This is a genomic window from Nereida ignava (assembly GCF_001049735.1).
GTDB classification, from domain to species: Bacteria; Pseudomonadota; Alphaproteobacteria; order Rhodobacterales; family Rhodobacteraceae; genus Nereida; species Nereida ignava.
In genome coordinates this window covers 1-41,813 of the sequence record NZ_CVPC01000015.1, presented here as the reverse complement: position 1 = coordinate 41,813, position 41,813 = coordinate 1, and the positions used below count along the sequence as shown (strand labels likewise).

At 51.4% G+C, this 41,813-nt stretch carries 39 protein-coding genes and 1 tRNA gene; 26 read left to right on the top strand and 14 right to left on the bottom strand.

From position 1 onward, the window contains the following. Both NIG5292_RS11670 and NIG5292_RS11665 read left to right on the top strand, forming a co-directional pair. A partial coding sequence (locus NIG5292_RS11670; RefSeq protein WP_082136699.1) for a DNA gyrase inhibitor YacG occupies nt 1-186 on the top strand: 186 nt, incomplete at its 5' end. 101 nt (nt 187-287) lie between these two features. Beyond that, a tRNA-Phe gene (locus NIG5292_RS11665) sits at nt 288-362 on the top strand. A 213-nt stretch (nt 363-575) separates the two neighbouring features. On the opposite strand, the gene NIG5292_RS11660 is transcribed toward NIG5292_RS11665, so the two are convergent. Beyond that, the gene (locus NIG5292_RS11660; protein ID WP_143082015.1) at nt 576-1,181 is read right to left on the bottom strand and encodes a hypothetical protein; all 606 of its coding nucleotides are present in this window, start codon (nt 1,179-1,181) and stop codon (nt 576-578) included. Nucleotides 1,182-1,289: 108 nt separating this feature from the next. Here NIG5292_RS11660 and NIG5292_RS11655 point away from each other — a divergent pair, with 108 nt between their 5' ends. Next, nucleotides 1,290-2,540: a tyrosine-type recombinase/integrase gene (locus tag NIG5292_RS11655; RefSeq protein ID WP_048599727.1), complete on the top strand. Its 1,251-nt coding sequence runs from the start codon at nt 1,290-1,292 to the stop codon at nt 2,538-2,540. Here NIG5292_RS11655 and NIG5292_RS11650 read toward each other — a convergent pair. From NIG5292_RS11650 to NIG5292_RS11605, 9 genes are all read right to left on the bottom strand, one after another. Then, nucleotides 2,510-2,932 (bottom strand): hypothetical protein, encoded by a 423-nt coding sequence (locus NIG5292_RS11650; protein WP_048599726.1) that lies wholly within the window; start codon nt 2,930-2,932, stop codon nt 2,510-2,512. The genes NIG5292_RS11655 and NIG5292_RS11650 overlap by 31 nt on opposite strands. 40 nt (nt 2,933-2,972) lie before the next feature. Continuing rightward, a complete protein-coding gene (locus NIG5292_RS11645) occupies nt 2,973-3,539 on the bottom strand; it encodes a tyrosine-type recombinase/integrase (protein WP_048599725.1) in 567 nt (188 codons plus the stop codon). A 198-nt stretch (nt 3,540-3,737) separates the two neighbouring features. Next, nucleotides 3,738-4,418, bottom strand: a complete 681-nt coding sequence (locus NIG5292_RS11640) for a hypothetical protein (protein ID WP_233488225.1) — start codon at nt 4,416-4,418, stop codon at nt 3,738-3,740. Between the two features lie 87 nt (nt 4,419-4,505). After that, nucleotides 4,506-4,838, bottom strand: coding sequence for a DUF3768 domain-containing protein (locus NIG5292_RS11635; RefSeq protein ID WP_048599723.1), 333 nt, complete (start codon nt 4,836-4,838; stop codon nt 4,506-4,508). Next, nucleotides 4,831-5,289, bottom strand: coding sequence for a hypothetical protein (locus NIG5292_RS11630; protein ID WP_048599722.1), 459 nt, complete (start codon nt 5,287-5,289; stop codon nt 4,831-4,833). The genes NIG5292_RS11635 and NIG5292_RS11630 overlap by 8 nt, the downstream gene beginning before the upstream one ends. A 430-nt stretch (nt 5,290-5,719) precedes the next feature. Then, nucleotides 5,720-6,361 carry a hypothetical protein gene (locus NIG5292_RS11625; protein WP_048599721.1) on the bottom strand — a complete coding sequence of 214 codons (642 nt, stop codon included), beginning with the start codon at nt 6,359-6,361 and terminating at the stop codon, nt 5,720-5,722. Between the two features lie 417 nt (nt 6,362-6,778). Then, nucleotides 6,779-7,087 carry a hypothetical protein gene (locus NIG5292_RS11615; protein WP_048599719.1) on the bottom strand — a complete coding sequence of 103 codons (309 nt, stop codon included), beginning with the start codon at nt 7,085-7,087 and terminating at the stop codon, nt 6,779-6,781. Next, nucleotides 7,087-7,803 carry an AAA family ATPase gene (locus tag NIG5292_RS11610; protein ID WP_048599718.1) on the bottom strand — a complete coding sequence of 239 codons (717 nt, stop codon included), beginning with the start codon at nt 7,801-7,803 and terminating at the stop codon, nt 7,087-7,089. Before NIG5292_RS11610 ends, NIG5292_RS11615 begins: the two co-directional genes overlap by 1 nt. Nucleotides 7,804-7,867: 64 nt before the next feature. Then, nucleotides 7,868-8,671: a hypothetical protein gene (locus NIG5292_RS11605; protein WP_048599717.1), complete on the bottom strand. Its 804-nt coding sequence runs from the start codon at nt 8,669-8,671 to the stop codon at nt 7,868-7,870. Nucleotides 8,672-8,804: 133 nt separating this feature from the next. Between NIG5292_RS11605 and NIG5292_RS11600 the strand changes: the two genes are divergently transcribed. The 12 genes from NIG5292_RS11600 (at nt 8,805) to NIG5292_RS14650 (ending at nt 25,772) form a co-directional block, all read left to right on the top strand. Then, nucleotides 8,805-9,710 (top strand): hypothetical protein, encoded by a 906-nt coding sequence (locus tag NIG5292_RS11600; RefSeq protein WP_048599716.1) that lies wholly within the window; start codon nt 8,805-8,807, stop codon nt 9,708-9,710. Nucleotides 9,711-10,003: 293 nt separating this feature from the next. Continuing rightward, a complete protein-coding gene (locus tag NIG5292_RS11595; RefSeq protein ID WP_074842145.1) occupies nt 10,004-10,330 on the top strand; it encodes a DUF6626 family protein in 327 nt (108 codons plus the stop codon). Between the two features lie 464 nt (nt 10,331-10,794). Beyond that, entirely contained in the window at nt 10,795-11,223 is a 429-nt protein-coding gene (locus NIG5292_RS11585; protein WP_048599713.1) for a hypothetical protein, read from the top strand. Beyond that, nucleotides 11,210-14,485 carry a helicase-related protein gene (locus tag NIG5292_RS11580; protein ID WP_048599712.1) on the top strand — a complete coding sequence of 1,092 codons (3,276 nt, stop codon included), beginning with the start codon at nt 11,210-11,212 and terminating at the stop codon, nt 14,483-14,485. The genes NIG5292_RS11585 and NIG5292_RS11580 overlap by 14 nt, the downstream gene beginning before the upstream one ends. Nucleotides 14,486-14,488: 3 nt before the next feature. Further along, the gene (locus tag NIG5292_RS11575) at nt 14,489-15,163 is read left to right on the top strand and encodes a DUF4391 domain-containing protein (RefSeq protein ID WP_048599711.1); all 675 of its coding nucleotides are present in this window, start codon (nt 14,489-14,491) and stop codon (nt 15,161-15,163) included. Between the two features lie 13 nt (nt 15,164-15,176). Continuing rightward, on the top strand, nt 15,177-17,042 hold the full coding sequence (locus NIG5292_RS11570; RefSeq protein ID WP_048599710.1) for a site-specific DNA-methyltransferase: 1,866 nt from the start codon (nt 15,177-15,179) through the stop codon (nt 17,040-17,042). A 10-nt stretch (nt 17,043-17,052) separates the two neighbouring features. Beyond that, complete coding sequence (locus NIG5292_RS11565) at nt 17,053-20,091, top strand: type III restriction-modification system endonuclease (RefSeq protein WP_048599709.1); 3,039 nt, start codon at nt 17,053-17,055, stop codon at nt 20,089-20,091. After that, nucleotides 20,091-21,434, top strand: a complete 1,344-nt coding sequence (locus tag NIG5292_RS11560; RefSeq protein ID WP_048599708.1) for an ADP-ribosylglycohydrolase family protein — start codon at nt 20,091-20,093, stop codon at nt 21,432-21,434. The genes NIG5292_RS11565 and NIG5292_RS11560 overlap by 1 nt, the downstream gene beginning before the upstream one ends. Nucleotides 21,435-22,052: 618 nt before the next feature. Next, nucleotides 22,053-22,616 carry a hypothetical protein gene (locus NIG5292_RS11550; protein WP_048599706.1) on the top strand — a complete coding sequence of 188 codons (564 nt, stop codon included), beginning with the start codon at nt 22,053-22,055 and terminating at the stop codon, nt 22,614-22,616. A 329-nt stretch (nt 22,617-22,945) separates the two neighbouring features. Continuing rightward, the gene (locus tag NIG5292_RS11545) at nt 22,946-23,236 is read left to right on the top strand and encodes a hypothetical protein (RefSeq protein ID WP_048599705.1); all 291 of its coding nucleotides are present in this window, start codon (nt 22,946-22,948) and stop codon (nt 23,234-23,236) included. 38 nt (nt 23,237-23,274) lie between these two features. Continuing rightward, nucleotides 23,275-24,885 (top strand): hypothetical protein, encoded by a 1,611-nt coding sequence (locus NIG5292_RS11540; protein ID WP_048599704.1) that lies wholly within the window; start codon nt 23,275-23,277, stop codon nt 24,883-24,885. Nucleotides 24,886-24,917: 32 nt separating this feature from the next. Then, nucleotides 24,918-25,772: an HIRAN domain-containing protein gene (locus NIG5292_RS14650; RefSeq protein WP_074842146.1), complete on the top strand. Its 855-nt coding sequence runs from the start codon at nt 24,918-24,920 to the stop codon at nt 25,770-25,772. A 787-nt stretch (nt 25,773-26,559) separates the two neighbouring features. Here the strand turns inward: NIG5292_RS14650 and NIG5292_RS11530 are convergent. The 3 genes from NIG5292_RS11530 to NIG5292_RS11515 all read right to left on the bottom strand — a co-directional run bounded on the left by NIG5292_RS11530 (nt 26,560) and on the right by NIG5292_RS11515 (nt 29,955). Beyond that, a protein-coding gene (locus tag NIG5292_RS11530; RefSeq protein WP_370726549.1) for an IS3 family transposase occupies nt 26,560-27,911 on the bottom strand; the annotation gives its coding sequence in 2 pieces (ribosomal slippage) (nt 26,560-27,573 and nt 27,576-27,911; 1,350 coding nt in all). Nucleotides 27,912-28,012: 101 nt separating this feature from the next. Next, on the bottom strand, nt 28,013-28,828 hold the full coding sequence (locus NIG5292_RS11520) for an Abi family protein (protein ID WP_053084903.1): 816 nt from the start codon (nt 28,826-28,828) through the stop codon (nt 28,013-28,015). A 212-nt stretch (nt 28,829-29,040) separates the two neighbouring features. After that, a complete protein-coding gene (locus NIG5292_RS11515; protein WP_048599700.1) occupies nt 29,041-29,955 on the bottom strand; it encodes a LysR substrate-binding domain-containing protein in 915 nt (304 codons plus the stop codon). 107 nt (nt 29,956-30,062) lie between these two features. On the opposite strand from NIG5292_RS11515, the gene NIG5292_RS11510 reads away from it, so the two are divergent. The 9 genes from NIG5292_RS11510 to NIG5292_RS11470 all read left to right on the top strand — a co-directional run bounded on the left by NIG5292_RS11510 (nt 30,063) and on the right by NIG5292_RS11470 (nt 38,144). After that, the gene (locus tag NIG5292_RS11510; protein WP_048599699.1) at nt 30,063-31,094 is read left to right on the top strand and encodes an ABC transporter substrate-binding protein; all 1,032 of its coding nucleotides are present in this window, start codon (nt 30,063-30,065) and stop codon (nt 31,092-31,094) included. A gap of 71 nt (nt 31,095-31,165) precedes the next feature. Continuing rightward, nucleotides 31,166-32,230, top strand: a complete 1,065-nt coding sequence (locus tag NIG5292_RS11505) for an ABC transporter ATP-binding protein (protein ID WP_048599698.1) — start codon at nt 31,166-31,168, stop codon at nt 32,228-32,230. Beyond that, the gene (locus NIG5292_RS11500) at nt 32,227-33,084 is read left to right on the top strand and encodes an ABC transporter permease (RefSeq protein ID WP_048599697.1); all 858 of its coding nucleotides are present in this window, start codon (nt 32,227-32,229) and stop codon (nt 33,082-33,084) included. The genes NIG5292_RS11505 and NIG5292_RS11500 overlap by 4 nt, the downstream gene beginning before the upstream one ends. Beyond that, nucleotides 33,081-33,881, top strand: a complete 801-nt coding sequence (locus NIG5292_RS11495; protein WP_048599696.1) for an ABC transporter permease — start codon at nt 33,081-33,083, stop codon at nt 33,879-33,881. The genes NIG5292_RS11500 and NIG5292_RS11495 overlap by 4 nt, the downstream gene beginning before the upstream one ends. Next, complete coding sequence (locus NIG5292_RS11490) at nt 33,878-34,999, top strand: NAD(P)/FAD-dependent oxidoreductase (RefSeq protein WP_048599695.1); 1,122 nt, start codon at nt 33,878-33,880, stop codon at nt 34,997-34,999. The genes NIG5292_RS11495 and NIG5292_RS11490 overlap by 4 nt, the downstream gene beginning before the upstream one ends. After that, nucleotides 34,983-35,276 carry a (2Fe-2S)-binding protein gene (locus NIG5292_RS11485; protein ID WP_048599694.1) on the top strand — a complete coding sequence of 98 codons (294 nt, stop codon included), beginning with the start codon at nt 34,983-34,985 and terminating at the stop codon, nt 35,274-35,276. The genes NIG5292_RS11490 and NIG5292_RS11485 overlap by 17 nt, the downstream gene beginning before the upstream one ends. Next, on the top strand, nt 35,273-36,658 hold the full coding sequence (locus NIG5292_RS11480; protein WP_074842147.1) for an FAD/NAD(P)-dependent oxidoreductase: 1,386 nt from the start codon (nt 35,273-35,275) through the stop codon (nt 36,656-36,658). The genes NIG5292_RS11485 and NIG5292_RS11480 overlap by 4 nt, the downstream gene beginning before the upstream one ends. Beyond that, a complete protein-coding gene (locus NIG5292_RS11475) occupies nt 36,655-37,788 on the top strand; it encodes an NAD(P)/FAD-dependent oxidoreductase (RefSeq protein WP_048599693.1) in 1,134 nt (377 codons plus the stop codon). The genes NIG5292_RS11480 and NIG5292_RS11475 overlap by 4 nt, the downstream gene beginning before the upstream one ends. Before the next feature lie 11 nt (nt 37,789-37,799). Next, nucleotides 37,800-38,144 (top strand): RidA family protein, encoded by a 345-nt coding sequence (locus NIG5292_RS11470; RefSeq protein ID WP_048599692.1) that lies wholly within the window; start codon nt 37,800-37,802, stop codon nt 38,142-38,144. A 224-nt stretch (nt 38,145-38,368) separates the two neighbouring features. On the opposite strand, the gene NIG5292_RS11465 is transcribed toward NIG5292_RS11470, so the two are convergent. Beyond that, nucleotides 38,369-39,298 (bottom strand): LysR family transcriptional regulator, encoded by a 930-nt coding sequence (locus tag NIG5292_RS11465; protein ID WP_233488224.1) that lies wholly within the window; start codon nt 39,296-39,298, stop codon nt 38,369-38,371. Nucleotides 39,299-39,401: 103 nt separating this feature from the next. Here NIG5292_RS11465 and NIG5292_RS11460 point away from each other — a divergent pair, with 103 nt between their 5' ends. Together NIG5292_RS11460 and NIG5292_RS11455 are read left to right on the top strand one after the other, a co-directional pair. Then, nucleotides 39,402-40,121, top strand: a complete 720-nt coding sequence (locus tag NIG5292_RS11460) for a putative quinol monooxygenase (RefSeq protein WP_048599691.1) — start codon at nt 39,402-39,404, stop codon at nt 40,119-40,121. Nucleotides 40,122-40,345: 224 nt separating this feature from the next. Next, the gene (locus NIG5292_RS11455; RefSeq protein WP_048599690.1) at nt 40,346-41,587 is read left to right on the top strand and encodes a tyrosine-type recombinase/integrase; all 1,242 of its coding nucleotides are present in this window, start codon (nt 40,346-40,348) and stop codon (nt 41,585-41,587) included. The last annotated feature ends 226 nt before the right edge of the window (nt 41,588-41,813 follow it).

Here is a 41,813-nt window from a genome sequence, read left to right as displayed (position 1 = left end):
CCTATCTGCAAACGCGACGCGGATAAAAGTTACAAACCTTTTTGCAGCAAACGCTGCGCTGACATCGATTTGGCAAAGTGGCTTGGTGGTGATTATGCAATTGCCAGCACGGATCCAGATGACGTGGATCAGATCGTAGATGCACTTGAAATAGAAGCCGAGCGGGCCGCGAAAAACATTCACTAGCGCGAATTACGGTGAAATACACAATTGGGCAAAAAGGCGCTGGACACCACCTAATGCCTGACCTAGAACGACGCCACCCAAGGGGGTCAACCCCATCCCGTGCCCGGGTAGCTCAGGGGTAGAGCAGTGGATTGAAAATCCTCGTGTCGGTGGTTCGATTCCGCCCCTGGGCACCATTTTTACCAACAATATCAATGACTTAACTTAGCGCAATGCGCGCTAAAGTTGTGTAATTCAAAAACACACCTTAAACACACTTTTTGCCGTGTTGCTGACTATTTTGACTGCGGATTCGCTGTGTTGAACACTGTGTTGGCTAGTGCTGTGTTGCGAACACTGTGTTGGCGAAGTTTCGGGGGGAACATGGGTTTTGAGGGACGATGACTACCCTAACTAGTCGAAGGCAGGCGAACTACTGATCCGTCGCTATCCAAACAGTCTTGGGCTTGCTTTCTGACTTGCCTAATTTCGACTATTAAATCTGCAATGCATATTTCATCGATACCTGAGCCTTTTTGACCTTCAGTCAAGAACACATCCTCAGCAACCAAATAGACTCGCTTAACGAACCAACGTCGGCCATTTTTGTTCAAGAAATCATAGCCAGATCGATTTTCAAACGTAGCTTCTAGTAAGCGGCTAGAACCCTGTTCGATCCAAGCGTCTAATCGTTCATCAAGATGTTCGACATTGTTGCGAACAGTACGTCTCAAAAGTAGCGACTGATCTTTGACGTTCAGAGTTTCTTTAAGTTTCCGAGAGCGTTCATATCTCACATGCTTATTGTTGCTAGTATCTGGCAGTAGAATTTTAGAAATCATAGCAGCATGGTTTAGCAAAGACTGAATGCCCCCCCAAACAAGTCTGTTGTCTTTAGTTTCTAGATCTAGTGTCAGTTTTCTCACTCGGGCGTGCGCAGCTAGTGTCAGATCAGCTTGGATAAGAATTTCTTCAACAAGAATATTCCGAGCAACTGATGAAATTTCTATGGTCATTTGTAGTCCTCGCATCGCCAACTCTTTGCGACCTACCTAACGGTTTAACACACACTTTGGTAGACTTGTTGGTGCGCCCTGCCATAGTGTTAGGTTGAGGAGCATGACATGCGGCAGCTGCGTGACGACACACATCTGATACTAGACGGCGAGGTACGGGTGTATCGGCGTGAGCGTAGCAAGCGTTGGCAGGCGGCCTTTGTAATTGACGGGCACACTATCCGCATAAGCACGGGCAAGCGTGATTTGGCTGAGGCCAAGGAGTATGCGCGGGATACGTTTCTTGAGTACAAGTTCCGCCACAAGAACGACCTACCTGTTGTGACCAAGAAGTTCTCTGACGTTGCCAAGCTGACTATTGCCGATATGCACAAGCAGCTGGATGCGGGCTTAGGGCGCAAGGTGTTTTCTGATTACATCGTATGTATTGAGCGCTACCTCATCCCGTTCTTCGGTGCACAGTATGTGACCACCATTGATTACGAGAAGGTGCAGAAGTTCTACGAGTGGCGGCGGGCTAAGATGGGGCGTGAGCCAAAGGCTAGTACGCTTAATACTCATAACTCAGCCATGAACCGTGTATTTGAAGAAGCAGTGGCGCGGGGCTTTATCGCGCACAAGAATGTGCCACTGCTGGTAAACCGTGGTGAGAAGAGTGAGCGGCGTCCTGACTTCACCCGGGAAGAATACGCCACACTGATCCGCAAGCTGCCCAGTTGGATCAATGCGGGCAAGGCAGGCAAGCCCACAGACATGCGGCATTTGATGCGGGACTATGTGTTGATCATGGCCAATACGGGCATGCGCCACGGCACAGAGGCGCTGAACCTCAAGTGGAAGCATGTGACGCTGTTTGAAGACGGTGGTCAGCAGTACCTAGAGATGAGCGTGTCAGGCAAGACTGGACGCAGGGACATCATCTGCCGCAGCGGTACGATCAATTACCTAAAACGCATACACGAGCGGTCAGAGGACATACGCCACATCCCTTTTGAAGACCTGCTCAAGCAGCGTGTTGATCTGCCTGTGTTCAGACTGCCCGATGGCACCGTATCCAAGAACATCCACCAGACGTTCCGCAAGTTCCTTACCGATACAGGGCTGATCACATGCCCACGTACAGGGCAAAACAGAACGCTTTATAGCCTACGGCACACCTATGCGACCTTCGCTCTGCTCAACGACGGGATGGATATACATGCGCTGGCTATACAGATGGGTACAAGTATTGGCATGATTGAGCGGCATTACAGTCATTTGACGCCGCGCTTGAAGAAGGACATGCTCACGGGCAGGAGGTTTGAATTGAGCAGGGATGAGTATGATGATCACATATCTTCCTCGTCTTCATCTTCGTAGGGATCATCACGTAAGCCTAGATCAACCAAGAACTCATCAAAATATCCGGTGTCGAGAGGGTTTTGCGATTTTTCAAAATCGTCGCCTTGGAAGTAGAACCCGTAAAGGGCTTCGTTAATAACTTCCATGTCTTCATCTTTTTCCTTTTCAAATTCCATTACTACTTCCGCAGACATTGCTTGGAACATCAATTTGATCTTCAATGCTATTGCTGCATCAGTCTCTTCCCTAGAAATGAGATTAATTTGGACGAAGTTTCCAAACGAGACTGTTTCCCCTATTTGAAGCGGGGTACTTTTATCGGTGATTTCGTCGATGAAATCCTCAAGGTCCAAGGAATTGCAGCGACCCATAGTGCCTTCAGGGATCGTTAATAAATTGAGTTTTTCCATTTCAAGCTCCTTATGTCGCAATAAAATGCTTATCCTTCTTTCAAATAAGCTCTACTACTTTTTTTATCTGATCGATGTTTATGTCGATATATCGTTGAGTTGTGCCAATCTGGCTGTGCCCAGCTAGCTCTGCAAGCAAACGAACACCGACGCCCTTGTTTGCTAAGCGTGTGATGTAGGTCCTGCGCCCCGAATGACTTGATGCATCCTTAAGCCCCACTGCTTTGTAAATGTCCAAAAACAGCTGACACATAGTATTGGCTGAGAAGTGCCCGCCCTTTTGGCTTTGAAACAGTGGCCGCTGAGGGTCTGTGATGGGTATAGATGCGCTGTACTCGAGCAATGCCTTCCGCAATCGCTGATTGAGGTACACTGTACGGGTCTTGCCGCCCTTGCTTTGTGCTGCGCTGAGGATGAACTGCTCACGCACGTCGCCCGCTTCATCAAACACATTACCAACTGTGAGCGCTGCAATCTCCTTAGCTCGTAGACCTGCGTAAAAGCTAGTGAGTATAATCGTTTCATCACGTGTTGGATGACGACGACTGCGGCAGTACTGTATAACCCTGCGCAGCTGTGCATCATTGAGTGTCTGTGCTTGGCGCATGGCGCTATCCCCTCAAAACCTAAGCTTTTGTGTGCTTTAAGTATAAAGTCTGAGGTATTGGTTGGGCGACCAGAAATGGTGTCAAATGATATTCCAATGAATTCAATAGGTTACGAAAAAATCTCATACTATACGAATTCTATGAGGTTTTGAGCTGTGTGATTGCGCTCAGGTAAAACTGCGCAGTTAAGGAAGCATTTAATGCCGCTGTGCAAGCTCAACAATGTCGTCAGTGTCCAACTGCAACCAAGCAGGCCATAAGGGTGTTTTGAGATACACAGCTTCAGACCTCTTTGAGCCTTGATCCTTGTGTTCAAGCAGTAGCCCAGCCCAACGCATAGGACGTAACACGCAGCTGTAAAACGCAGACGTTGCCCGCCATGCCATCGGTGCGTCACTGAGCTTGCCGTAGAACACTTCGTACAGCTCAAGTTCTGTTGCCGTATTCTCGGCTTCTACGTTGAGCACATTGAACCAAACATCCCATGTACCTAAGGCTTGTTCACCGCTGCGACTGTAAGCGCTATGGTCAATGTTAAAGATATAAAACGGCAGAAGCGTGTTCAGTAGCTGTGATGGATTGGCCAGTAATTCTAAACCGCGTTTGGTGATTTTGAACTGCCCTTTGTAATGCCGAGCTAGTTTAAGCTCTATCAACAGGAAATGAACCAGCTCAAGCGGCGGGAAGTCATATTCGTTGAGGACTTTGTTCACGCTGAATAAATCGTCATAGCCCATGTTGGGCCAATCAAAATGTTCAGCAGCCCAATGCACAAACACCCGCTTGAATGCCTTGCTAGGCGTGAGTGGGATTGAACCATGATCTTGCGTGTATTGCAGGGTCAGCTGTGCAGCTCGCAGCAAAGGCGAATGTGCCATCACAGCATTATCATTGGGTAGGACGCGGAACTCTATCATGCAGAATAATTGGCATGGCGATGATGACTGTGCCAGTTTTAATTATGCTCAGTATTCTTCTGCCAGCATAATAGTGAGCACCCGTGCAGTCACAGCAGGATCACTTGGATCAGGCGAGTGCATCTGCAGGTCTAGATCGAAGTAGTCAAACTTCCAAAAGAACGTATTGCCGTTCAGCTTGATGGCCCCAAAGTCATGCTCCGCATATGGGTCGTTGTCTGGTGTAAAGGCATCGAAGTCCTCTACGGCAATCAGCAGCTCTGCCACTGTGAGTGGATCGCAAGACAACACGCCTTGAGTGAGTATCCAGCGACAATGATCAAGACGCTGCCGCGCCCGATCATTAAGTGCTGCTATTTTAGCTGTGTTTGCGTTATGCATTTGCCGCAGCTTTGGCAGCCCCTGGCTTTAGGCGTTTCTGTCGCTCAGCTACTTTGGTGATGGCCGCGTCCAACTCCCCTGCAGCCACTGCATTGAGAAATGCATCGAGAACACCAGCGACTTCATCCAATGACTTCACAAACACCGCATTGTTGGTGCCATCGGCTGCAATCACACGTGCCCCATAACGACACTGAACATACCAGCCGCCGTCTTGCTCAAAAAACCACGGACGCACACGGCGATGCGTTTTGATCAGCTGTGCTTCTCCAAACTTATCTTTGATCCACTTGTGTCGCTCAACTCGGTGATCTTGCTTCTTGAGTGCTGCCGCGTGCACCATCTTTTGCTCTTTGAGACCTGCCACGAGTTTGTCACGTCGCGCCATAATGGGATCGCGCTTGGTGCTGCGATCAACTGTTTTGAATGTAAGCTTTGCGAGATGTGTCATGTGCGCTCCTACCTGTTTGGTTACAGCTAAAGCGTATGGTCAGACTTAATGTAGAGCTACCGGAAAGACGCTCAAGTAACTGATTTTATGTGATAATATGATATTATGGGGTAATGCTCAGATAAGTGCGGCATTGATCATATGTGTTCGCGCTTAATGATTGGTGTATAAAAAGCAGCGCTCACACACCGACCCCGCGCCCACAAAAAAAGCGTCTAACGGTTTGCTCCGCTGACGCTGTGTTTAGCTTTTCTCTGTGTCTTTGTTCTTTGCCTGTTTGATCAAGTTCGTTTGAGCCTTTGTTGATGTTCTGTGTTCTTTTGAACCTTTGTTAGTTTGAACAACAGCTCGTGAACAAGGATGTGCCAAGACCTGCGTCTTTGACATTTACCCTGTCTAAACTGCTCAAGTGCTTGCTGCGCGAAGGGGCTTAGCCACGCTCCATCATCTGCAAATCACCGCTCGCCTCATGTCGTGCCTGTTGTGCCTGTAATGCCTGTTGTGCCTGATGTAGCCAGAGTGGGCTGGCCGCCCGTGTAATGCGATGTGCCTGTTGTTGGGCGTAGTGCTCATTCAATGCGAGCTGTGGCGGCGGGGTTGATTGCTTAGCGTCCCAACTGAGATTGTCCAGAATCGTGTCACTGCCCAAGCGCCAATACTCGTGGGTGACATAGCTTGTCACAGCCGCGCGGTCTTGTACGGGCATGATCCAGTTTTTAGCCAGCGGTGCTGTTTGAGTGTCATGCTGCGCCCAGATTGCGTTGAGTAAACAGCACATATGTTCTGTGTCCTGCAGTGGACTTGGCACTACGAAGTGAACATGGAAGTTCTCATGATCCGCGCCTTCATGAGCAAAGCACCAGCGCGGCACCCGCATGTTCTGACGCTCAGCGGCTTTGCCATAGATCACGCGATCCAGTTTGTTCCAGTAGCTGCGCAGGAGTTTGTTGGCAGTCTTACGTCCAATCGTTCTGCCATTCACGAACTTGAGCGTGCCAAACACATCCCAGTCTTGGGCCATTAGGTGCTGCACCAATGCCAGTCGTTCTTGTTTGCGTTGCTCAAATCCCATTGTGGTTCTCCATGTTTATTTATCAACGAAGGCACAAAACGGGGCAGAAACAGATTATGCTGTGTCGCAAAAACAGGCACGCACAATTGTGTTGGAACCACTGTGTTGTAGGTTTGTGGTTGCAACACTGTGGTTACAACACAGTGTTGCAAGAAGTTTCCACAACACAGTCACCGATGAAGCGCGGGACAAAAAAACACCGCCAACAAAAATGCTGACGGTGCTAATTGCTATTACATGTCTTGCGAATACATCGCGTCTATCAAACCGGGAACCAGCAACCCTTGTAACAGTAGAATTGAGTCCAAACTCTCATACCATGGCGTTAAATCGTCAATCTGCTCTAAACGCTTCAACGCCTCGATCACTCTTTTGTCGACCAGCTGATTTAAATTCAACAGCTCAAGAAGCAACGCCTTATTTGCTATGACCTTTCCTTCTGTGGTTCAGCGCATAGTCGATAAGCGCAGTCTGATCTGCGCCGTCTAACCCACACCAAACACGTTTGAAGGCTGTGTATTGCGCCTTTTTAAGTGTTCGCTTGGCCCGTTCCAGTACATGCGTTTCGTAGGGCTGTTCAGGCAACGCATATACGTTCAAATCTAAGCCGTATATTGGCGCAATCCTCTCAAAGTCGTCCCAGTAATAACATTGGGCAATCATACGTTCGGTTTCTTCGTCAACCAGCTGAGGGAGCCAGGAGAGTTCAAAATCAAGCGTCTCCATCACTTGCCCTCCGTTGTGTTGTGAATTGTCAGAATTTGAGCAGGCGTGACGCCTGATGCCGCAGGGTTCGTGAGCTTGTGCACAGCGCCCTGCAATCGCAACACATAGTCTTCGATCCAATCGTTAAGAGTACGACCGCTACCCTCAAATCCGCTCAACAACACCTGTGCCTGTGACGACGTGATTGGAATGCCTTCGGCTGTCATCACTGCAACCACTCGTAATACCCATTGGGCAACGCTGGGGTAATCCACAAACACAGGACGGAAACGATCCTTCAGCGGGCCATCAACCAAGTGCAGGTTGTTTGTCGTCGCAATGACCACACCCATTTCATATTGATCGATGAACGCCCGTAGCTTGTGTTGCATTGGAAGTGTGAACTGATCAATCTCGTCGACAATAGAGCAGCCAGCAAGAGCTCCTGCAGACAGTTGCCAATTCCATTGACTGAGAATAGGCCCAAAGCTGTCATGCTGTGCCGCATAGGCTTTTGCATTAAAGGGCTCTGCCAAACCTGCCTGCCAAATCGAACCCAAACGTTCTCTCATAATCAACTCAGCAGAGACCGACTTACCTGTGCCTTTGGGTCCGTAGAGCAATAGATGCTTGTCGCGCTTGTTATTTGCGTAATCCTCAAGTGTTTGTTGTACATCACTGCTTGCGAAGACCACGTCGCTGAGCACTTGAGGGCGATGTTTTTTGTCAAATGTCATAGTCTTTCCTTTGTAAGATGAGAGGCTGCAGGCGACGGTGACGCTGCCTGCAAGCTCTGTCCGTTTATGCTGGGGTAAGCTCAGCTTCAGTGACGCTTACATCAGTCGGCATTTGTGCAGCTGCGATACCTGCAACAAGCTGTGCTACATTTTCTGCACGCTGCTCCGCGTCTTGCTTGGCAACATTGTGTTCAGCGGTTTGCGCTGCTTTTTGCTTGAGCGTTTTGCCTGCAATAGACAGTACAGTGTTGACAGCTGCTGCGTTGTTGGTCCCGAACACAACACTTGCTGAACCATCCGCGTTTTTACGGACCAGCGCCAAGCTGTAAAATGCCCCGTCCACAGGTTGAAGATCGTCCATCATATCTACCGACATCAGTGACGGTTGATTGTGCAACACGCTTTCAGCGTATTCCCGACTTTTTTTTGCGAGCGCGGCAGGGCTTTCTCCGTCAGCGCCTTGGCGGCGGATTTCGTCAATACCGTTGTTGTCAGTGATGAACTTTGGAAGCGTTTCCCCTGTGATCCGCTGATCTGCTGCTACCACAAGAACGCGAGCATATGTGTAAGCGCGATTGGCTATTTTGGTCTCACGCCCACTGCCCACAAAGATCAAACGTACTATGCGAAGAGCAAGACTGGTTTGCGAGTTATACGTGACATTGTAAGTATCCAGAAGGTCAGTGACAGCTTTGCTAAGGCCACGATCTTTGCGAACCTTGAGGAACAAATCCAAGGTGTTGCCCAGCAGAGTATAAAGCTCCGCGTTGCTGGCAGCATAAGTACCCTCTTCCCAAATACGACGCTTTTCGATCAGAGCATCTACTGTGTTTGCCACCATGAGTGTGTTGTTTGTTGTGTTGGTCATGTGAATATCTCCTGTGTTGACCGCGACTGGCTTGATTGCCGTGTCGATGTTCAAGTTTTACGACCAGACAACTAGAATCGATATTTACTACGCATAATTGACAATTAGCGGATAATGTTATTCCAATTTATCTATGCAAAATGAACGAAAACACTATGATAGCCCTCGTTCCACAGACTTCCGTAAGGACGGCGTATGGGCCGCAAACCTCGGTTTCTATCTGCTTTGGATGGAGTATTTGGCCGTCAGCCCAAGCTATGAACTGGCGCGGCGCTTTCGCGCGAATGATTTAAGTGAACAAGAACTCGCAACACTGCCTGCTGACTTTGAGGACGTGCTAGCGGTCTATGACGACTTAGGCGACGTTCAACGGGTTCGCTTCTTGGACTGGTGGAGTGAGCGGGCGTTGCCTGTGTTTGGGTACAAAGGCAGCAAGCCACGTGTGCGTAAAGTCGATGTGCTGCGCAGCGACAGACACCGTAAAGCTGCATCCCGTCTACAAGACTTCATTGAAGATGATTGGACAGAACAAGGTCAGCCCAATTCTATGGTTGTGAATATCCCCGTTGGTTTGAGCAAAGCGCAGATAACAAGGCAGTTGGGCAAACTGATCGATGGCTCACTAAAAGAGCGCCGTGTTTTACCAGAACCAGTTGCAAAATATCCTTTACTGGGCACACGCCAGCGCAAGGATACGCTGTTTCGGTATTTATATGTTGTGTGGGTGCGCAGTGCCATGCCCCGCCAAGCCCTGTGGCGTGTTGGAGCTCGCGCAAAGGTCAGCGATACCTATAGCCGTGAACTAGACCCCAAAGTGCGCATACCACGTGGTGAACTCACATATGATCGCTCAGTGCTGTCTGCACTCACAAGCCGTGCTTGGAGCAGAGGTATTGCGCTGGCCGAGAATGCAGCACGGGGACGGTTTCCCAGTTATGACAAAGTGGAGCATGGGCTGGAGCCGAACCTTAATGACAGCTGGACGCTGATCTCAAGTCGTCGCCGTTGGAAGAAAAAGCTTGGACGCAGCGAGAGCTAGGAACTGGGTTCCGTCACAGGCACGCACAACTATGGCGCAACCACTGTGTTGTAGGTTTGTGGTTGCAACATAGTGGTTATCCCACAGTCTCCTGAGAAATTCCCACAACACAGTCTTGCACCAAAGCATCGCAAGAAGTTTCCACAACACAGTCTCGCGCCACAGTGCCGCAAGAAATTTTCGCAACACAGCTTCTGGCTTGTTTGCTGAGCGACACTATCCGCACTCGTGTTTGCTCCAACACAACCGTGTTTTGATAAATACTTGCGAGACCAAAACACTGGGAGAATTGGATGAGCATAAGACTATTAGAACACATGCGCGATGAGTTGATCGCAACCGGTATCGTGCAGAACACACCAGAGTTCTGTCACAGCTGGCTGGGGCGCAGTGAGGGCTATATCCGCGTGCTGCGCTATCACAACACGGAACCAAGTGTGAGCACGCTCAGCATTTGTGCAAGCAAGCTTGGGTATTATGCAGCGCGATTGGCGGCAAGTGATCAGCAAGATCATCAAGCGTGGGGGGAGCGCTTGGCAAACCTTAAAGCTCTTTGTGACAGGGCCATAGCTACGCAAGCAGAAGCCGTGTGGCGTGCGCCGGAACGGATGGCAGTATGAGCAATCATCCGAAATGGGTTCTGCAGCCTCAAAAATCTGCGCTGCGGTTTTTTATGGGGAACTACTTACACAAGTTGGTTGGTGGTTTAGCATCACCCCATATTGGCAGCGTCAAATGCGCATAGCTGAAGTGACATGCAAACGCCCTGCGCCGCTGCCAATCCCCAAACCCGCAAAGCCAAAGAAACGCACGACTAAGAAGCGCAAGCCCAAGCCGTTTAACACGCCAAAGCCCGACAACCTTAGCTAGGGGTACTTGTCGCCGTCTGTGCGCAGGCTGTAGGGGTCAGAGCGCCTCGCCCTACAGCTCGTGTAGCGAGCAACTAGAGTTACTGCGCTACGCTGCGTTTTCAAATGGAACCGTGCAGATTGCCGCAAACCAATGCTAGTAGCATCTTGATTGCTCAAACTGCTGGAAGGCATAGTTCAAATGCCCTAACCTTTCAAAAAAAGGAGGGAAGTAGTTGGGTGAAATTCCAAGAGACAACTTTGAAGCGAGGCTTGTCGATGCCCCTTTAGCGGCACGAGGGTTCTTTGAAAGTGTGATTGAGCACTTTGATAAGCGCAACTCTGTGAAGGTGCATTTCACCGACACGAATGGTGGAGATCTGCGTTTGGCTGTGCCTGGCGAAGTCTTGGGGCAAAGGCGCTTGCGTAACTTTGCAACCATGTACTGGCAGACATCCAAGCAAGTTGTATTCGCTCGTACGTTTCTTTCACCTGAAGAGCTAGGTTTGTTTGGGGTTCCAAACAGCACCGAAACTTCGAGTAGTGAACCACTCAACAGTGAAGTTCGGATGGGTGCAGAGGTTTGGCGCTATGGAGCTCTTACTTTTATTCGCGCTCTTGAGGCGGCGCATTTTGCTTTCTTGAGTAAACATGAAAATAATTGATAACTCGACTACAATACTTGGCGACGAAATACGCCAAAACTTAGGCCGTGGCTCAAAGTTACGCATCGCTGCGTCTTGCTTTTCAATTTATGCGTATGAGGCGCTCAAGGCTGAATTAAAAAAGGTTGAAAGTGTTCAGTTTATTTTCACCACCCCTACATTTGTGCCCAGTGAAGTAACTGACAAAATACGAAAAGAGCGGCGAGAATTTTTCATTCCTAAAACAGCTCAAGAGAGTAGCGTGTATGGAACAGAATTCGAAATTCAGCTCCGCAATAAATTGAACCAGAAAGCTATCGCACGTGAGTGTGCTGCATGGGTTCGCAAGACGGCTAAGTTCAAGTCAAATACGACTAAGTCTGCCATGCAGCAATTTATGCACCTCGAAGACGCCGGTAGCTCAAAAGCCTATATGCCGATAAGTGGCTTTACGGCTCCTGACCTTGGCTATCAAAAGGGTGACGCTGTTTCTAACTTTGTCACTGAGTTTGACGAGCTGACGCATACAGGAATGTACCTGCAGCTCTTTAACGAAATCTGGAACGATGAAGACAAAGTGCAGGATGTAACAGACTCTATATGTACGTACATCGAGAGCGTTTATCAGGAAAATTCCCCTGAACGAATTTACTTCTTAATGCTTTATAACATTTTTCACGATTTTCTTGATGAGGTTGACGAGGATGTTCTGCCGAACGATTTAACTGGCTACAAAGATAGTTTGGTTTGGAACAAGTTGTTCAACTATCAAAAAGATGCGGCAACGGGGATCATCAATAAACTAGAAACACACAACGGCTGTATTCTTGCGGATAGCGTCGGACTAGGCAAAACTTTTACAGCCTTGGCTGTCGTCAAGTACTATGAACTGCGCAATCGCGCCGTGCTAGTTCTGTGCCCCAAGAAGCTAGCCGATAATTGGCGGAACTATAATACGAACCTTAAGACCAATATTTTTGCTGGTGACAGGTTCAACTATGATGTGCTCTGTCATACCGACCTTTCACGAACGAGTGGTGAAAGCTTTGGCATCCCGTTGAACCGTATCAATTGGGGAAACTATGATCTTGTGGTCATCGACGAGAGCCACAACTTCCGAAACAATGATGTTTTTAAGGATCGTGAAACACGTTATCAGAAGCTAATGAACAAGGTCATTAGAGACGGTGTAAAAACAAAAGTCCTGATGCTATCGGCTACGCCAGTCAACAACCGGTTTAATGATCTTAGAAATCAACTTGCTCTTGCTTACGAAGGTCAATCTGAAACCCTGAGCAAAAATTTGAAAAGCAAAAACAGCGTCGAAGAGATTTTTAGACGTGCGCAGGCTGCATTCAACAATTGGGCTGATTTGCCACCTGACGAGCGGACATCAGCTTCAATTCTCAAGACGCTCGATTTTGATTTTTTTGAACTTCTGGATGCAGTCACGATTGCGCGATCTCGCAAACATATCCAAACTTTCTACGACACCACCGACATTGGGCAGTTTCCCACGCGACTCAAACCGAAATCATTTCATAGTCCTATCACTCACCGTGAAGATGTAATTGGTTTCAACGATATTTTTTCTCAACTATCGGTTCTGAAGCTCGCTGTTTACGCTCCGATCAGCTACATACTGCCCAGTCGCTTGGCCAAATATGAAGAGATGTACGATACTTCTGTCGAGGGTGGTCGAGGAAAGTTAAGGCAACTCGACCGTGAGCGCAGCCTTCAAGCGCTAATGACAACGAATTTGTTGAAGCGGCTTGAAAGCTCAGTTGAGGCGTTTCGATTAACACTAAAATCCCTTGCAGGAAATATTCAACGGACCTTGGTGGCCATAAGTGACTTCGAGCAAGCAGGTGGAGACACTGATTTTTCTGATTTGAGTTCAGACTTTGATGTTCTTGCCAGTGAAGATGACGAACTCACAGGGTTTGATGAGTTCACTGTCGGTAAGAAGGTCAAGATTAGCCTTGCTGATATGGACCTTCCTTCATGGAAACATGAGCTAGCAGCTGACAAGTTCTTGATCGACGAGCTGATCGCATCAATGGAGCTAGTCGAACCAAAAGACGATGCAAAGCTTCAGCATTTGAAAGAGTTGATCGAAGCCAAAATTGACAACCCACTTAATCCTGGGAACAAGAAAGTAATCATTTTCACGGCGTTTGCTGATACGGCAAACTATCTATATGAAAATTTAGCCCCGGCCTTACTAAGCGAACGCAGCCTTCATACTGGTAGAGTAACGGGTTCTAGCTCACCGCAAACGACACTTAAGAGAAACTATGACTTTCAATCGGTGCTGACGCTGTTTGCTCCAAGAGCAAAAGAGAAACAGCTTGTACTGCCCGAAGAAGCTTCTGAAATTGACGTTCTGATCGGTACTGATTGCATTTCAGAAGGCCAAAACCTTCAAGACTGTGATTTCTTAATTAACTACGACATTCACTGGAACCCTGTTCGAGTGATCCAGCGCTTTGGCCGGATTGACCGTATTGGATCTCCCAATAGTCAAATCCAATTGGTCAACTATTGGCCAGATATCTCGCTTGATCAGTACATCAATCTGAAAGAACGTGTCGAAAATCGCATGGTGATTACTGACATCACAGCAACAGGCGACGACAACGTTCTCAGCGCTAAAAGTACCGACATTGCGTACCGCAAGGATCAGCTGATGCGCCTTCAGGAAGAAGTTATTGAGCTTGAAGATGTGAAAACAGGCGTATCCATAACAGACCTTGGCTTAAACGATTTTCGTATGGACCTGCTCAATTACGTGAAGGAGCATGGCGATCTTTCTAAAATGCCAAATGGTCAACATGCCGTGGTCGCAGCGCAGCCAGAACGCGGACTGGAGCCCGGAGTGATCTTCGCGCTGAAGAACGTTCACAACACCATCAACGTCAATCAACAGAACCGCTTACACCCATATTATATCACCTACATCGACAATGAAGGTGAAGTGATTGCAGATCACACTGAGGTGAAACGATTGCTCGATTTGATCCGTAGCAGCTGCAAAGGGCAACACCAACCCATCGATGCCATGTGTAGGTTGTTTAACGAACAGACTGACGATGGTCGGCATATGGAACACCAGTCTGAATTGCTCAGCGCAGCTATTCGCTCCATGATCGAAGTAAAGGAAGAAAAGGATATTGATAGTCTGTTCGGCGGAGGACGTACATCTGCCCTTGTACATACTATTGCAGGACTTGATGACTTTGAACTTATTGCCTTCCTTATTGTTCAAAATACGGAAGGCTGAAACGTGCTGTTTGCCTATCCCAAGTCCGCCCAGTTTGGACGTGTAATCCCTAAGTCAAAGATCTATGAACACGCAGGTGCGAATACAGCTTTGAAGGAGCTGTTCGTAGCTCAAGTCGATCAGATTGTTTGGAAGTACAAGCTGGCACCAGAAACGACTAATCTGCATGTGGCAAAGTCCATCACTGAAATTCAGGTATTCGCCATAAGCTTGAAGCTGGCGCCGCTGCACTCAGATGTCTTGCGGGCCATAGACCGTGCTATTCCATTCCCACTGATCTTTGAGGTAGCACACGGAAGCCGCAGGCAGACGATTGCTGCATTCAAACGGCCCAGCGAGGTTGATGGGTCAAAGTGGGTAGTTAGTGACTACTTCAAGTCTGAATGGACACCATCAGATAGCCCGCGCACATCTTTGCCAGTGGCCTTGGACTTGGCCTCTCTGTACGACAAGGTATTGACAGCTCTAATGCCCGTGCAGCCCTTGGCTGAAGAGAACATTCAAGCCCGCGTGGACCGAATGGAAGCAATCAAGAGTAAAGAGCTTGAGGTTGGGCGTATCAAGGGCCAACTGTCACGTGAGAAACAATACAACAAACGTGTCAGCATCAACGCAGCTTTGCGTGTGGCAAAACAAGAATTGGTTCAGCTGAAAGCAGCTGACCTACAGAACGATTAAGAGGATTACGGCAATGGACAAATTGAAAATGCACAGCCCTGACTTGACGCAAGACAACATTGCCAAAATTCGTAAGCTCTTCCCAGGTTGCGTGACCGAGGCTGCGGACGACAATGGAAAGCTGCGACTGGCGATTGACTTTGATCAGCTGAAAAATGAACTGTCGGAAAGCATCGTCGAGGGGCCGCAGGAACGCTATCACCTGAACTGGCCGGGCAAGCGCGAGGCGCTGATCACCGCAAACGCCCCCATTGCCAAAACCCTGCGCCCTGCGCGGGACGAAAGCGTAGATTTCGACACCACCCAGAACCTGTTTATCGAAGGCGACAACCTCGAGGCGCTGAAGCTGCTGCAGGAGACCTATCTGGGCAAGGTCAAGATGATCTACATCGACCCGCCGTATAACACGGGGAAGGATTTTGTTTACAAAGACAGCTTTGCAGAAAGCAACTCTGATTTTCTCAAACGATCGGGTCAGGAAGATGAACAGGGGAGTAGACTCGTAGCGAATACTGAGGCTAACGGTCGTTTTCATTCAGTTTGGCTGTCCATGATCCTGCCAAGGCTCAAGTTGGCTCGGAATCTTCTGACTGATGAAGGAGTCGTCTTCATCTCGATAGACGACCGCGAAATCGATAACCTTCTGAAAGTTTGCAACGAAGTTTTCGGTGAAAAAAACTATCTTGGGACAATCCTTTGGAAGAAAAAAACTAACGGCAACAATACCGGCTATATACCACCAGTGCATGACTACATCGTTTGCTTTGGCAAAACTGCACAAGAGAAGTCAATCTTAGGATTCAATGTTTCCGACGAATATCTCGCGAAAACCTACTCGAACCCGGATAGTGATCCTCGCGGCCCATGGACCACATCCGATCTTTCAGCAAACCATGAGGGCCCCTACTTTGAAATCACCAACCCAAACACAGGTGTCACGTACTGGCCCCCCGAGGGCAGGTATTGGGTTTTCAACGAAACCGAAGTGCAACGTCGAATTGATGACGGGAGGATAATCTTCGGCAAGACCGGAAAAGCAGGTCCAATCCAAAAGAAGTACCTGTCAGAAAGAACATCGATGCGCTTTAAGCCAGAGAGTTGGTGGGATAAGCATGGTCTAAACGAAGACGGCACAGCGGAAATGGCTGATCTCTTCGCGCCGAAAGTATTCGATCATCCGAAGCCAACCGAGATGGTGAAAAGGCTCGTTGAGATTGGTTCTGGTGACGGTGACATCGTTTTAGATTTCTTCGCAGGAAGCGGGAGCACCTTCCATTCGACACTGAAACAATCGGCCAATGATGGACTTCGGCGCGTTTCAATAGCGGTTCAACTTCCGGAAGAACTGTCAGAGAATGCGGTTGCACGTAAGAAACTTGGCTTTGAGACTCTACCCCAGCTAACAAAAGAACGCATACGACGCGCGGGTCAGAAAATCCTCAAAGAGGAGTGTCACCCCGATTGGAACAAGGACGTCGGCTTCCGCGTGCTCAAGATCGACAGCTCCAACATGGCCAATGTGTTCTACACGCCGGATCAGACCTCTCAGGCGGACCTGCTGGCAAACGTGGACAGCATCAAGCAAGGCCGCACATCAGAAGACCTATTGTTCCAAGTACTCGTGGACTGGGGCGTTGACCTGACCTTGCCAATCAGGCGTGATAATATTCAGGGCAAGACCGTGTTCTTTGTCGACGAAAACGCACTCGTGGCTTGTTTCGATACAGGTGTGACAGAAGAGTTAGTCAAAGAGCTGGCAGGGCACGAACCCTTGCGTGTCGTCTTTCGTGACACTGGCTTTGTATCAGACGCGGTGAAGATCAACGTCCAACAAATCTTTAAGCAGTTGTCGCCCATGACCGACGTCAAAGCAATTTGAGGGCGCAGGTATGAAACTGAAGTTCAAGGTTCAAGCCTATCAAACGAACGCAGTTGAAGCTGTCGTAGACTGTTTCGCAGGGCAACCGCGTAGCGATGGCATCAGCTATCGTATTGACCCGGGTCGTTCAAAACAGATCAAAGCAGAAGAAGCAGGCTTTAAGAACGCTGACCTTCAAATACCAAAATCTGAGGTATTGAAGAACATCCAAGCCGTGCAGCGCCATCAGAACTTGCCAATATCCGACAAGCTGATCTCAAGCGCAGGCTGCGATTACAACTTAGACATCGAGATGGAGACGGGCACGGGCAAGACCTACTGCTATGTCAAAACCATGTTCGAGATGCACAAGCGATACGGCTGGTCCAAGTTCATTATCATGGTGCCGAGCATCGCCATCCGCGAGGGTGTGCAAAAGTCGCTGCAAATCACAGCAGAGCATTTCACCGAAACCTACGGCAAGAAAGCAAGGTTCTTCACCTACAACTCCAAACGGCTGCACGAGCTGGAGAGCTTTTCCAGCGATGCAGGTATCAACGTTATGGTGATCAACACTCAAGCATTTGCGGCAAAGGGTAAGGATCAGCGACGCATCTACATGGAGCTAGACGACTTCCAGTCACGCCGCCCTATCGATGTGATTTCACGTAACCGGCCGATCTTGATCCTTGACGAGCCGCAAAAGATGGAAGGCAAGGCGACTACAAAAGCTCTCGAAGAATTCCATCCGCTGATGATCCTGCGCTACTCGGCAACCCATACGACCCAGCATAACAAGGTGCACCGTCTTGATGCGCTCGATGCTTTCAACCAAAAGCTAGTTAAGAAGATTGCTGTGCGCGGCATTCAAACACGCGGTCTGGCAGGGACTGCGCCATATATGTACCTTGAAGGCATTGAAGTCTCAAAGAAAGCGCCCATCGCTCGCATCGAGATGGAAGTTAAATTGGCGAACGGGGATATTAAGCGCCAGCTCAAGCGTCTTGAATTCGGTCGCGACCTGTTGAGTGTTTCAAACGGCCTTCAAGCCTACAACGGTTTCACAATCTCACAGATCGACGCGAACAAGGATACTGTTGAATTCACAAATGGATTTGAACTTCGCGCGGGAGAGGCGACGCAAGACCTTTCTGAAGAGCATATGCGGCGCATCCAAATTCGAGAAACGATCCGCGCCCACTTTGAAAAAGAGCAAACGCTCTTTGCCAAGGGGATCAAGGTTCTGTCACTGTTCTTCATCGACACAGTGTCTCGGTACCGTGATTATGACGCAGAGGACACCAAGGGCCATTACGCCCAAGTGTTTGAAGAAGAATATGAAATTCTTAGAGATGAGTACCTCTCAACGCTACCGTTGGAGTATCAGGATTATCGAGCGTTTCTTGAACGCGATGAAGTAGGCAAGGTGCATGAAGGCTACTTCTCCATCGACAAGAAAAACCGTCTAGTTGATCCAAGCGTCAAGAAAACTGGCGAAGAAAAAGGGCTTTCTGATGATGAGAGCGCCTATGATCTAATCCTGCGTAACAAGGAACGGTTGCTGTCGCAGAATGAGCCTGTTCGCTTTATTTTCTCACACTCTGCGCTCCGCGAAGGCTGGGACAACCCAAACGTCTTTACAATGTGTATGCTCAACCGTGCAAACAGCAACGTACGCCGCAGGCAAGAGGTTGGGAGAGGTCTTAGGCTTTGCGTGAACCAAACTGGTGAGCGTATGGACCATCCATCGGTGGTGCACGACATCAATGTGCTGACGGTTGTGGCCAGCGAAAGCTACAAGGATTTTGTCTCGAACCTGCAGAAAGAGATTTCTGATGCCCTTGTTGCCCGCCCACGCAAGGCCAATGAAGCGTATTTCAAGGAAAAGGTACTGCGCACTGAGCACGGTGATGTGCCTGTTACCTCTGAAATGGCTGCTCAGATTGAATTTTACCTCATTCAAAACGGTTATGTTGATCACCAGCGTCAGGTAGTCGAGGCGTACCATACAGCAAAAGCAGAGGAAGCGCTTGCACCCTTGCCTGACACACTTATGCAGTACGCTCCGCAGGTGTTTGAGCTAGTAGACAGCGTTTTCAGCGCAGATGCACTTTCACGCATTGTAGACGATGGGCGCAAACCCAAAACAAACCCGCTGAATGACAATTTCGAAAAAAAGGCCTTCAAAGAGCTTTGGGAGCGCATCAACCAAAAAGCTGTTTATCGTGTGGATTTCGATAGTGACGAGCTGGTGGAGAAGTGCGTTGCTGCTTTGAACAAAGAGCTGAACGTGACGCCTCTGCAATACACAGTACAAGTGGGATCACAGGGCGACAGCTTGACTGCTGAACAGCTTTCAGACGGCAAGGGCTTCAAGGTCAAAGATACTCGTATCGAGTATGGCCAATCTGCCTTCTCCAGCGTCAAGTATGACCTGCTACAAGAAGTGTCTGAAAATGCTCAGCTAACCCGGCACACCGTCGCTAGAATTCTGTCCAGCATGGAAAAAGCAGTCTTTGACCAGTTTAAGAAGAACCCTGAGCAGTTCATCTCAGAGGCTAGCAGACTGATCAAAGAGCAAAAAGCTACCGTGATCATCGAGCGTCTTACTTACGATGCAGTGGAAGAACGGCACGATGTAGGCATTTTCACAGCAGCACAGACTGGGAATGATTTTTCGAAAGCAACCGAAAAATTGACCAAGCATGTGTTTGATCATGCAATTGTGGACAGCAATGTTGAGCGTGAGTTTGTGGCTGAGCTGGACACCAGCTCTGAAGTGGTCGTGTACGCCAAGTTGCCACGTGGCTTCCTGATCCCTACACCAGTTGGCGACTATAATCCTGACTGGGCCATTTCCTTTGAAGAGGGCTCGGTGCGTCACATCTACTTCGTTGCAGAGACGAAGGGCAGCATGTCATCAATGAAGTTGCGTCCAGACGAACTAACCAAGATCGAGTGCGCTCGTAAATTCTTTGCCGAGATTAGCAAGGCAGATTTGCCCAACAATGTCCGCTATGACGTTGTGGACAGCTACAGCAAGTTGATGGACTTGGTAGCTAGGCAGTGATGGATCTGAAATTCAAAATGTTCCATGAGGCAAACGCCAAACTTGCCGACGGCTTCAGTCGGAGTGATTTACTTTCAATTTCAGATGATGACTTCGAAAGAAAGCACGGTTTTATTCAATGGGCGTTCCCCACGATTAAAAATACTCGCCAGTTTTCAAACGCACCTGTATTAGACCTACCCTCAGCTATTTGGCTGTCAGAAAGACAGGACGTCACCGATTTCCTTGAGGCAATGACAGTCAGGTTTTTGGAGTTTCTTGCAGCCAATGATCATTGGAAATCACGTTACAATCACAACCACCTACGGATAAGCAGAGCGATCGAAAGCTTAAGGGTTCTACATAGTTGGGAATTGTCGAATTGGTTTTACAGCAAAGTAGTCGAGTTAGCCGGTTCCAGCTTTGAGAATATGGGGGCCTCTGATGAATACTGGTCCACTTACGCCTCCCCAATTCACGACAGGATAGCTGGGGCTTTTGTCGGTTTAGCTATTGGAGATGCATTAGGTGCACCCGTAGAGTTTTCGCCAAGAGGTACCTTTGAACTAGTAAGTGGATACCGCGAGGGTGGTCGCTTTAAGTTACCAGCTGGTGCATGGACGGATGATACAGCCATGGCTCTTTGCTTGGCCCAAGTACTGATCAACAAAAATGGTTTAGATGCAGGGCAGCTTTTAGAGAGCTTTTGTCATTGGGCTGAGCATGGATCGAACACGAGTACTGGCGTTGCCGTCGGTATCGGCCAAAACACACTACGGGTACTCGGTGACTACAAGCGTAATGGATACCTTGAAGCCTTACCGTTCGGCTCTAAAAACGACGGCAACGGTTCACTGATGAGACTAGCGCCTGTAGCTTGCTATGCTCACGCTGATCCTGCGCAAGCAATTCACCTAGCAAGCCAACAGTCTTTAGCAACACATGCATCCCACTCAGCCGATCAGAGCTGCCAGCTTGTCGCTGAGTTATTGTGCGGTCTAATTAACGGCCACAAGTTTGACGAACTCTGGCAGGTAGCCTCAGAAAGAAATTGGGGTCCTGCAGTGAGATCTCTTTTCGAGCACAGCTACAGCGAACTAAACTCTGACAACGTTTTTGCGGGTGGTTATGTCATAGACACCCTACATTCAGCTCTATGGTCGTTATTACAATCCGACAACTTTGAAACAGCAGTTATCAAAGCAGTTAACTTAGGAGATGATGCAGACACAGTAGGGGCAGTTGTGGGGCAGCTTGCAGGTGCGATGTACGGTTATGCATCTGTACCTGCACATTTTAAACAAAACTTAATTGATGAGCGGAAGCTCTATGTTACCTCTCAGTTCTTAAACTCATCATGGTGATTGCAAAACGTCCACCAATCTCGATGGTTAACCAAAAGTTAACTTCATGTTTGTCGTCAGAACGCACATGAAATGGCCTTTCGCTTAAAATGATACTTGGGCTATTCTGAGGCCACTACATCAAAATGGTGAAACCGTTGATCCAAACTTGGGATACTAAAAAATGTACAGGATGCATGAGCGACTTCCCCGTACACAAAGATTGGCAGACCCAACCCTTGCAGTGCGGGCCATGTCGATTAATTACCCGAAAATTTGTAGATGCAGTGGAATACTTGCTCAGGGAAAGTTGTGTAATCTCACACCCTGAAACAAAAAAAGTGCTATTGAAGTTAGTCCAAGACGCTAGTGCGCTCTACCGGAAAAAGAAACTTGATGGTGAAGATCCGAGGAGAGCGTGGCGCTCGGTGGAACGTAAACTCGCACATACTATTTGGTCTGACAAGACTTTGCGTAAAATAGTACTTCTTACGATTAAGGAATTAAAAATTCAGGCACACGGCGACGCAAGAGCCGACAAACGCAATCAAAAACGGTCGGCACGGTTGTTAAATGGAACTAGGCGCTGGAGTGGTTGAAGCCAAAACTCGATTAAAACTATAGGGACACTCTATTTAAATGCCAAAGCCACTTAAAGTTCGAGACATTCAAATAACAAAATTAACGATACTTTGCCTCGGCTTCATAACAGTCGCTGGTCCGGGAGTCGCAGAGGAGCCTGAGATTGATCACCTTCAATCTTATGGTGAATGGTCGCTATTTATTGATGACAATGATTGCTGGCTAGCAAGCAACCCTAGAGATAAAAATGGGGATGCGAGCACCAACATCTTCTACTACGTCACTTTTCACAACAACGAACCTCGACCCCAAAATTCTGTATTTTTCAGTGTGCTCGACTCAAATGCAGGTTCACTCATACTTCAATCACCAACTCGTTCTTACGATTTTAGCCTCTACGGGGATACGGCATATCCAAACGCGGAAAATGAGCTCAACATATTGAGAGAACTGCTCGTAACAAACACTTTTAAACTGGAAATTTCGACACCAGACCACGGCCTGCATGAACTTTATCTGCCAACTAGAGGTTTCAAGAATGCTTACAATTCAATCAGTAAGCAGTGTGAATTCTATCCAGCAGGCGACCTAACAACTATTCGCGGCCACGATCCGGCCTAGGTCTACTTACGAAAGCGTAGCTGTCGTTAAAGTAGAGATTGTATCGTTGCCCAAGCTTTAGCCAGCGTAAAATCGACAAAAAGATTGTTGGTTCCATTGATCAATATTCCGGAAACCGAAGTGCGCACAACATTCCTGAAGCTCGCTCACTGCTAGCCTCGTGAAGCTAGTATGCTCAAAAATTCGTCGAAATACATAAAAAGCCAAAAATGTAGACAATAATAGGCATAATCATGGACAATTATCGCTCACAAGCCGACAAATAAAAAGACAATAAATCCGTGCTTAGCTTGAGATATTTTGACAAATTTATCCCAGGAGGACAGATTATGCAAAACACACCACAACACACCACTGCCGCGAAAATGTCTAAGCATGCAACTCGTAGAGCCCAGCAACGCGGAGTAAAACACGATGCCATTGAGATCATAAGCAGTCACGGAGACATTGAAATTGATGCAGGCTCCGGGTGCTACAAGCTTAAGGCTTCAAAAGATTTATTGGATGGCCTTGTAAAAACCGAGGACATCAGCCGTCAACTCGCAGAAGCATGCAAGCGCCTTACCCTAGTCGTCTCGGGCCAGTCTATCGTTACATGCTATCGCGCCAAACTACACTGAGGCTGAAGCTTTTGCCGGGCAACATGAAGGGACATACTATGCACAGAGAAACTTTACGGAAAATAATTAGCCAGCCAACAAAAGCGCAAGAAGAGTTAAGGCGCCACTTGGCAGACTGCAAAAGGGTAAGTCTTGAAGATAAAAAAATCTTATCACGTAACTTAGGGTCGCTTGCCGAGGCCATCAATCCAACCAACCCAAAAGCCGCGATAAAGCAAATTATTGCGCAGTCCGGCCTCAAAGGTGCCGTGGAAGATAAACCAAAAAGATACTTTCAGCTTGACGGTGATAAAGAGCCAAAGGAGGGCTTCGCTACTGAAGGCCTTAAATTTGTAAAGCTGGCTGAAGTTGCAGGTGAACTTAACTGCTCCGTAAAACGTGACGACTACAAAAAAAAGGCTCGCTACGAGGCAATACAAAAACTAGCTCACGGCACAAGCTTTGCTCCAGCATTGCCCCACAATTCTCATGAAAATCAAGCGCTACAAGCGGTGATCGACGAATACTGCGTGCGGGTTGCGGAGGCTATTGGTGACAGGTCCAAAATCCAAGATTTATGGACGTCATTGCGAAGCACTCCTGTAACTATCGAAAGTCAATACTTAGACAAAAACACTCCGCCTTCTCCGTGGGGGAAAGCAGCATGCGTACCTGAAGACATAATCACGGCGGCGGGGCGTCAGTTCCTATTTTCCCCCAATGATGCCCCAGAGTATGCGCATTACGAAGTTTGGAGTGAGCCAGCGGTAGAATTAGGCCATATTTCTATTTCACATAAAGTTAGGCTCTTCACGATACCCAAGAGCATGCGAGAGCTATTTACATCGGAACTGTACCGCGGTGAGGCCGACCTTCCGGCATTACGACGCCTGAACTCTTGGCTCGAAAGTATTGGCTATAGTGAAGCGGACAGCCTGCTTTCTGAAGATGACGATGCAGAAGTAGGTAGCTGGCAAAACTACAATATTTGTTTCGTTTACAAGGTTTATATAAACGCCAAAGAGAAAAGTGATGGGACAATAAGTCTGGGAATGAAGTTAGAGCCTATTCCTTACGGTGAATTTGAAATGACAGGTCAAACACTATCATTTTTATCAAGTAACTCTCACGGAGCCACGCAGGCGGTTGAAAATTATTGCCTGACACAGGAAGCAGGCCCGGTAGGTTTAGAATGTATACTTCAGCCAGACTTAACCGGAGAATATGATTTTGAAAATCAAGATAATCTTGTTTTTATCCAGACATTTTATGATCGCGCATTTGACGGCACCGTACTGGGACCAGTCGCATTTGCAGACAGCAGTTGGCAAACGTTCAACAGCAATTTTTGGATTGAAGATATTGAACTTGAAGAATTCCAATCCCTGCAGGGATTGGATGTTGAGCTATCAGATCCCCGCGCTCAAAAATTACTATACGGAACTGACCGCATAAAGTTTTTCCCTTCAATCGCGCAATCAGAGTCTATCGCAGGAGCCGCAAGGAGAGGTAGCATAGCTGCAAGTATTCTGCATAATTTAGACCACGCAGATGATGAAAACTTGATTAGCAATAAATTGCTCAAAGTCAGTCAAGTAACAGCAGCCTCAGGCTTGAATTTTATTTCCTCGATGATTGAAAAGCATCGCACGTCATTAGCAAGAATATAGTGTCGACAAGTAAACAATAGCTGCAGATATCCATGAACAGAACAACAAACATTAAAGTCGCTGGAACATATTACTACCAAGGGCCAAAGCTCTTTAAATCTGGCCTCATGAACGAGAATTCAAGTCTTACACTCATGCCTGAGCCTAACAATCCACACGACAAAAATGCAGTTGCGGTTTACTTTCGAACACACAAAATAGGGCACTTGAGCCGTGAGGTTGCCAGCAAGTATCAAGCACTGCTGTTGTCAAATAAGGTAAGCCGCATCACAATTTCGAGGTGTAGCCTGAACAACTCAGGATCCTCTCTAAACCTACATTTAGCGATACATTACGAAGCTGAACAAAACTTAATCAATGATTGCCTAAGCTGCAACACAGCACCCAATAAAGCTGGCGCATACGAAATTCGTTATAAAAACGAACCTTGTTACGTTGGGTCAACTGCCGACCTTCAAAAAAGGTGCCAACAACACTCTCAAATGCTTCAGAAAGGCTCGCACCATAACGCAGACCTACAGCGCAAGTTCAACAACGCAAATGGTGAAGGATTTACATTTAAAGTTGTCAAAATTGCGCGAAGCGCAGAAGCCGCTCTTTCCATTGAAGCCTCCCACATCGAGGCTTTGCTGTTGATGAATACTAAACTGTTAAACAAGACCGCTGATGGAAAAGGCTACTTCGGTGGCACCCTGCCTGGCCAGGCCGTGTATCTACAAAAACGCAAACCTGCCCAGATTACCAAGAGCAGTTTAAATGCCAGTGCCGGTATAGTCAGACCGGCGCAGCCCAATACACCAACGGACTCCCCGAGCACTGCACCTACGATAAATAAAGTAATTATAATTTCGTTGACGCTTTTGATTTTACTTTGGATCTTTGCATAATTTCAGTGAAGTATAGCTTACTGCACAGCTTCGGACGTGTGTGTTTCGAACAATGTTGCAGACACAGTGTCCAACACAGCGTTTCCGCCCTACCCTCAAAAAGACGCCAAAAACACACTTGCGCGCACACCAAAAATATCTCCACGCAAGCCATTGTTTGCAAACGTATAATTTACACCGCCTCCATTGAAAATCCTCGTGTCGGTGGTTCGATTCCGCCCCTGGGCACCACTTTTACCAATAAAAACAATGGCTTAGCCAAGCGCAATGCGCGCTAAAGTTGTGTAATTCAAAAACACACCTTAAACACACTTTTTGCCGTGTTGCTGACTATTTTGACTGCGGATTCGCAGTGTTGAACACAGTGTTGGCTGATGCTGTGTTGCGGACACTGTGTTGGCAGAGTTTTGGGCAAACATGGTGAGGAACACAAGAAACGTCATTGCTGGTTTTCCGCCCAGAGCAGACATTCACGCTAGGCGCGGCGAATGGCGGCTTCGAGCCCACTTTGACCGATGCTGCACGAAGCGCCAATGTCCGCTCTTTACAAAGCTCAGTTCCGCGAAAACTCCCGCACCAGTTCGTTTGTTTCTGAGCGAGAAGCCTGATGGCGGAAACGAAGCGCTGCCACATCTCTTGCAATTTCCATGTCGGCTACCGGAAGTGAGACGAGATTGTCATGGTCAGGGATCGACGTTTCGGGAAGGATAACGGTGTCCGTCGTCATATAAAATGGGACATCAGAGCGGCTTGAGCATTGGAGGCTCTGGCTCGTTCGTGTGATTGATTATGCGGCTTGTTTCTGGTGTTGCAAGCGGCGTTGTCGGATAGTCTGTTTCTTGATCTTTTCCCTTTCTCTCAGAATAGCTTTGTCGCGACCGAAGTAGACATCGGCGGGTGTGACGTTGCTCAGGCTCTCGTGGTAGCGCTCGTTGTTGTAATAATCGACGAAGGCCCCGATCTGGTGTTCGAGATCGCCGGGCAGGTAGTAGTTTTCCAGCAGAACCCGGTTCTTCATCGTTTGGTGCCAGCGTTCGATCTTGCCTTGTGTCTGTGGGTGGAATGGCGCCCCGCGGACGTGGTCCATTTTCTGATCCCCCAGCCATGCCGCCAGGTCGCCAGAGATGTAGCAGGAGCCGTTGTCGCTGAGCAGACGCGGCTTGTGACGCACAACCGCCTGGTCACAGCCCGATGCGGTCAGAGCCAGTTCAATCGTGTCCGTCACGTCCTCGGCCCGCATGTTTGTGCAGAGCTTCCAAGCGATGATGTAGCGGCTGTAATCGTCGAGGATGGTGGACAGGTAATACCAGCCCCAGCCAATGATCTTGAAGTAGGTGAAGTCGGTCTGCCACATCTCGTTGATGGCCGTCGTCTTCTCGGTAAACTCATCCGCAGCCTTGATCACTACATAATCTGGGGCCGTGATGAGGTCAGCTGCTTTCAAAATACGATAGGCTGATGATTCAGAAACAAAATATCGGTTCTCATCCGTATATTTGACCGCCAACTCCCGTGTCGTCAGCGCTTCATGCTCCAGCGCAAACTCGATCAGGTCATCGCGTCGGTCTTGGGGAATCCGGTTCCAGACCGACCTTGGCCGGGGAGAGCGGTCGGCCAGGGCATCGAGCCCGCCCTCGACGTAGCGATCATACCAGCGGTAGAAAGTTGTGCGGGGAATGCCCAGCATGTCGAGGGTCATCTTGGTGGGCAGGTGTGATCCTTCAACAGTGCGGATGATCTCCAGCTTCTCGGATGCAGGGTATCTCATTCCTCGACCTCCCCAGCCCCTGTCATGCTTTTTTTGAGCAGACGGTTTTCAAGGGTCAGATCTGCGACGCATTCTTTCAAGGCAAGTGACTCCGAGCGCAGATCTTTGACTTCTGGCGAGGTTGCCTGTCGAGCTGTGTCGCCGGACAAGCGGCGTTTGCCAGCCTCAAGGAATTCCTTCGACCAGCTGTAATACAGGCTCTCGGCAATCCCTTCCCGACGACAGAGGACTGAGATGCTCTCTTCGCCTCGCAGACCCGCCAAGACGATGCGGATCTTTTCCTCCGCCGAATAGGTCTGACGGGTCTTGCGGCGGATGTTCTTTACCAGCTTGTCAGCTGCGTCCTTCGACGTTCCGGATTTCTTGTTCATCTTCACTCCATCAAGGTTACGATGAACCAGAAATCCTCCGTTGTTCAATTCCTCAAATCTGTCCCACAGGCGCTGACGTCAGACACACCATGCAGCTTAGTTTAAGGGGTAAGACGTCTAAAGGTGGCTTCAAAAATTGCCACTTGCCCATGCAATAGATCGCGCTGAGGCATGATTAGTTTGGCAAACGGATTTTCGAGTGCTGGCCTTCTGCTGTAAAGATTGAGTGTAACGAAATCGATAGATTCCAGAATTTTTTCAAGACGTGTCCCATATACCGGTTCATGGTGGGCCAGCCGGTTTCGCATTTCGTAAATTACTTCAAGATGGTCCGCGACATCCGAGCGACCGAGCGTCTTGTTGGGAAAGACAGTTTTTAAAGCAGGCTTCCAAAGCGTCTGTTCATAGTTCTCTGAAAACATACGCTTCCAAAAGTGAATGGTGAGCTGAGCGATTACCTGACTGTCGGGAATGGTGATCGTGGACTGTCGTTTTTTGGCGATCATTCGGTGCTTTGCATTTGATGGCACTCCATTGGGGTATGCCTGAGCATCCAACGCGCTCTTTTGCGCCCCAGTCATCTTGGAATATGCTGCTCGCTGGGCCTGCGTCGTAGCTTTGGCGATGGACGATTCTTCCAAGTAGGCCCACGTGAATGTGTTTGGTGGAGGTGTGCGTAGCCAGTGGTTCCCGCCGAAATTGTTGTGCATGACGTGGCAAACAGCGTTACGTAGAGAGACCTCTATCAACCCTGTCACGGCCATAATCGATACACCTAAGCTCATCGTCGTTTGATGCAGTTCAATTGCATCCTCGGGCGACCCTGATGCCGTGAGTGCTTGGAACGTTGCTAGTCGTTCAGCCGATAATAAATTCTGTATCGCCTGAACGTCAGACGCCCCCAAATATCTTGACATTTACCGTCCTTATCGCTACGTATGCTCTTGAAACGTCGGGATACGGTCGGCAGCACGCTTGTTCGTGACGGACCCCCGACGCTATAGCTGGGCCGCCTTATAGGCGGCCCTAAGCTTTTCTAGAACAAGCATATCATTATAAATCACTTGGATGCTAACACTTATAGGGGGTAGGCGGCTGCGGGTCCTTCGAGAACTTCGACTATCCAGAATCATTGTGTGCGAAATTCGTCTTCGATGGAGGCGATCCCAGCTTTTAGTGTATCCAACAGTTTGCGCGCTAGTTCAGGCATGGGCTCATATGCCGATGTATAGATCCAGATGGGCATAGTCGCCGAGGGCTGGATCGGGCGAAATACGAGTTCTTCAGATCCCCAGCCGATTGTGGTCAGCGAAGGAACCAGGCTAACACCTTGACCTTCCCGAACGAACATGCAGGCGGTATCGGCCATCTGCACCGTAATGGACGCATCTAGGCTAACGCCAGCGCGGTCGAACGCATCTAGCACGATGCCACTTGACTGGTCTTCGCGCCCGAGCGAGATCAGCCTTTCTCCTTTCAGCATGCGCAGATCGATCACTCTCTCCCGCGCCAGCGGATGATTGGCCGGCAAAGCGCAGATCATCGAGCATTCGCTGAAGATCTGGCATCGCAATCCGGGGTGATCGCTGCGGACCATGGAAATGCCAAAATCGGCCGCCTGCGTCAGCATGGAATCTGCAACGTTGCGTGAACTACGTGTCACGATCGATAGTCGCACGTCAGGGCGTTCCGCCAGGAAACGCGCGGTCAACATAGGAAGCAGCCGCAAACTGACTGCGGCAAAGGCCGCGACCGAGATTTCGCCCCGTTCCAAATCCCGGATCGCGCGAGCGGTATTCTCGACCCGTGCCACGCCGGTAATCAGCTTCTCGGTTTCCAGATACAGCCGACGCGCTTCGGGCGTTGGCATCAGCCGTCCCGATGCGCGCATGAACAACGTAAACCCGCAACTTTCCTCGAAAGCCCTGATCATCTTACTGACGGCCGGTTGGCTGATAAAAAGATTTTTGGCGGCGTTCGTGACCGATCCACCCTTCATTACGGCGTTGAATGCCTCGATCTGCTTGATATTTGCGCGCGCCATATCAGCCTTATAACCAATTGGAATGGACTTCTAAACTAAATTCAATTGCATGGCAGCAAAAAAAAGCCTTTGCTCGCAATATAGAAACAAACAACAGGGAAACTGCCATGAATTATTCATCCATCACCCTAGCCACTGCACTTGGCGTGGCCGTGGCAGGCACGGCCGCCGCGCAGGACAAAACGCTGACTGTCGGCGGGTATGGCGGCTCGTTTGAGACGCTTATGAAAGAGTTGGTTATTCCGCAATTTGAGAAAGCGCATGATGTCGAGATTGCATTCGTGCCGGGCAACTCGACGGAAAACCTAGCACGATTGCAGGCGCAGCGTTCAGCGCAAGAACTCGATGTCGTAATTCTTGACGACGGTCCAATGTATCAGGCCGACGCATTGGGCTTTTGCGCGCCGATCAAGGACAGCGAAATCAAGCAAAATGTCTACGATATTGCTCGCTTGGGCGAAAACTCCATCGGTCTCGGTTTCGTCGCGACTGGGTTCACCTACAACACCGAGTGGTTCGAACGCGAAGGCTGGGAGCCGCCAAGCAGTTGGATGGACCTGACCGATCCAAAGTTCGAGGGCATCCTCTCGGTGCCACCGATCTCTAACACTTATGGTTTGCACACGCTGGTAATGATGGCGCGGATGAACGGTGGCGGGGAAAATGATATCGACCCAGGCTTTACAGCAATGACCGAAGAAGTCGCTCCGAACATTTTGGTATTCGAGCCGTCTTCGGGTAAGATGTCGGAGCTCTTCCAGTCCGAGGAAATTGCCCTTTCGATCTGGGGCTCGGGCCGCACCAAATCCTTGGCCGATACCGGCTTCTCAGCGAAGTTCGCCTATCCGGAAGAAGGCGCGGTCGCGCTTATGATCGCGGCATGTCCGGTGGTCGACAGCGATGTGCCGGAAGAGGCGCAGCTGTTTATTGACTACCTGCTCGATCCCGAGGTTCAAGTGCGGCTAGCCGAGGCGATGGGCACCGGTCCTTCGAACAAGGAGGCAGAGTTGCCTGAAGACCTGGCCAAAACGCTGCCCTATGGCGACAAGATCGCCGATCTGATGGCGGTGGATTGGGACGTGATCAACCCGAAACGTGAGGAATGGACCAAGCGGTGGGCGCGCGAGGTCGAGCGCTGAATTTCTAATTGATCCCCGAATGTGGGGCCTTTTGAGGCCCCACTAACATCTCGTATTCACCGGAATTCTTCATGGCTTTTCTAGAACTACACGGCCTGACCAAGCGGTTCGGCGCATTTACGGCGGTTGAGGAACTGTCCTTCGCTGTCGAGCGTGGTAGCTTTGTTTCCCTTCTCGGTCCGTCGGGTTGCGGCAAGACGACGACTCTGCAAATGGTGGCCGGATTCGAAGCGCCCACCGAAGGTAAGATCGTTCTTGACGGGAAAAACCTCGCTGGGATCCCGGCGCGCGAACGTGGACTAGGCATCGTCTTCCAGACCTACGCACTGTTCGCGCACATGACGGTGGAAGAAAATGTCGGCTTTGGCCTTGAAATGCGCAAAGTTTCGAAGGCCGAGCGCAAGCGCCGGATCGCCGCTGCGCTAGATCTTGTGCATTTAAGCCATCTCGGAGATCGCTATCCTAGGGCGATGTCCGGCGGCCAGCGACAGCGGGTGGCACTGGCCCGCGCACTTGTCATCGAGCCTCAGCTCCTGCTTCTCGACGAGCCGCTGTCGAACCTTGACGCGAAGCTGCGCGAGGAGATGCAGCTGGAACTGCGCCGCATCCAGCGCGAAGCCGGTGTGACGACCCTAATGGTTACGCACGACCAATCCGAAGCGCTGGCGTTGAGCGACAGTATTGTGGTGATGGATCAAGGCCGGCTGCGGCAAGATGCAACCCCCTTCGATATTTACGAGACGCCACAATCTTCTTTCGTTTCTCGCTTCTTGGGCAAAAGCAACAACCTATCCGCGCGGCTGGACAGCACCGGATCCGAGGGCTCGGCCTTGGTCTGCGGATCGCTCCGCCTGCACGGCCCCCTAGTCGATCTGCGTCCCGGCCCGGTCGAGATCGCGCTGCGCCCCGAACGGATCGCGCTCGTAGACCCTGAAGCTGGGCAGCTGCGCGGCACTGTTGCCGAGCGTGTGTTTATGGGTAACCAGTGGCTTCTGCGGATAGAAACCGAGCTCGGCGACATGCTCGTGATGCGATATAATACCGGTCGCGCCGAAGCCGAGGAGGGCGAGGTTGTTGGGTTGGATTGGAAGCCCGAAGACATTCGCATCCTTCCCGTCGAGGAAACTTCGGCATGACGACACAAACCTCCCGCGCTTGGCTGCTGAGTGCGCCAGCCTTGGTTCTGTTCGCGGTGTTGCTGCTAGTGCCGCTTCTGATGACCTTCATGCTAAGCTTTAACAGCTTCGACTTTTACGGCGGTATCGGCACGGACCTGAGCCTCGCCAACTATGCGGAAGTTCTGGGCGATAGCTATTTCTACGAAATTTTCGGGCGCACCTTTCTGATCGCGCTGATCACTACGGCGATCTGTGCCGCCATCGGTGTGCCTCAAGCCTACATCCTCTATCGCATGTCGCCATTCTGGCGCTCGATCACCGTGCTGATCGTGATCGGCCCTCTGCTGATTTCGGTCGTCGTGCGCACATTGGGATGGGCGATCCTGCTGGGCAACAAGGGCGTGATCAATACGGCGTTGATGGACATCGGTCTGATCGAACGACCCATCCGCATGATGTATACGTCGGGCGGGATCGTTCTAGCGCTCGTGCATGTTATGGTGCCGTTTATGGTGCTGGCCGTATGGGCGGCGCTTCAAAGGCAAGACCCTGCGACCGAAGCTGCGGCTGAATCTCTAGGTGCGCGGCCGCGCACGATCTTTTTTCGGATCATCTTGCCGCAGGCCATTCCGGGTGTTCTTTCGGGATCCTTGATCGTGTTTTCACTGTCTGCGTCGGCGTTTGCAACGCCTGCAATCTTGGGCGGTCGACGCGTCAAGGTTGTTTCAACGACGGTTTACGATGAATTTCTAAACACTTTGAATTGGCCGCTGGGTGCGGCGATCGCGATGCTGCTGCTGGTTGCGGTTCTCATTGTGATGCTAAGCTGGAATAGCCTTGTCGAACGCCGATACGGGGAGGTTTTCGAATGAGACAGAACGGACCGCTCTCCATCCTCTTTAGTCTCGTTTTTGTGAGCTTCATGTTGGCCCCAATTGTTGTGGTTATTGGCGTGTCGTTCACTCCCGAGGGGTTTCTGGAGTTTCCGCCAAGTGGCGTTTCGCTGCGCTGGTTCCGGGCCATCTTGGACAACCCGGAATTCATCACTGCCGCATGGATCAGCCTAAAGCTGGGCATAGCCTCGGCAACGTTGGCGACTGTGCTGGCCGTGCCCGCCGCGCTGGCCATCGGACGCGGGCGCTTCGCGGGTCGCGACGCGTTGCAAGCGCTCTTTTTGTCGCCGCTCATGGTGCCCACGGTAGTGCTTGGCATCGCCTTTCTGAGGTTCCTCAGCCTGTTGGGGTTGAACGGCACCTTTATCGGGCTCATGCTGTGCCACGCAATTATTATCACGCCGTTCATTCTGCGGCTGGTGTTGGCTTCGGTAGCTGGGCTGGACCGGTCGGTCGAGAAAGCCGCGATTTCCCTTGGGGCGAAACCGCTAACGGTGTTCCGGCGCGTCACGCTGCCCGCTATCATGCCCGGGATGATCGGCGGCTGGATGCTGGCATTCATTACCAGCTTTGATGAGTTGACTGTCACGGTCTTCATCGTGAACCCCTCGACTACGACGCTGCCGGTGCGGCTGTTCTCGCATATCACACAGACTACCGATCCACTGGTAGCCTCGGTGTCAGCGGTGGCAATTCTATTCACAGTCGCCCTGATGCTGCTAATCGATCGGCTCTATGGCTTGGACCGCTTACTGATCGGAGAGGGAAAGCGATGAACACGCAGAATACCGCAGATACCCTCGTCATCGGAGGGGGGTTGGTCGGCGCTGCCGTGGCCTGGGGGTTGGCGCGGCAGGGCGAAAAAGTGATCCTGCTCGATGAAGGTGATGTTGCGTTGCGGGCGTCGCGCGGGAATTTCGGCTTGGTCTGGGTGCAGTCCAAAGGAAGCGGAATGCATGATTACGCCCGTTGGACACGGCGCTCGGCCGATCTCTGGCCGGAATTCGCAGATTGTCTTGCCGAAGACTCCGGCATCTCGCCCGATTATCATAAGCCCGGCGGACTGCATTTCTGCCTCTCCGAGGACGAGATGGAGAATGTGCGCGCTCTCAACACGCGTATGCATAACGTCAACGGGGCGCTCGGCTACGGCGCTGAGATGCTGGACCGTAAGCAATTGGATAAGCTAGTGCCGGGGCTCGGACCGGATGTGGTTGGAGGGTCATATGGTAAGCATGACGGCCACGCCAATCCACTGTCCCTGCTGAGGAGCCTGCATGCCGCCTTGGCTGAACGTGGCGGCCGTTATGCCAGCGACGCGCGCGCCGAAGCGGTCGAACCCGACGGTTCAGGTTATTGCGTGACGACGCCAAAAGGCGTCTTTCGGGGGGCGAAGGTGGTGCTAGCCGCAGGTCATGGCAACAGTCGGCTTGCGCCGCAGTTGGGTCTCGACATTCCTTTGCGCCCCGAAAAGGGACAGATCCTGGTCACGGAACGTGCCGCGCCGCTGTTGCCGATGCCTACGCATCTCTTACGCCAGACCGCCGACGGCACCGTGATGATGGGCGACAGCCACGAGGATACCGGTTATTCCACCTGGTCGGGAACCCCAGTGATGGCGCAGATCGCCCGCAACGCTATCCGCTGTTTTCCCGCCTTGGCCGATCTCCGTATCATCCGGTCCTGGGCCGCGGTGCGGATTCTCACGCCGGACGGTGCGCCAATCTATCAGCAATCGCAAACCCATCCGGGGATCTTCTCTCTCAACTGCCATTCCGGCGTGACGCTGGCGGGCGCGCATGCGCTGGCCCTAGCGCCGATGATCGCGGCCGGAGAGCTGACTCCGGACATGGGTGCATTTTCCTCAAGGAGGTTCCATGGTCAGACGAATTGAAACCGGTGACGAGAGGTTCGAATTCACCTTCGATGGCCAGACCGTCGTAGCGCGACCGGGCGACAGCATCGCTGCAGCTCTGATCGCCGCCGGTATCCGACATTTGCGGGACAGCGTCGTCAGCGGTGAACCGCGGGGCATCTTTTGCATGATGGGCAGTTGCTTCGACTGCTTAGTCGAAGTTGATGGGGTTCCCAACCGACAAGCTTGCATGACGAAAGCCGCGGACGGGCTGGATGTGCGCCGCCAGCGCGGCAGCGTGGAGGTGCAACCGTGACAAAAACCTGTGACATCGCTGTGATCGGCGCCGGCCCGGCTGGAATGGCTGCGGCTACGGCGGCCGCCAGGATGGGATACGACACCATACTGTTGGACGAACAACCGTCGCCGGGCGGCCAAATCTATCGTGCAATAGAGACGGCCGGTAAGGCCTGCACCGATATTCTGGGGCCGGATTATGCCCAGGGCCGAGCCATCGTCGACGCCTTTCGCGCCTCTAAGGCGACATGGATGGACGGCGCGCTCGTCTGGAACATTTCGACTGACCGGGTGATTGATTTCAGCCGCGCGGGTGCGTCGTCGCAGATCGCTGCAAAAAGGATCATCGTCGCCACCGGAGCGGTTGAGCGGCCGTGGCCCCTGCCGGGGTGGACCTTGCCAGGCGTAACCACAGCGGGTGCGCTGCAGATCTTAATGAAGTCGTCGGGGGTCGTGCAGGAAGACGCGGTCATCGCCGGGTCCGGACCGCTTTTGTGGTTGGTGGCTGCGCAACTGGTCGATGCGGGCGCACCGCCTCGCGCGGTGATCGAAACGACGCCACGCGCGCATTACCGCGCAGCCCTCCGGCATTTGCCTGCCGCCTTGCGCGCGCCTGGCTATCTGACCAAAGGATGGCAGCTGATCCGTAAGGTGCGGAACGCCGGGGTGCGCATTGTCGAGCGGGCAGAGAACCTAGCGATTGAAGGAGAGGATTCCGTCAGCGCGATCCGTTTCACCAGTAAAGGCAGAAGCGAGGGGATCGAAGCGACCACCGTCGCGCTGCATCAGGGGGTCGTGCCGAACCAGCAGATTACCCGGCTATTGCGCTGTGATCACGTCTGGGATGCCTCGCAACAGTGTTTCCGCCCGGTGACGGATGACAGCGGGCAAAGCTCCGTCAAAGGAGTCTACGTCGCTGGCGATGGGGCGGGGATCGGCGGCGCGCGAAGCGCTGCGCTCCATGGCGAAATCATCGCACTTGCCATTGCCGCGTGCGACGGACGCGGCGATGCGAACCTTCTGAAGGTGCTGCAATCGGCGCGCGCCCGTGACGCGGCCGTCCGCCCCTTTCTCGAAGCGCTTTATGCGCCCGCCCCGCATGTCACCGCGCCGGCTGACGATACGATTATCTGCCGCTGTGAAGAGGTGACGGCGGGCGCAATTCGCCAAGCGGTGGATCTGGGAGCGCCCGGCCCTAACCAGGTGAAATCCTATCTTCGGGCCGGGATGGGGCCGTGCCAAGGCCGAGTTTGCGGCCCGGTTGTCAGTGCCATCATCGCCCAGCAACGCGGCGAGACGCCTGAGGCGACCGGATATTACCGCATTCGGCCGCCGCTGAAACCGATCCCGCTGTCGGAGCTTGCGCAATTCACGGCCGCCGACGGACCCGAAAACCGATGAGCGCGATGGACCACAGCGCCGATCTGATCGTCATCGGTGGTGGCATCCACGGTTGCTCGGCCGCCCTCCACGCCGCCTTGCGCGGGATGTCGGTGATTGTGCTGGAAAAGGACACTGTCGGACGTCATGCCTCGGGGGTGAATGCGGGCGGGGTGCGCCGCCTTGGCCGCCATTTCGCCGAGGTGCCGATTTCGCAACGCTCGATGGAGATGTGGTATAGTATTGCCGATTTTCTCGAAGATGACTGCGGCTTTCAGATCGCACCGCAGATAATAGTTGCCGAAACCGAGGACGAGCTTGCACGGCTTGCGGCGCGCCGAAACGAATTGAACGAGCTGGGGTTCACCCATGAGGTGCTGCTGGATCGATCGGAGGTGCGCACGCATCTGCCCGCAGTCGCGGATCACGTGGTCGGCGGTTTGGCTTGTTTGGATGACGGATTTGCCCAACCCTACCAGACGGTATTCGCCATTCAGCGCAAGGCCGAGTCCCTGGGCGTGCGTTTTTTCGAGCATACCCGCGCGAGAGAGGTGCGAAAGGACGGAAGCGATTGGCGGGTCGAGACAGACGCGCTGCGGTTCGCTGCCCCCTCGCTGTTGAACGCGGCCGGCGCGTGGGCAGGAGAGCTTGCTCAGTCTTTGGGTGAACCGGCCCCAGTCGAGGCGATTGCCCCCATGATGATTGTCACCGGGCGCCTGCCGCATTTTTGCGATGCCGTGGTCGGCGCATCGGGCCGACCACTGTCGTTCAAGCAGATGCCGAACGGAACGGTGGTTATTGGCGGCGGTCGAAGAGGGCGTGCGGATAAGTCAAAGAACCTATCGGAGATGAAATTTCCCGAACTCATGCTAACAGCCCAGACCGCAATCGACATCTTCCCGCCGATGCGCGATGCAACGATCATTCGGTCTTGGTCCGGCGTCGAGGGGCGGATGCCCGACGATATTCCGGTCATCGGACCATCTGCCCAGCATGAAAACCTCTACCATGCATTCGGCTTTTCCGCACACGGCTTTCAACTGGGGCCGGGCGTCGGAGAGATCATGGGCAACCTCATTGCCACCGGTGCCAGTAACGCGCCGCTTCAACCCTTTTCCATTGCGCGTTTTGTTGACGCGCCCCAAACATGAAGGAATAGCAAATGCTAAAACGCCACATACCCACCCGTATCAATCACCGTGTTGTCGAGGCAGGCGGTATCCTGCATTTCGGCGGTCTGGTCGCAGATGACTTGAGCCAGGACATGAAGGGACAGACCCAACAGATCTGCATCAAGATCGACAAGCTGCTGGCCGAGGTTGGTTCATCCAAGGACCGCCTTGTGACAGCCATGCTCTACATTACTGATTTCGAACAGAAGGAAGGCATGAACGAGGCGTGGCTCGAATGGCTAGATGCCGGTGACCTACCGACGCGTGCCACCATCGGCGTGGCCGAACTCGGCAAGGACGTGCTGATTGAGGTCGTGGTTTCGGCAATTCGTTAATTCCGAGTTACTCCTCCGAAAGCGATCCGGTCAACGACTTCGAAAACTTGGTGCGAGCCGTCCCCGCTTGGCTGTTCTACAGGCACGGTCGTTCAGAGAACGTTGTGACAGCGAAATCCCGGGAGGTCTGCTACGCTGCCTTTCGCGCAAGGCGCCGCGAAAGGCAGCTCCGAGCCCATAGTGACGAATGCTGCACGATGGGCGAATGTCGGTTACCGACCTCACTACGCCGGCGTGCGCGTCATCTCACGGATCAGATCATTTGTCTCTGGTCTCGTCGTTTGGTGCCGATATCGAAGAGCCACAACAGTTCTTGATATTTCAAGGCCATCGATGGGTTTCGACACCAGGCCAATGTCCGAAGGAATAGCGGTGGCTGGCAGGATCACCGCACCTAACCCTTGCCGAGCAAGCTCAACCAGCCAATCCACGCGATTTGACCGATAGGCCGCGTAGAGTTCGTGACCCTGATCCGCGCAGGTCCCAAACAAAGCATCCCGCATTTCGCAATTTAGTCGGTCAAGCATGTCAGTTTTCGCAAGAGTCGACAGAGAAATCGTATTTAGTTCAGACAACGGGTGCGACTTTGACACCACGACCTTGTAGTCCTCTTCATAGAGACGGTCTATGCGATAGAGGTCTTCACCGACCTTCTCTGCGCTGACGACAACGTCAAACTCACCATCCCGCAACCCGGCAAGAAGCTCGGAGGATGACGCAACGATCAATTCGATTTCGGCTTGCGGCAATCGCGTACGAGTACGCTCCATAGCTGCCGAAATCCTGTTGTGGCCAATCGTTTCACCGACACCGACAGAGATTGGAACCCGCTCCAAGCGCATATGACGGATCGCTTCTGCCTTAGCCAGTCGCGTCTCATCGTGAACCTTCCGCAACCTTGGCTGCATGAGTTTTCCGAGGGCGGTAAGCCTGCATCCCGCACGGTCCCTGACAAACAGGTCGCCTCCAAGCTCGTCTTCAAGTTTCTTGATCGCAGTCGTCAAGGAAGGTTGGGAGACATTGGCGGCACTGGCTGCGTGGGTAAAGTTTCGGTGCTCGCAGACAGCGAGAAAATACCTGATCTGGTTCATTTCCATCGCCGCATTCTCCGTCACATCCCGGTTCAGGCCATCAAACCAACTACGATAGCCCATGTCTATCAAAGAATAGAATTTCGGAATTGGAGTCCGACGCATCCGGCATGGGACAAGAGTGCATCGAAACCAACCACGATGCACTTCAAACCAGGAGACGACCATGAAAACGCAAGTCCTTCAGACATTCGCCGCACTGGCTCTGATCACAACTTCTGCAACTGCACAGGACAACCCAATGGAAAATCATACTGCCAGTTACATTGCCATGCCCGCCGCCGAAGGCCAGACCGGAGCCTTCGCGGAGTTTCTGGCTGGTGCCGCACCTATCGTGCGAGAAACAGAGCCGGGCACCGTACTTTGGTTTGCTCTGCAAGCCGACGATACGCTCGCAATCTTTGACATCTTCGCAGATGAAGAAGCACGCGACGCTCATTTCTCAGGAGCGGTTGCTGCGGCTTTGAACCAAAACGCGGACGCGCTGGTCGACGGAGGATGGGACGACGGTGTTGTCGCGAATATCAACAACTCCGATGTCCTGTCGGTAAAGGCGCCGGTTGATCTCTACACGGCAACGACCGCAACTTACATCAAGCTCGAAGCTGCTCCAGGTAAAGGCCCCGAATTGGCAGCCTTGCTGACCGCCGCCGGCCCCATCGTCGCAGATACCGAACCCAAGACATTGTTCTGGGCGGCGCTGCAGATTGACGAGAACAACTTTGCCATCTTCGACATCTTTGCCGACAACTCTGGCCGCGAAGCGCACTTTGCCGGACAAGTAGCTGGACTCCTGAATGAAAAGGCTCCAGAATTGGTCTCTGGCGGATGGGACGATGGTGTGTTGGCAAACGTCCACAATTTCGACATCCTCGCTACTAAGTAGTCTCGAGGTGAATTGAGAAAGAAGTGCCCGGTGCAACCCATCGGGCGCTTTGCTGTTTGAATTTAGATTCACCCCATAGCGGCCGTTCGAGCAAGCGCAGCGAACTGGCGCTCTGTCCGCGTAGCAGACCTTAATGCAGAACGCAGCGAACGTCCGCCCCTAAACACACACTTCCGTAGACTTGTTGGTGCGCCCTGCCGTAGTGTTGTGGTGAGGAGCATGACATGCGGCAGCTGCGTGACGATACACATCTGATACTGGACGGCGAGGTGCGGGTGTATCGGCGTGAGCGCAGCAAGCGCTGGCAAGCAGCCTTTGTGATTGATGGGCACACTATTCGCATCAGTACCGGAAAGCGCGATTTGGCTGAGGCCAAGGAGTATGCCCGAGACACGTTCCTTGAGTATAAATTCCGCCATAAGAACGATCTGCCTGTTGTTACCAAGAAGTTCTCTGATGTTGCTAAGCTGGCGATTGCCGATATGCGCAAGCAGCTGGATGCAGGCTTGGGGCGTAAAGTGTTTGCAGACTACATCGTGTGTATTGAGCGTTACCTGATCCCCTTCTTTGGGGCACAGTTTGTGACCACCATTGATTATGAGAAGGTGCAACAGTTCTACGAGTGGCGGCGGGCTAAGATGGGTCGTGAGCCAAAGGCCTCAACGCTAAACACACATAACTCAGCCATGAACCGAGTGTTTGAAGAAGCGGTCGCGCGGGGCTTTATCGCGCACAAGAATGTGCCACTGCTGGTAAACCGTGGTGAGAAGAGCGAACGCCGCCCAGACTTCACCCGCGAAGAATACGCCACGCTCATCCGCAAGCTGCCCAGCTGGATCAACGCAGGCAAGGCAGGCAAACCCACGGATATGCGGCACCTAATGCGGGACTATGTGTTGATCATGGCCAATACGGGCATGAGGCACGGCACAGAGGCGCTGAACCTCAAGTGGAAGCATGTGACCCTGTTTGAGGAGAAAGACCTGCAGTATCTAGAAATGAGCGTGTCAGGCAAGACTGGGCGCAGGGACATCATCTGCAGGTCGGGCACAATTAACTACCTCAAGCGCATCCATGAGCGATCAGAGGACATTAGGCATATCCCATTCGAAGATTTACTTAAACAGCGTGTCGATCTGCCCGTGTTCAGATTGCCCGATGGCACTGTCAGCAAGAACATCCACCAGACGTTCCGCAAGTTCCTCACAGACACGGGGCTAATAATATGCCCGCGCACAGGGCAGAACAGGACGCTGTATAGCCTGCGTCACACCTACGCGACCTTTGCCCTGCTCAACGACGGGATGGACATACATGCGCTGGCTGTGCAGATGGGCACGTCGATTGGCATGATCGAGAGGCACTACAGTCATCTCACGCCGCGCTTGAAGAAGGACATGCTCACGGGCAAGCGGTATGAGCTATCGCGGGATGAGTTTGATGCACATACAGAAACCAGCGAGTAGCTAAGGGCTACATCTTGGGCGGAAAGCGGTAGTTCGCTGCGGTTTGGATAGAGGTCCGCTGTGCGGGACTTTACTGTCGCTCGCTGCAGCCGCGCCAATGTCTGGTTTGATTTCATCAGACTTAGAGGCCAATCGCTTGATACGCTCCCGAAATACGCTTGATGGCAATTTCATAAGCAGCGTCTCGCAATGTCACGGAACCTTCCTGGCTTTGGTGCACGTGTTC

Coding starts and splice junctions, on each gene's coding strand:
- NIG5292_RS11660 (WP_143082015.1), bottom strand. CDS start 1,181: ATGACCATAGAAATTTCATCAGTTGCTCGGAATATTCTTGTTGAAGAA.
- NIG5292_RS11655 (WP_048599727.1), top strand. CDS start 1,290: ATGCGGCAGCTGCGTGACGACACACATCTGATACTAGACGGCGAGGTA.
- NIG5292_RS11650 (WP_048599726.1), bottom strand. CDS start 2,932: ATGGAAAAACTCAATTTATTAACGATCCCTGAAGGCACTATGGGTCGC.
- NIG5292_RS11645 (WP_048599725.1), bottom strand. CDS start 3,539: ATGCGCCAAGCACAGACACTCAATGATGCACAGCTGCGCAGGGTTATA.
- NIG5292_RS11640 (WP_233488225.1), bottom strand. CDS start 4,418: ATGGCACATTCGCCTTTGCTGCGAGCTGCACAGCTGACCCTGCAATAC.
- NIG5292_RS11635 (WP_048599723.1), bottom strand. CDS start 4,838: ATGCATAACGCAAACACAGCTAAAATAGCAGCACTTAATGATCGGGCG.
- NIG5292_RS11630 (WP_048599722.1), bottom strand. CDS start 5,289: ATGACACATCTCGCAAAGCTTACATTCAAAACAGTTGATCGCAGCACC.
- NIG5292_RS11625 (WP_048599721.1), bottom strand. CDS start 6,361: ATGGGATTTGAGCAACGCAAACAAGAACGACTGGCATTGGTGCAGCAC.
- NIG5292_RS11615 (WP_048599719.1), bottom strand. CDS start 7,087: ATGGAGACGCTTGATTTTGAACTCTCCTGGCTCCCTCAGCTGGTTGAC.
- NIG5292_RS11610 (WP_048599718.1), bottom strand. CDS start 7,803: ATGACATTTGACAAAAAACATCGCCCTCAAGTGCTCAGCGACGTGGTC.
- NIG5292_RS11605 (WP_048599717.1), bottom strand. CDS start 8,671: ATGACCAACACAACAAACAACACACTCATGGTGGCAAACACAGTAGAT.
- NIG5292_RS11600 (WP_048599716.1), top strand. CDS start 8,805: ATGCAAAATGAACGAAAACACTATGATAGCCCTCGTTCCACAGACTTC.
- NIG5292_RS11595 (WP_074842145.1), top strand. CDS start 10,004: ATGAGCATAAGACTATTAGAACACATGCGCGATGAGTTGATCGCAACC.
- NIG5292_RS11580 (WP_048599712.1), top strand. CDS start 11,210: ATGAAAATAATTGATAACTCGACTACAATACTTGGCGACGAAATACGC.
- NIG5292_RS11570 (WP_048599710.1), top strand. CDS start 15,177: ATGGACAAATTGAAAATGCACAGCCCTGACTTGACGCAAGACAACATT.
- NIG5292_RS11565 (WP_048599709.1), top strand. CDS start 17,053: ATGAAACTGAAGTTCAAGGTTCAAGCCTATCAAACGAACGCAGTTGAA.
- NIG5292_RS11560 (WP_048599708.1), top strand. CDS start 20,091: ATGGATCTGAAATTCAAAATGTTCCATGAGGCAAACGCCAAACTTGCC.
- NIG5292_RS11550 (WP_048599706.1), top strand. CDS start 22,053: ATGCCAAAGCCACTTAAAGTTCGAGACATTCAAATAACAAAATTAACG.
- NIG5292_RS11545 (WP_048599705.1), top strand. CDS start 22,946: ATGCAAAACACACCACAACACACCACTGCCGCGAAAATGTCTAAGCAT.
- NIG5292_RS11540 (WP_048599704.1), top strand. CDS start 23,275: ATGCACAGAGAAACTTTACGGAAAATAATTAGCCAGCCAACAAAAGCG.
- NIG5292_RS14650 (WP_074842146.1), top strand. CDS start 24,918: ATGAACAGAACAACAAACATTAAAGTCGCTGGAACATATTACTACCAA.
- NIG5292_RS11520 (WP_053084903.1), bottom strand. CDS start 28,828: ATGTCAAGATATTTGGGGGCGTCTGACGTTCAGGCGATACAGAATTTA.
- NIG5292_RS11515 (WP_048599700.1), bottom strand. CDS start 29,955: ATGGCGCGCGCAAATATCAAGCAGATCGAGGCATTCAACGCCGTAATG.
- NIG5292_RS11510 (WP_048599699.1), top strand. CDS start 30,063: ATGAATTATTCATCCATCACCCTAGCCACTGCACTTGGCGTGGCCGTG.
- NIG5292_RS11505 (WP_048599698.1), top strand. CDS start 31,166: ATGGCTTTTCTAGAACTACACGGCCTGACCAAGCGGTTCGGCGCATTT.
- NIG5292_RS11500 (WP_048599697.1), top strand. CDS start 32,227: ATGACGACACAAACCTCCCGCGCTTGGCTGCTGAGTGCGCCAGCCTTG.
- NIG5292_RS11495 (WP_048599696.1), top strand. CDS start 33,081: ATGAGACAGAACGGACCGCTCTCCATCCTCTTTAGTCTCGTTTTTGTG.
- NIG5292_RS11490 (WP_048599695.1), top strand. CDS start 33,878: ATGAACACGCAGAATACCGCAGATACCCTCGTCATCGGAGGGGGGTTG.
- NIG5292_RS11485 (WP_048599694.1), top strand. CDS start 34,983: ATGGTCAGACGAATTGAAACCGGTGACGAGAGGTTCGAATTCACCTTC.
- NIG5292_RS11475 (WP_048599693.1), top strand. CDS start 36,655: ATGAGCGCGATGGACCACAGCGCCGATCTGATCGTCATCGGTGGTGGC.
- NIG5292_RS11470 (WP_048599692.1), top strand. CDS start 37,800: ATGCTAAAACGCCACATACCCACCCGTATCAATCACCGTGTTGTCGAG.
- NIG5292_RS11465 (WP_233488224.1), bottom strand. CDS start 39,298: ATGGGCTATCGTAGTTGGTTTGATGGCCTGAACCGGGATGTGACGGAG.
- NIG5292_RS11460 (WP_048599691.1), top strand. CDS start 39,402: ATGAAAACGCAAGTCCTTCAGACATTCGCCGCACTGGCTCTGATCACA.
- NIG5292_RS11455 (WP_048599690.1), top strand. CDS start 40,346: ATGCGGCAGCTGCGTGACGATACACATCTGATACTGGACGGCGAGGTG.